The sequence below is a fragment of the Halobacillus litoralis genome (assembly GCF_020171725.1).
Taxonomy (GTDB): Bacteria; Bacillota; Bacilli; order Bacillales; family Halobacillaceae; genus Halobacillus; species Halobacillus litoralis_F.
Map to the genome: position 1 here is coordinate 1 of NZ_JAIVAJ010000010.1, position 55849 is coordinate 55849.

Annotated in this window: 60 protein-coding genes, 10 tRNA genes and 2 rRNA genes (1 of these 72 cut by a window edge); 56 read left to right on the forward strand and 16 right to left on the reverse strand. The window is 48.1% G+C overall.

From position 1 onward, the window contains the following. From LCM20_RS17460 to rocF, 14 genes are all read left to right on the forward strand, one after another. Window positions 1-93: ribosomal RNA gene (locus LCM20_RS17460) — 23S ribosomal RNA — on the forward strand; the annotation flags it as partial. 124 nt (window positions 94-217) lie between these two features. After that, window positions 218-331: ribosomal RNA gene (rrf, locus tag LCM20_RS17465) — 5S ribosomal RNA — on the forward strand. Between the two features lie 9 nt (window positions 332-340). After that, window positions 341-415: transfer RNA gene (locus tag LCM20_RS17470), tRNA-Asn, on the forward strand. A 3-nt stretch (window positions 416-418) separates the two neighbouring features. Continuing rightward, a tRNA-Thr gene (locus tag LCM20_RS17475) sits at window positions 419-490 on the forward strand. A gap of 24 nt (window positions 491-514) precedes the next feature. After that, window positions 515-589, forward strand: a tRNA-Glu gene (locus tag LCM20_RS17480). Between the two features lie 6 nt (window positions 590-595). Then, window positions 596-671, forward strand: a tRNA-Val gene (locus tag LCM20_RS17485). Between the two features lie 6 nt (window positions 672-677). Continuing rightward, a tRNA-Thr gene (locus tag LCM20_RS17490) sits at window positions 678-753 on the forward strand. A 10-nt stretch (window positions 754-763) separates the two neighbouring features. Further along, window positions 764-849, forward strand: a tRNA-Tyr gene (locus tag LCM20_RS17495). 113 nt (window positions 850-962) lie between these two features. After that, window positions 963-1037, forward strand: a tRNA-Gln gene (locus LCM20_RS17500). A gap of 254 nt (window positions 1038-1291) precedes the next feature. Then, window positions 1292-1364, forward strand: a tRNA-Lys gene (locus LCM20_RS17505). Between the two features lie 21 nt (window positions 1365-1385). Then, window positions 1386-1460: transfer RNA gene (locus tag LCM20_RS17510), tRNA-Gly, on the forward strand. 3 nt (window positions 1461-1463) lie between these two features. Further along, a tRNA-Ala gene (locus LCM20_RS17515) sits at window positions 1464-1539 on the forward strand. 85 nt (window positions 1540-1624) lie between these two features. Then, window positions 1625-3022 (forward strand): hypothetical protein, encoded by a 1398-nt coding sequence (locus LCM20_RS17520; RefSeq protein ID WP_225196785.1) that lies wholly within the window; start codon window positions 1625-1627, stop codon window positions 3020-3022. A gap of 120 nt (window positions 3023-3142) precedes the next feature. Continuing rightward, window positions 3143-4045, forward strand: coding sequence for an arginase (gene rocF / locus LCM20_RS17525; protein ID WP_225196786.1), 903 nt, complete (start codon window positions 3143-3145; stop codon window positions 4043-4045). Window positions 4046-4126: 81 nt separating this feature from the next. Here rocF and LCM20_RS17530 read toward each other — a convergent pair whose 3' ends face one another. Next, the gene (locus LCM20_RS17530; protein ID WP_225196787.1) at window positions 4127-4297 is read right to left on the reverse strand and encodes an aspartyl-phosphate phosphatase Spo0E family protein; all 171 of its coding nucleotides are present in this window, start codon (window positions 4295-4297) and stop codon (window positions 4127-4129) included. A 148-nt stretch (window positions 4298-4445) separates the two neighbouring features. On the opposite strand from LCM20_RS17530, the gene sigW reads away from it, so the two are divergent. The 8 genes from sigW to LCM20_RS17570 all read left to right on the forward strand — a co-directional run bounded on the left by sigW (window position 4446) and on the right by LCM20_RS17570 (window position 12984). Then, complete coding sequence (gene sigW, locus LCM20_RS17535) at window positions 4446-5009, forward strand: RNA polymerase sigma factor SigW (RefSeq protein WP_225196788.1); 564 nt, start codon at window positions 4446-4448, stop codon at window positions 5007-5009. A gap of 15 nt (window positions 5010-5024) precedes the next feature. After that, the gene (locus tag LCM20_RS17540; RefSeq protein ID WP_225196789.1) at window positions 5025-5681 is read left to right on the forward strand and encodes a zf-HC2 domain-containing protein; all 657 of its coding nucleotides are present in this window, start codon (window positions 5025-5027) and stop codon (window positions 5679-5681) included. Between the two features lie 249 nt (window positions 5682-5930). Further along, complete coding sequence (gene cdaA, locus LCM20_RS17545) at window positions 5931-6743, forward strand: diadenylate cyclase CdaA (RefSeq protein ID WP_225196790.1); 813 nt, start codon at window positions 5931-5933, stop codon at window positions 6741-6743. Next, entirely contained in the window at window positions 6736-7746 is a 1011-nt protein-coding gene (locus tag LCM20_RS17550) for a YbbR-like domain-containing protein (protein WP_225196791.1), read from the forward strand. Before cdaA ends, LCM20_RS17550 begins: the two co-directional genes overlap by 8 nt. Before the next feature lie 38 nt (window positions 7747-7784). Further along, the gene (gene glmM / locus LCM20_RS17555; RefSeq protein WP_225196792.1) at window positions 7785-9140 is read left to right on the forward strand and encodes a phosphoglucosamine mutase; all 1356 of its coding nucleotides are present in this window, start codon (window positions 7785-7787) and stop codon (window positions 9138-9140) included. A gap of 520 nt (window positions 9141-9660) precedes the next feature. Then, window positions 9661-11463, forward strand: a complete 1803-nt coding sequence (gene glmS, locus LCM20_RS17560; protein ID WP_225196793.1) for a glutamine--fructose-6-phosphate transaminase (isomerizing) — start codon at window positions 9661-9663, stop codon at window positions 11461-11463. An 82-nt stretch (window positions 11464-11545) separates the two neighbouring features. Further along, window positions 11546-12253, forward strand: coding sequence for a hypothetical protein (locus LCM20_RS17565; RefSeq protein WP_225196794.1), 708 nt, complete (start codon window positions 11546-11548; stop codon window positions 12251-12253). Further along, window positions 12253-12984, forward strand: a complete 732-nt coding sequence (locus tag LCM20_RS17570) for a hypothetical protein (RefSeq protein ID WP_225196795.1) — start codon at window positions 12253-12255, stop codon at window positions 12982-12984. The genes LCM20_RS17565 and LCM20_RS17570 overlap by 1 nt, the downstream gene beginning before the upstream one ends. Window positions 12985-13019: 35 nt before the next feature. On the opposite strand, the gene LCM20_RS17575 is transcribed toward LCM20_RS17570, so the two are convergent. Continuing rightward, the gene (locus LCM20_RS17575; protein WP_225196796.1) at window positions 13020-13418 is read right to left on the reverse strand and encodes a GNAT family N-acetyltransferase; all 399 of its coding nucleotides are present in this window, start codon (window positions 13416-13418) and stop codon (window positions 13020-13022) included. A gap of 127 nt (window positions 13419-13545) precedes the next feature. Beyond that, window positions 13546-13848 (reverse strand): phospholipase, encoded by a 303-nt coding sequence (locus LCM20_RS17580; protein ID WP_225196797.1) that lies wholly within the window; start codon window positions 13846-13848, stop codon window positions 13546-13548. Between the two features lie 143 nt (window positions 13849-13991). Between LCM20_RS17580 and LCM20_RS17585 the strand changes: the two genes are divergently transcribed. The 3 genes from LCM20_RS17585 to LCM20_RS17595 are packed head-to-tail and all read left to right on the forward strand — an operon-like array spanning window position 13992 to window position 16959. Beyond that, on the forward strand, window positions 13992-14939 hold the full coding sequence (locus LCM20_RS17585; protein WP_225196798.1) for a DUF4003 family protein: 948 nt from the start codon (window positions 13992-13994) through the stop codon (window positions 14937-14939). After that, the gene (locus LCM20_RS17590; RefSeq protein ID WP_225196799.1) at window positions 14940-15686 is read left to right on the forward strand and encodes a class I SAM-dependent methyltransferase; all 747 of its coding nucleotides are present in this window, start codon (window positions 14940-14942) and stop codon (window positions 15684-15686) included. It abuts the gene before it with no gap. A 10-nt stretch (window positions 15687-15696) separates the two neighbouring features. After that, a complete protein-coding gene (locus LCM20_RS17595) occupies window positions 15697-16959 on the forward strand; it encodes a S41 family peptidase (protein ID WP_225196800.1) in 1263 nt (420 codons plus the stop codon). 34 nt (window positions 16960-16993) lie between these two features. On the opposite strand, the gene LCM20_RS17600 is transcribed toward LCM20_RS17595, so the two are convergent. Next, window positions 16994-17716: a 3-ketoacyl-ACP reductase gene (locus LCM20_RS17600; RefSeq protein ID WP_225196801.1), complete on the reverse strand. Its 723-nt coding sequence runs from the start codon at window positions 17714-17716 to the stop codon at window positions 16994-16996. A gap of 133 nt (window positions 17717-17849) precedes the next feature. Between LCM20_RS17600 and LCM20_RS17605 the strand changes: the two genes are divergently transcribed. From LCM20_RS17605 to cydC, 6 genes are all read left to right on the forward strand, one after another. Continuing rightward, the gene (locus LCM20_RS17605) at window positions 17850-18311 is read left to right on the forward strand and encodes an NUDIX hydrolase (protein WP_225196802.1); all 462 of its coding nucleotides are present in this window, start codon (window positions 17850-17852) and stop codon (window positions 18309-18311) included. Beyond that, the gene (locus LCM20_RS17610; RefSeq protein ID WP_225196803.1) at window positions 18290-18805 is read left to right on the forward strand and encodes a topology modulation protein; all 516 of its coding nucleotides are present in this window, start codon (window positions 18290-18292) and stop codon (window positions 18803-18805) included. Before LCM20_RS17605 ends, LCM20_RS17610 begins: the two co-directional genes overlap by 22 nt. A 4-nt stretch (window positions 18806-18809) precedes the next feature. Next, entirely contained in the window at window positions 18810-19064 is a 255-nt protein-coding gene (locus LCM20_RS17615; RefSeq protein WP_225196804.1) for a hypothetical protein, read from the forward strand. A gap of 12 nt (window positions 19065-19076) precedes the next feature. Further along, window positions 19077-19343, forward strand: a complete 267-nt coding sequence (locus tag LCM20_RS17620; protein ID WP_225196805.1) for a hypothetical protein — start codon at window positions 19077-19079, stop codon at window positions 19341-19343. Window positions 19344-19540: 197 nt separating this feature from the next. Continuing rightward, on the forward strand, window positions 19541-21274 hold the full coding sequence (gene cydD / locus LCM20_RS17625) for a thiol reductant ABC exporter subunit CydD (protein ID WP_225196806.1): 1734 nt from the start codon (window positions 19541-19543) through the stop codon (window positions 21272-21274). Beyond that, a complete protein-coding gene (cydC, locus tag LCM20_RS17630; RefSeq protein ID WP_225196807.1) occupies window positions 21271-22980 on the forward strand; it encodes a thiol reductant ABC exporter subunit CydC in 1710 nt (569 codons plus the stop codon). Before cydD ends, cydC begins: the two co-directional genes overlap by 4 nt. A 71-nt stretch (window positions 22981-23051) precedes the next feature. Here cydC and LCM20_RS17635 read toward each other — a convergent pair whose 3' ends face one another. After that, window positions 23052-23399, reverse strand: coding sequence for a hypothetical protein (locus tag LCM20_RS17635; RefSeq protein WP_225196808.1), 348 nt, complete (start codon window positions 23397-23399; stop codon window positions 23052-23054). Between the two features lie 113 nt (window positions 23400-23512). Between LCM20_RS17635 and LCM20_RS17640 the strand changes: the two genes are divergently transcribed. Both LCM20_RS17640 and LCM20_RS17645 read left to right on the forward strand, forming a co-directional pair. Continuing rightward, window positions 23513-24421 carry an MBL fold metallo-hydrolase gene (locus LCM20_RS17640; protein WP_225196809.1) on the forward strand — a complete coding sequence of 303 codons (909 nt, stop codon included), beginning with the start codon at window positions 23513-23515 and terminating at the stop codon, window positions 24419-24421. Next, on the forward strand, window positions 24422-24976 hold the full coding sequence (locus LCM20_RS17645; protein WP_225196810.1) for a GNAT family N-acetyltransferase: 555 nt from the start codon (window positions 24422-24424) through the stop codon (window positions 24974-24976). A 58-nt stretch (window positions 24977-25034) separates the two neighbouring features. On the opposite strand, the gene ablB is transcribed toward LCM20_RS17645, so the two are convergent. Then, window positions 25035-25835, reverse strand: coding sequence for a putative beta-lysine N-acetyltransferase (gene ablB, locus LCM20_RS17650; RefSeq protein WP_225196811.1), 801 nt, complete (start codon window positions 25833-25835; stop codon window positions 25035-25037). 226 nt (window positions 25836-26061) lie between these two features. Here ablB and LCM20_RS17655 point away from each other — a divergent pair, with 226 nt between their 5' ends. Further along, window positions 26062-27096 carry a zinc-binding dehydrogenase gene (locus LCM20_RS17655; protein WP_225196812.1) on the forward strand — a complete coding sequence of 345 codons (1035 nt, stop codon included), beginning with the start codon at window positions 26062-26064 and terminating at the stop codon, window positions 27094-27096. Window positions 27097-27187: 91 nt separating this feature from the next. Here LCM20_RS17655 and LCM20_RS17660 read toward each other — a convergent pair whose 3' ends face one another. Beyond that, a complete protein-coding gene (locus LCM20_RS17660; protein WP_225196813.1) occupies window positions 27188-28111 on the reverse strand; it encodes an oxidoreductase in 924 nt (307 codons plus the stop codon). A 146-nt stretch (window positions 28112-28257) separates the two neighbouring features. Here LCM20_RS17660 and LCM20_RS17665 point away from each other — a divergent pair, with 146 nt between their 5' ends. Next, window positions 28258-28635: a carbonic anhydrase gene (locus LCM20_RS17665; protein ID WP_225196814.1), complete on the forward strand. Its 378-nt coding sequence runs from the start codon at window positions 28258-28260 to the stop codon at window positions 28633-28635. A 167-nt stretch (window positions 28636-28802) separates the two neighbouring features. Here LCM20_RS17665 and LCM20_RS17670 read toward each other — a convergent pair whose 3' ends face one another. Further along, window positions 28803-29330, reverse strand: a complete 528-nt coding sequence (locus tag LCM20_RS17670; RefSeq protein WP_225196815.1) for an ArsR family transcriptional regulator — start codon at window positions 29328-29330, stop codon at window positions 28803-28805. Window positions 29331-29513: 183 nt separating this feature from the next. Between LCM20_RS17670 and LCM20_RS17675 the strand changes: the two genes are divergently transcribed. Next, window positions 29514-30755, forward strand: a complete 1242-nt coding sequence (locus LCM20_RS17675) for an MFS transporter (protein WP_225196816.1) — start codon at window positions 29514-29516, stop codon at window positions 30753-30755. Window positions 30756-30806: 51 nt separating this feature from the next. Beyond that, complete coding sequence (locus tag LCM20_RS17680) at window positions 30807-31925, forward strand: NAD(P)/FAD-dependent oxidoreductase (protein ID WP_225196817.1); 1119 nt, start codon at window positions 30807-30809, stop codon at window positions 31923-31925. Window positions 31926-32116: 191 nt separating this feature from the next. On the opposite strand, the gene LCM20_RS17685 is transcribed toward LCM20_RS17680, so the two are convergent. Then, window positions 32117-32530: a VOC family protein gene (locus LCM20_RS17685; RefSeq protein WP_225196818.1), complete on the reverse strand. Its 414-nt coding sequence runs from the start codon at window positions 32528-32530 to the stop codon at window positions 32117-32119. A gap of 103 nt (window positions 32531-32633) precedes the next feature. Between LCM20_RS17685 and LCM20_RS17690 the strand changes: the two genes are divergently transcribed. The 3 genes from LCM20_RS17690 (at window position 32634) to LCM20_RS17700 (ending at window position 33808) form a co-directional block, all read left to right on the forward strand. Further along, the gene (locus tag LCM20_RS17690; protein ID WP_225196819.1) at window positions 32634-33143 is read left to right on the forward strand and encodes a hypothetical protein; all 510 of its coding nucleotides are present in this window, start codon (window positions 32634-32636) and stop codon (window positions 33141-33143) included. Between the two features lie 72 nt (window positions 33144-33215). Further along, the gene (locus LCM20_RS17695; protein ID WP_225196820.1) at window positions 33216-33455 is read left to right on the forward strand and encodes a hypothetical protein; all 240 of its coding nucleotides are present in this window, start codon (window positions 33216-33218) and stop codon (window positions 33453-33455) included. Between the two features lie 113 nt (window positions 33456-33568). Continuing rightward, entirely contained in the window at window positions 33569-33808 is a 240-nt protein-coding gene (locus LCM20_RS17700; RefSeq protein ID WP_225196821.1) for a hypothetical protein, read from the forward strand. A 75-nt stretch (window positions 33809-33883) separates the two neighbouring features. Here LCM20_RS17700 and LCM20_RS17705 read toward each other — a convergent pair whose 3' ends face one another. Then, window positions 33884-34546 carry a type 1 glutamine amidotransferase domain-containing protein gene (locus LCM20_RS17705; protein ID WP_225196822.1) on the reverse strand — a complete coding sequence of 221 codons (663 nt, stop codon included), beginning with the start codon at window positions 34544-34546 and terminating at the stop codon, window positions 33884-33886. Between the two features lie 455 nt (window positions 34547-35001). Here LCM20_RS17705 and LCM20_RS17710 point away from each other — a divergent pair, with 455 nt between their 5' ends. From LCM20_RS17710 to LCM20_RS17725, 4 genes are all read left to right on the forward strand, one after another. Next, window positions 35002-35334, forward strand: coding sequence for an ArsR/SmtB family transcription factor (locus LCM20_RS17710; protein ID WP_225196823.1), 333 nt, complete (start codon window positions 35002-35004; stop codon window positions 35332-35334). A gap of 17 nt (window positions 35335-35351) precedes the next feature. Continuing rightward, on the forward strand, window positions 35352-37442 hold the full coding sequence (locus tag LCM20_RS17715) for a heavy metal translocating P-type ATPase (RefSeq protein ID WP_225196824.1): 2091 nt from the start codon (window positions 35352-35354) through the stop codon (window positions 37440-37442). A 92-nt stretch (window positions 37443-37534) separates the two neighbouring features. Next, window positions 37535-38038, forward strand: a complete 504-nt coding sequence (locus LCM20_RS17720; protein WP_225196825.1) for a hypothetical protein — start codon at window positions 37535-37537, stop codon at window positions 38036-38038. Between the two features lie 241 nt (window positions 38039-38279). After that, window positions 38280-39779, forward strand: coding sequence for a UDP-N-acetylmuramoyl-L-alanyl-D-glutamate--2,6-diaminopimelate ligase (locus LCM20_RS17725; protein ID WP_225196826.1), 1500 nt, complete (start codon window positions 38280-38282; stop codon window positions 39777-39779). Between the two features lie 335 nt (window positions 39780-40114). Here LCM20_RS17725 and LCM20_RS17730 read toward each other — a convergent pair whose 3' ends face one another. Further along, entirely contained in the window at window positions 40115-40696 is a 582-nt protein-coding gene (locus tag LCM20_RS17730) for an HD domain-containing protein (RefSeq protein ID WP_318247331.1), read from the reverse strand. Window positions 40697-40748: 52 nt separating this feature from the next. Here LCM20_RS17730 and LCM20_RS17735 point away from each other — a divergent pair, with 52 nt between their 5' ends. The 6 genes from LCM20_RS17735 (at window position 40749) to uvsE (ending at window position 45616) form a co-directional block, all read left to right on the forward strand. Next, window positions 40749-41573, forward strand: coding sequence for a riboflavin kinase (locus LCM20_RS17735; protein WP_225196827.1), 825 nt, complete (start codon window positions 40749-40751; stop codon window positions 41571-41573). Window positions 41574-41594: 21 nt separating this feature from the next. After that, entirely contained in the window at window positions 41595-41843 is a 249-nt protein-coding gene (locus LCM20_RS17740; RefSeq protein ID WP_225196828.1) for a YuzB family protein, read from the forward strand. A gap of 15 nt (window positions 41844-41858) precedes the next feature. Continuing rightward, complete coding sequence (locus LCM20_RS17745) at window positions 41859-42341, forward strand: DUF1189 family protein (protein WP_225196829.1); 483 nt, start codon at window positions 41859-41861, stop codon at window positions 42339-42341. 100 nt (window positions 42342-42441) lie between these two features. Then, on the forward strand, window positions 42442-43266 hold the full coding sequence (locus LCM20_RS17750) for an aldo/keto reductase (protein ID WP_225196830.1): 825 nt from the start codon (window positions 42442-42444) through the stop codon (window positions 43264-43266). Between the two features lie 58 nt (window positions 43267-43324). Next, the gene (locus LCM20_RS17755; protein WP_225196831.1) at window positions 43325-44263 is read left to right on the forward strand and encodes a nuclease-related domain-containing protein; all 939 of its coding nucleotides are present in this window, start codon (window positions 43325-43327) and stop codon (window positions 44261-44263) included. Between the two features lie 396 nt (window positions 44264-44659). Next, the gene (uvsE, locus tag LCM20_RS17760; RefSeq protein WP_225196832.1) at window positions 44660-45616 is read left to right on the forward strand and encodes a UV DNA damage repair endonuclease UvsE; all 957 of its coding nucleotides are present in this window, start codon (window positions 44660-44662) and stop codon (window positions 45614-45616) included. A gap of 34 nt (window positions 45617-45650) precedes the next feature. Here the strand turns inward: uvsE and LCM20_RS17765 are convergent, their stop codons facing one another. Then, window positions 45651-46232 (reverse strand): CDP-alcohol phosphatidyltransferase family protein, encoded by a 582-nt coding sequence (locus LCM20_RS17765; protein WP_225196833.1) that lies wholly within the window; start codon window positions 46230-46232, stop codon window positions 45651-45653. Between the two features lie 162 nt (window positions 46233-46394). Here LCM20_RS17765 and LCM20_RS17770 point away from each other — a divergent pair, with 162 nt between their 5' ends. Continuing rightward, entirely contained in the window at window positions 46395-46967 is a 573-nt protein-coding gene (locus LCM20_RS17770) for a cell wall hydrolase (protein WP_225196834.1), read from the forward strand. A 384-nt stretch (window positions 46968-47351) separates the two neighbouring features. Here LCM20_RS17770 and LCM20_RS17775 read toward each other — a convergent pair whose 3' ends face one another. Beyond that, a complete protein-coding gene (locus LCM20_RS17775; protein WP_225196835.1) occupies window positions 47352-48761 on the reverse strand; it encodes an alanine/glycine:cation symporter family protein in 1410 nt (469 codons plus the stop codon). Window positions 48762-48873: 112 nt separating this feature from the next. Here LCM20_RS17775 and LCM20_RS17780 point away from each other — a divergent pair, with 112 nt between their 5' ends. From LCM20_RS17780 to LCM20_RS17800, 5 genes are all read left to right on the forward strand, one after another. After that, the gene (locus LCM20_RS17780) at window positions 48874-49470 is read left to right on the forward strand and encodes a flavin reductase family protein (protein ID WP_225196836.1); all 597 of its coding nucleotides are present in this window, start codon (window positions 48874-48876) and stop codon (window positions 49468-49470) included. A gap of 135 nt (window positions 49471-49605) precedes the next feature. Beyond that, window positions 49606-49983 (forward strand): GntR family transcriptional regulator, encoded by a 378-nt coding sequence (locus LCM20_RS17785; protein WP_225196837.1) that lies wholly within the window; start codon window positions 49606-49608, stop codon window positions 49981-49983. Beyond that, window positions 49976-50875 (forward strand): ABC transporter ATP-binding protein, encoded by a 900-nt coding sequence (locus tag LCM20_RS17790; RefSeq protein ID WP_225196838.1) that lies wholly within the window; start codon window positions 49976-49978, stop codon window positions 50873-50875. Before LCM20_RS17785 ends, LCM20_RS17790 begins: the two co-directional genes overlap by 8 nt. Next, window positions 50850-52853: a DUF6449 domain-containing protein gene (locus LCM20_RS17795; protein WP_225196839.1), complete on the forward strand. Its 2004-nt coding sequence runs from the start codon at window positions 50850-50852 to the stop codon at window positions 52851-52853. Before LCM20_RS17790 ends, LCM20_RS17795 begins: the two co-directional genes overlap by 26 nt. A gap of 12 nt (window positions 52854-52865) precedes the next feature. After that, complete coding sequence (locus LCM20_RS17800) at window positions 52866-53369, forward strand: RNA polymerase sigma factor (protein WP_225196840.1); 504 nt, start codon at window positions 52866-52868, stop codon at window positions 53367-53369. Window positions 53370-53473: 104 nt separating this feature from the next. On the opposite strand, the gene LCM20_RS17805 is transcribed toward LCM20_RS17800, so the two are convergent. The 3 genes from LCM20_RS17805 to LCM20_RS17815 form a co-directional block, all read right to left on the reverse strand. Further along, the gene (locus tag LCM20_RS17805; RefSeq protein ID WP_225196841.1) at window positions 53474-53926 is read right to left on the reverse strand and encodes a PCYCGC domain-containing protein; all 453 of its coding nucleotides are present in this window, start codon (window positions 53924-53926) and stop codon (window positions 53474-53476) included. Between the two features lie 112 nt (window positions 53927-54038). Continuing rightward, complete coding sequence (locus LCM20_RS17810; protein WP_225196842.1) at window positions 54039-55673, reverse strand: thiamine pyrophosphate-binding protein; 1635 nt, start codon at window positions 55671-55673, stop codon at window positions 54039-54041. A 4-nt stretch (window positions 55674-55677) separates the two neighbouring features. Further along, window positions 55678-55849 carry the 3' portion of an EAL domain-containing protein gene (locus tag LCM20_RS17815; RefSeq protein ID WP_225196843.1) on the reverse strand. Its footprint extends 2630 nt past the window's final position, so only the last 172 of its 2802 coding nucleotides appear in the window; its start codon lies beyond the right edge, outside the window — the gene reads right to left on this strand; the stop codon is at window positions 55678-55680.

Genomic DNA, 55849 nt, shown 5'->3' on the forward strand with positions numbered 1-55849 from the left:
GATCCCTCAGAGATGATGAGGTTGATAGGTCTGAGGTGGAAGCGTGGTGACACGTGGAGCTGACAGATACTAATGGATCGATGACTTATCTATCTGAAAAGACATTTATTTCGGTTTGATTATTGCTTATCCAGTTTTGAGGGTTTATTAAAAAAATAAATTTTCCCTTGATTTTCTTTACCGAGAACATTATAATAGTTCTTGTCCGTAAAAATGATCTGGTGATGAAGGCGAAGAGGTCACACCTGTTCCCATGCCGAACACAGCAGTTAAGCTCTTCAGCGCCGATGGTAGTCGGGTTTACCCCCGTGAGAGTAGGACGTCGCCAGGTTGAATTTATTCCAACGTAGCTCAGTGGTAGAGCAATCGGCTGTTAACCGATCGGTCGTAGGTTCGAATCCTACCGTTGGAGCCACTTGCTTCCATAGCTCAGTGGTAGAGCACTTCCATGGTAAGGAAGGGGTCGCCGGTTCAATCCCGGCTGGAAGCTCTGAGGACAGAAAATCATTTATTTGGCCCGTTGGTCAAGTGGTTAAGACACCGCCCTTTCACGGCGGTATCACGGGTTCGAATCCCGTACGGGTCACCACTTACTGGAGGATTAGCTCAGCTGGGAGAGCACCTGCCTTACAAGCAGGGGGTCGCAGGTTCGAGCCCTGCATCCTCCACCATATTTCGCCGGCCTAGCTCAACTGGTAGAGCAACTGATTTGTAATCAGTAGGTTGGGGGTTCAAGTCCTCTGGCCGGCACCACTTAGAACGTGGAGGGATAGCGAAGTTGGCCAAACGCGGCGGACTGTAAATCCGCTCCCATCGGGTTCGTAGGTTCGAGTCCTACTCCCTCCACCATTATTCTTTAAAAATGTTGCTGGTGAACCATTGATCAGCTTATTTTTATGGGAAAAATCCTACATTACATGAATAAAACCAATATGACTCGGTCATAATAGGTTTGTAATCGTTGGGCCATAGCCAAGCGGTAAGGCAACGGTTTTTGGTACCGTCATGCGCTGGTTCGAATCCAGCTGGCCCAGCCATTTTTCATTAAAGCTTTGTTTTTGTTTATGATGCCTACATAAAGGGTACGTTACAAAACAACCACCATGAATTTCACAATGTAGCGAATCTACTTTAATTGTTATGAGCCATTAGCTCAGCTGGTAGAGAAGCCGTAAACCTCTTTGATTTACATCAATGTAGGCTTTGCGAGGAGCGTATGCTTCACCGAATTAGCTTCCAACGTGACGAGCACATTCACTCAAAAAACGTACCAGAGACAATTCTTTATGATGAGCCATTAGCTCAGCTGGTAGAGCATCTGACTTTTAATCAGAGGGTCGAAGGTTCGAATCCTTCATGGCTCACTTCTTTATAACAAAATCATCGCGGGAGTAGTTCAGTGGTAGAACACCACCTTGCCAAGGTGGGGGTCGCGGGTTCGAATCCCGTCTCCCGCTCCATACGGGGCCTTAGCTCAGCTGGGAGAGCGCCTGCTTTGCACGCAGGAGGTCAGCGGTTCGATCCCGCTAGGCTCCACCAATACATACAATAAACATATTTTATATAGAGCTGATATCCTTAAACGGGTATCAGCTTTTTTGTTTTTTATTAGGAGGGTTTATGTGTGCCTTTGCGATTAGATGAAGTCTTCAACCAACTGCCATGGTTTGGGGTCTTATCTCCGACTGACATAGCTTATTACCCCTCAGAGAATCTTGTAGCAGTGGGGAGTACATATGAACCGGAGAGCTACCGGTCTATCCATTTTGAATCATTGAAAAGAGTGGTTATTTTTCATTCTGTCACGAAAGAGGCTGTGGCCGTGTACGAGCATTCCCTTCCTATACATAAGATTGTTTTCCATCCGGAGCTGCCTATTCTAATGATTGCTTATGGTTCCTACGATGGCGGATTCAAATTTGAAGGCAATGTCATTGTGTGGAATTACAAAACCAATACGTCCTATCAACTCTTAGAAAAAAGTAGAGAAGTGGTTGATGTGTGGTTTGATGAAAAAGTGCGGTTGTTCATAACTGTTTCACCAGAGGATGATGTGGAGCTTGATGAGATGAATACGCGGACGATTTATTGGGTTGATCCATGTGAGGAATCATCGGTGCTTTGTCAGTTTAAAGAGGTGGGGGCCATTCCTTTCCAAAATCTCCATCAAAGCTTATCTCAGCAAAGAAGGAGAATACACGTGGCTGAGGCTGAGTTGCGGAGTATTTTCCCTTCCTATCGTCCATCTATCCATATTACAGATTCGGAGTTCATAAAGGGTAAGCTGTTCACTACGTCAATCGATCAAACAGTTGCTGCTTGGAGTAAGGCGGGGGCTCAGAAGGCTTTAGAAGGCGACAGAGGACTGCAAATCCTTCAAGACGACCATTATGTCTATTTGTTGAGTGAAAGCATGCGGTGGAGTGCTGAGAGTGAAAGACACCTTCCCTTTCAAACTCTAAAGGTCCTGTATAAATCAACATTTGAGACGGTAGAGGTCTTTACCCTTGAAAATGCTTCATTTTTAATCCTGAATAGCAAAGGTGGTGTCTATGCTTTACCTTTAACTCCTATGATCCCTTTTACAGATAGGGCGAGCCAGGTGCGTCTGTATCAAGGATCAGATGAGCTGGAATTGGAGGAAGAGCCAACGATAGAGAGGGTACCTATAAACGACGCTGTTTGCAGCGAAGTGCAGTTTCAGCTTAATGATTTTGCTGCCTGTCGAGAACCGATTGTGACGGGGTTCGATGCAGAAGGCTCCTTTCTTTGGGAGAAGAGCTTCGACTCAAAAATCATTGATTTCTCCGCATTTGATCGTGACTCCATCCTTGGGGTTATCCTTGAGAATGGACATGTGTGTTTTATCTCATCTGAGACAGGGGAAGATATTACAGAATTGGAACCATGTATTATGGGGATTTTCTCACCGGCTTTATCCATCGCAGGCTCTGAAAATGTCGTAACGATTCATACGTTGGATGATCTTGTCCTACAGTATGAAATCTACCAGAGCTTGTAAACATGCATGGATTTGTTGAAGAAGCCGGTGTGAGCGTATATATATACAGAGAAATGTCCAGTTGAGTCATTCAATTTAAAACGGATACAATAAACATAGCGAATAAAGGAGGAGAATTGCATGAACAATCATCTTTCCATTATCGGAGTTCCCATGGATCTTGGGCAAATGAGAAGAGGCGTAGATATGGGGCCGAGTGCCATCCGCTACGCTGGTATGAGTGAGCGATTAGAACGTTTGAATTACGTGATTGAGGATCTTGGTGATATTGAGATACCAAGACCGAAATCCAATAAGGAAGAAAAGCTCGATAACCTTCGTAACCTTAATGAGATTGCAGAGGGGACTCAACGTCTTGCGGAGAAAGTGGACGGCGTCGTTGAGAAAGGTCATTTCCCACTTGTATTAGGGGGAGACCACAGTATCGCGATGGGTACACTTGCAGGACTTGCGAAGCATTATGATAACCTTGGCGTCATCTGGTATGATGCCCACGGTGACTTGAATACAGCGGACAGTTCTCCGTCAGGTAACATTCACGGCATGCCGCTTGCGGTCAGCCTTGGGATCGGCCATGAGAAGCTGACAAGCATTTATGGAGATGCCCCGAAAATTAAACCGGAGAACATCGTCATCATCGGTGCACGTTCATTGGATGAAGGCGAACGTGTTCTGATTAAAGAAAAAGGGATTAAAGTCTACACAATGCATGAAGTCGATCGTATGGGGATGACGAAAGTGATGGACGAGTCCATTGACTACTTGAAGGACCGAACGGATGGGGTTCACTTGAGTCTTGATTTGGATGGTCTTGACCCGAATGAAGCACCAGGCGTCGGAACACCTGTACTTGGCGGGTTGAGCTATCGTGAGAGTCATTTAGCGATGGAAATGCTTCAGCAGTCCGGCATGATTACATCTGCTGAGTTCGTGGAAGTCAATCCGATTCTTGATGAAAAGAATAAAACAGCGACGGTTGCGGTCGGTTTGATGGGGTCATTATTCGGAGAAAGTTTAAAATAAGATAACACGTGCGAAAAAACAGTACCTGCTCCATTTTGGAAAAGGTACTGTTTTGTTTTGTCGATAAGTAGTATATTTAGGTTAGAGTTGATGAGGTTTATGTGTCATGGAATCATATTGGTTCATCAGAGCATCTAACTTACGGCTGACTTGCAGGACTTCCTGTGACGAAAGGGAGTTCTCCAGAGCGACCTGAGACATTTGGTCCCGGCATGTTTCAATTTCTTCCAATAAAGAAGTTTCGCCATGCATGTTGCCATCCTCCTCTTTACATTTTACATATTATGTCTTATAACCGTTAGTAGAGAAAAATAAACGAAAAAATTTAAAAATCTTTGAAACCATAAGGCGAGGTCATCCGTATAGGATATCGACCGCACGTATAGCGGAGGTATAACAGATGGAATCCATGATTAAACAGAAAATAAAAGACGTAAAAAAAGGGGACCAATCAGCCTTTGAGGATATCGTATCCTTTTATCAGAACAAGGTGTTTCACATCTGTCTGAGAATGATTGGGAACGCCTATGAAGCAGAGGATCTTGCACAAGAAGCTTTCATTAGAGCTTATACGAATATCCACTCGTTTGATGAACGTCGCAAGTTCTCAACCTGGTTGTATAGGATTGCGACGAACTTGACGATTGATCGTATTCGTAAGAAGAAACCGGATTATCATCTGGATGCAGAAGTAAAAGGGACAGATGGATTGGATATGTATTCTCAGCTGGCGGCAGATCAGGCCCTGCCTGAAGAAGAGGTGGAGAGTCTCGAGCTCCAAACCTATATCCACAAAGAGATCTTGGCGTTACCTCCTAAGTATCGTAGCGTCATTGTACTCAGATACTTGGACGAATTACCCCTCCAAGAAATAGCAGAAATCTTAGATATCCCTGTAGGAACTGTTAAGACACGAGTGCACCGAGGCAGGGAAGCTTTACGCAAAAGGCTTCGACATGTGTAAAGGAGTTGAGAGGGAATGAATTGTAATAAAGAAGCTGTTGCACTCATGCATCAATACATGGATGGCGATATAAACAAAGACGACGAGAGACGACTGCGCGATCACCTGCAATCCTGTGAATCGTGTCAAAGCCATTTCCATGAATTAAAACGCACAACTACACTGATTGGGAACACAAGACCGGCGTCAGCACCGAAAGATTTTACAGCTAACGTCATGGCGAATCTTCCGAAACAGAAGAAGCGTAAAAACTATGCACGCCTTTTCCAAAGGCACCCGATGCTGACCGCAGCTGCCGTGTTCTTTATTCTGATGTTCAGCGGCATCTTCTCCGCCTGGAACCAGGATCAACAAGTGACGGTTTCCAAGCAGGAGAATCTGGAGATTAAAGAGGACGTTGTCATTGTGCCGGAAGGGGTTACGGTAAATGGCGACCTCACTGTTCGCAACGGTGATTTAAGAATAGAAGGTAAAATTGATGGTAATGTAACCATTATCAATGGCGACATTCTGGATGGCAAACCGGATGGTTCCATTGAAAACGAACTTGATTCTTCAACACTACGTGCTTACACAGGAGAATTAACCGAAGTGAATGAGATTTACGAGTGGATGTGGTACCAGACAAAGAGTATCGTGTCTGACGTCTTCTCATTCGGATCAGATGAATAAAGCATCATCCAGACCGTCTATATACAGACGGTCTATTTTTTGTCTAAATAGAGAAGCTTATCGATGATTTTAGCTTCTGGATATATTGGAAAAATGAAGTATGGTATAATAAAACAGGTCATTTTTTTAAAAGTAGTGAAAACTTAAGCAACGGTTTCGTGCTGGTGGAAGAATACTTCCGCTTGAGGCGCATACCTATGATACTTAGTGATTTTTTCTTGTTATTCTGAGACAAAAGGAAGTGTAGGCATGCTTGATGGGGGATTGGATGTATTAGATTATTTCTTAATCACGGTTGATATCGCCCTTGTCTGGTTTGTTGTATATAAATTAATCATGCTGATCCAGGGCACGAAGGCTGTCCAGTTATTAAAAGGGATCTTCGTTGTGCTGGGAATCTGGTTATTGAGTAATTTATTCGGACTAACCACGTTGAGGTGGCTGATGTCGCAGGCCATTACTTGGGGATTTCTCGCCATCATCATCTTGTTCCAGCCAGAGCTGAGGAGAGCTTTGGAGCAGCTGGGACGAGGGAGCTTCTTCAGTCGAAATACGGCAGAGGAAGAAGATACCGAGAAATCCATTCAGGCGATTATCAAATCGTGCCAATACATGGCCAAGCGCCGTATTGGAGCTTTAATCACAATTGAACGAGACACAGGTATGGGGGATTATGTCGAGACAGGTATTCGGGTTGGAGGTCACCTTTCGAGCGAACTGCTGACCAACATTTTCATCCCCAATACACCGCTTCATGACGGTGCGGTAATCCTGAAGAACGATGAGATTGTAGCGGCTGCCTGTTACCTGCCACTATCCGAGAGCCCCTTTATTTCCAAGGAGCTTGGGACGAGGCACCGTGCAGCTATGGGGATCAGTGAAGTGACAGATGCCCTGACGATTGTTGTATCAGAGGAAACCGGTTCGATCTCTTGTACGAAGAACGGTGAACTTCATCGTGATTTGGATCAGGAAAAACTGGAAGAGATGTTACGGACCGAATTGGACCACTCTTCCCCTGCGGTAAAAACATGGAACTGGAGGGGGAAAAAGAATGGATAATTGGTTTCGAAGCGTCTGGTTCATCCGAATTATTTCTTTGATTCTCGCCGGTTTGTTATGGGTTACGGTGAACGTTGATGATAATATGGATTCAGATTCACTGATTTTTAACGATACATCCTCGGATATGGAAGTTATGGACAATGTACCGCTTGAAATCCGGTTCAACAGCGAAGACTATGTCGTAAGCGGGTTGCCACAGGAGGTTTCTGTGACGGTGGAAGGACCACCTTCAGCTGTTACGCCTGTTGTGCGCCAGCAGAACTTTGAGGTGTTTGTCGACTTGAATGATTATGGTCCAGGCACACACCAGGTCACGCTGCAGCATTCAGGTATTTCGAATCAGCTCGCTGTCACCATTGAGCCTGAGACGATTGAAGTGACGATTGAGGAAAAAGTAAACGAAGACTTTTCAGTTAGTGTGGACTATCTTAATGAAAGCAGCCTTGCGGACGATTTAGAAGTCGGTCAGGCAGAAGTCGACCCGGCTGAGGTCCAAATTACCGGAGCGTCCTCCATTGTGGACCGGGTAGCGTCGGTGAAAGCGATCATTGATGTCGGTTCTGCAACGTCCACGATTGAGAACCAGGAAGCACCGGTGAAAGTGTACGATAACCAAGGCAATGAATTGAATGTACTCGTCGATCCGAACAACGTGAATGTCACGGTGCCGATTGTCGAGCGAATGAAGCAGGTGCCTTTTGAATTAGAAGGCGTAGGTGGCGCACCGGAGGGAATTATTATCAATTCTCTTACACCGAACGTACAGCAGATCACGATTTATGGACCAGCATCCATCTTGGATTCGATTGAGCAGTTTCCGAACATCCAGGTGGATCTGACAGAAATCACGGAAGATCAGACGATAAAGGTGGAGATTCCTGTCCCTGAAGGGGTCAAACGGGTTGATCCACAGACGATAGAAGTGCAGATCGATGTCGATCAAGTAGAAGCGGCAACAACAGAAGAAGAACCGGAAGAGGCTCCTGAAGCCTCTTCCTAAACGAGTACTGGATAGTTAGGAAAGAGGGGTTAAGACACATGGGTAAATATTTCGGAACAGACGGCGTCCGCGGTGTCGCCAACAAGGAGTTGACGCCTGAACTGGCGTTTAAACTTGGAAGGTACGGCGGTTACGTGCTGACGAAAGAAGTCAATAAACCAAAGATATTAATCGGCCGGGATACACGGATTTCCGGTGAAATGCTGGAAGGAGCCCTTGCATCGGGCTTATTATCGATTGGAGCAGAAGTGATGCGTCTCGGCGTTATTTCTACACCAGGCGTTGCCTTTTTAACAAAAGCATTGGGTGCAGAAGCGGGAATCATGATTTCTGCTTCTCACAACCCGGTGGAGGACAACGGCATCAAGTTCTTCGGTCCAGACGGATTTAAGCTGACAGATGATCAGGAGAAACAAATTGAGGACTTGATCGATGCAGAAGAGGATACGCTTCCTCGTCCATCCGGAGCGGATCTCGGACAGATCAACGATTACTTCGAAGGTGGTCAAAAGTATCTGCAGCACTTGAAGCAGACGGTCGATTACGATTTCGAAGGCCTTCATATCGCATTAGACTGTGCGCATGGCGCCACGTCTTCCCTTGCTTCGCATTTGTTTGCGGATTTAGAAGCGGATATCACATCCATCGGTTCTACGCCGGACGGTTTGAATATCAACGAAGGCTGCGGATCGACGCACCCTGAATTATTGCAAAGCCTGGTGAAAGAAAAGGGAGCCGATATTGGACTTGCGTTCGATGGTGACGGCGACCGATTGATTGCCGTAGATGAAAAAGGTGACATTGTAGATGGCGACCGTATTATGTACATATGTGCCAAGCATATGAACCAACAAGGTACGTTGAATCACTCCACTGTCGTGTCGACGGTGATGAGTAACCTCGGCTTTTATAAAGCGATTGAAGATCAGGGGATGAAGAGTGACAAGACGTCCGTCGGTGACCGTTATGTGATGGAGGAAATGCGTCGTGGTGGCTACAATCTCGGTGGAGAACAGTCCGGTCACATCATTTTCCTTGAACACAACACAACAGGCGATGGTCTCCTGTCAGCTCTTCAGCTGGTGAATGTGATGAAGGAAACAGGAAAGCCCCTTTCAGAGCTTGCAGGTGAGATGCAGAAGTTCCCACAAGTGTTGAAGAACGTCCGCGTTATCGATAAGCAGAGTGTGCAGACACACCCACGCATCCAGGAAGCCATCCAGGCAGTCGAACAGGAGATGGGAGACAGCGGACGTGTTCTTGTCCGCCCGTCAGGAACGGAACCTCTCGTTCGAATTATGGTAGAAGCGCCGACGGAAGAGCAGTGCGAAACATACTGTGATAAAGTCGTGCAAGTCGTCCAGGAAGAACTGGGTATGAAAGACGAGCAGTAATTAGAATAAGGCGTATAGGCAGTTCCGTCTGGCTTACGCAGTATGCTGGGAAGAGTCACATACGTGGCTCTTTCGCATATTCTATTACAACTGGCTTACAGTTTCGTGACGGAGATCGATTTTTATTGACCGTCTGCTTTCGACTCAGGTAAAATAGGATCAGTCCTTACAAATTTTGTTGAACTTCGTTTGAGGTTGACGAAACAAGGAAACAGACCATTAAGGTCTTATTCAAGAATGGAAAAGGAGGATTGAATTAGACAAGTAAAGATAGATAAAGCGCCAGGACTGTGCACAACGTAACATGTACAGTTGACGAGGAGGAGGTTCATCGAGCGTTCGGCGGATGCCTCCCGGTTGTTTCACTTCAACCGCACGTTTTCATGTAAACCGAAGAGGCGACTCTTCGACCAAACCATGAAAGCAAAGTGACCAAACTATAATTTGTCGGGAGAGGGGCAGCGTGACGCCCTTTTAGACAGCGGCCCGTTGCCCTTCTTGCTGAAGGAGGACAACACTTATGTGTGGAATTGTTGGATATATTGGACAGAAAGATACCAAAGAGATTTTACTAACAGGTCTTGAGAAGCTTGAATATAGAGGATATGACTCTGCAGGTATTGCTACATTGAACAAAGACGGTGTGAACGTTTCGAAAGTGAAAGGCCGTATTGCAAGCCTTCGCAAAGCGGTAGATGAGAAAGTTGAGTCTACGCAGGGAATCGGTCATACACGCTGGGCGACACATGGTGCTCCAAGTGAGTTGAACGCACACCCACACCAAAGCGCATCAGGTCGTTTTACCATCGTTCACAACGGTGTCATCGAGAACTACCTGGACGTCAAAAACGAATACCTGGAGAATGTCGAGCTTCAAAGTGATACGGATACAGAAATCATCGTACAGCTGATCGAAGTGCTTCATAACGAAATGAACGACGTAGCAGCTGCGTTCCGCAAAGCGGTTCAACTGCTTACAGGTTCTTATGCGATCGCTCTTCTTGATGCTGAGAACGAAGATACGATCTATGTTGCCAAGAACAAAAGCCCGCTGCTTGTCGGTCTTGGTGATGATTTCAACATGGTAGCTTCCGATTCAATGGCAGCTCTTCACGTAACCGACCAGTTCATGGAGCTGATGGATAAAGAAACGGTCATCGTTCGTCGTGACGGTGTAGAAATCCAACAGCAGGATGGAACGGTTGTAACACGTGAGCCATTCACAGCTGAGATCGATGCAACAGACATTGAAAAGGGAACATACCCTCACTTCATGCTGAAGGAAATCGATGAGCAGCCATTTGTTATCCGTAAAATCATTCAGGAATATCAAGATGAGAATGACAACATTAAACTGGATGCTGACGTACGTGCAGCGATGAAAGCTTGTGACCGCATTTACATCATTGCAGCAGGAACAAGCTATCACGCAGGACTACTTGGGAAGCAGTTCATCGAGAAACTTGCTAACATTCCGGTAGAAGTGCATGTAGCCAGCGAATTCTCTTATAATATGCCACTGCTTTCAGAAAAGCCATTATTCGTCTATATTTCTCAAAGTGGTGAAACAGCAGACAGTCGTTCTGTCCTAGTCCAAACGAAAGAACTCGGACATCCGGCACTGACGATTACAAACGTGCCAGGATCCACCCTTTCCCGAGAAGCGGATTACACGCTTCACTTACACGCAGGACCTGAAATCGCCGTAGCCTCTACAAAGGCTTACACAGCTCAAATGGCTGTTCTTGCGATTCTAGCTGTAGACACAGCACGTGCCAAAGGCATCAAGCTTGATTTCGATCCAATGCAGGAGCTGGGTATCGTAGCGAATACGATGGAAGCTTTAGCCGATCAGAAAGAGAAGTTCGAAGACTTAGCTCGTGAATACCTGCCAACAACACGCAACTGTTTCTTCATCGGTCGTGGCACAGACTACTATGTCGGCCTTGAGGGATCATTGAAGCTGAAAGAAATCTCCTACATCCAAGCGGAAGGTTTCGCTGGAGGAGAGTTGAAACACGGTACCATTGCTTTGATTGAAGAAGGTACACCGGTCATCGCTCTTGCAACGCAGGAAAACGTTAACTACTCCATCCGCGGAAACGTACAGGAAGTAGAAGCGCGCGGTGCAAACAGCATGATCATCAGCATGAAGGGACTTGATAAAGAAGGCGATGCATTCGTCATCCCACAAGTTCATGAACTGCTGACACCACTTGTATCCGTTCTTCCGATGCAGCTGATTTCTTACTATGCAGCGCTTCACCGCGACTGTGATGTCGATAAGCCGCGTAACCTTGCGAAAAGTGTTACGGTTGAGTAAGGGATACAACAAACGCTTGGACCTTTTATAGGTTCAAGCGTTTTTTCTTGTTCTGTAAACGAAAGAAAGGAGTTTGATGATCGTGTGGAATTTTGAATTTGGATTTGAGTTCATCCCGTTTCTTGTGACGGTCCTGAATTGGGGCATCATCCTGACGATTGCCCATTTTATCTACATAAAACAAAACATAAAGCCGAAGCGGTGGAAGGTGTTTGTTGTGATCTTCGTCGGAATTTTTGCGTTCCACTTCAGTTGGCAGAGTTCAGGGACTGTTCTTAGGTTTCCTATTCTCCCTCTAGGGGTGTGGATTCTTTACGGGATTTTAAAAAAGAAAGAAGGAAGATGGCGTACATATAGACGGTTCGCCTGGCTCGGGTTTTGGGCAAATGTACTCTTTTTAGCGACCAGTTTACTGTCTGCTCAGGTGCAGCCTCTTGTATATCCACCTGATGAAGTATCTACATATATCGCTGATGTCCAGCAGGCAGAAGCCCTGCACGTGCATCCTTCAGCGGATGACCTGAGCGTAGAGCACGACTTGTTAACAGAGCAGAACTGGCAGGAAGCACCTGTTCAGAGTGTGGCTTGGTACGAAGCGCATAGGGATGAAAGAGAGCGAGTGGATGAACAGTTCCCGTACTTGTTGAAGGGGTATGAACCGAAGTGGGGAAGCGGAGCTGAAAGCCGGATTTATGTAGAAAAGGACGGCAAAGGTCTCTTGATTTCAACTGCCGAACAACAATATTACTTCCAGGCTGAACAGTCTGTTTTCCAAGGAGAGGTTGAATGATGAAGAAAAAATGGCTGTGGGCAGGGGCGGGGGTCGTCGTCCTCGTTGCGTTGGTCTACTTGTTCTTGGTCAAATCCCCTTCTTCGTTTCCGAATGAAAAGGTTGTCGTGGCCGGCATCAACAACGCGTTTCCTGAAGCGAAAGCGAGTGAGGTGCAAGGTGTCATCGAAGTGAGTGAGACGAAGCGGTTCGTACCGTTTAGGACCGAGCAGAACCTTTATGGCAAAAGTCTCTGGGTGTGGAATGGGGCAGAGTGGAAGGCTGAGAATATCCGAGTGGATCAGGAGCCCGAGCTGTGGGAAGTGGAAAGGGGCAAGTCTTCTACGTATCATTTTATTTGGAATGTCGATCCTGACACCACGATCGAAACATTTGAATTCTACCTGTTGAGGGATCGTAATTATCGTGTATCAGATGGAGTGAAAACGTATATGCCCGGTGTGCAGATGAAGAAGGTGGTTGATCTGACTGACCAGAGCTATGGGGTGTTGAAAATGCCTGAGGAGTGGTCCTATTTTATGGATTCACTTGAAAACACCATGCCGAATAGGAATCCCCTGTTTTCTTCGGTGTTCAGCAGTCCGACGGTCGAATTCCGTATGAGAAGGTTAAACGCCGAAGGAGAAAGTGTGCGGCTCAGTCTACCTGGTGGAATAGGTTATGGTGGAAGTGAGTATCTGCAGTTCATTCCAGGGGTGGATGAGCGAGGATTAGAAAAACCTGTAGAATAAAAACACTTAGGGAAGTAGCGATGTGCGCTGCTTCCCTATTTTAGTGGCTTCCCCATCACAATATGAGGTCCGATGGGGGGATAATCGAACACCTCTCCATATGGTTTAAAGCCAAGCTTTTCATAATAAACCTGAACCGATGTACGTCCCTGGCACCACAACACGTGGTATCCTTTCTTTTTCGCTGCTTCTTCTCCGAACTCAACGACGGCTCGTCCAGCTCCATGGTCACGGAAGTCCGGCTCGGTGGCCATCGCTCTCAGCCGGCATTGTTTTGGTTCAGAGAAGTGCCGGTCCTTTTCGTGATAGAAGGAGCCTATACTAATCAGTTGATCATCTTGAAAGGCTCCGACATGAAGGGTTTCTTCGTCACTGTCAGCCTGATAGACGCACGCTTCAAAGGGCTGGTGGGGACGTAGAATCCGATGGCGCAAAGGGTAAGCCTGCTCGGGTGGAATGTTTTTAACCTCGATACTAATCTCTCCTTACTATGTACTTATGCTACTACCCTTCTATTTTCTTCTACCTTTCTCCTCCCGTTCATAGTAAAAAGCTCATCGCTTAGAAACGACGAGCTCTTGGGAATCCACATGTGAACATTTGCTGCAACCTCATGTATTTGTACATCATTCGTGCGTGACGGCCTTCTTCTGTGTATGGGGTTTGTAATCGCTCAAGCTCACGGATGAAGGCATCGTCACAGGCGCAGCGGTTACGGGATTCACGATAGCACTCGTCGTGTCTCTTACAGGCTGCATCTACTTCGTTTAACGGCTCACCCGGTCCACTACAGCCCGGGCCGCAGTATTTGTAGCCGGGGAACAGGCAGAATTCAGGACGGAACGGATCTCTACGACGGCTCATACGTCTACTCCTTCCACGGTTTTATGATAGCTTATGAGAATCCGCTTGAAAGGAGTGGGTCTTCATGACAAAAATGAAACGTTTTGTCAGAGTATTCCGTATAAAAGGATAGGGAGCGTGATGAGATGAAGGCGCAGGAGAAGATGGATCGTATGATTGAGATCTTTTCGAAAATGAATGAGAAAAGCAAATGGACGGATGATCGCGTATTGATGATGGCTGCGTCCGTGTACGTGGTGAAAAACCGTCCGTTTGAGGTCGATCGTTATATCGAGTTGTGTGACTATATTAAAGAGGAGACGGGGGTCTTTTCCTATTTGAAATCGACGATGAGATTTACGGTGGCTGCCTGGCTCGATACCCGCTTTGATGATCCGAAGTCGGCGTTCAGGAAGTACAGTGAGGTCTACGAGACGATGATTTCAAAAGGCTTTAAGAGAACACCCTTCACTTACATTGCCGCACTTGTAATGTTGGAGCACCATGATGATCTTGATGACTGGATCAGCCGCGCATTGACGGTGTATGAACGGATGAAGCAGGAACATCCCTTCATTACGTCGAAGGATGATTATCCGCTGGCTGTCGTTCTTTCCGAGGGTGAAGGGGAGATTGATCCGTTGATCGAGGGCATGGAGGAGATCTACAGCGGGCTTCATAAGAAGGGCTTCATGGTGGGAAACAATCTTCAATTTATGAGTCACATGCTTTCAATGGACAAGGAACATTCGACCTCGGACCTGATTGACCGGGTCGTCCATATATCGGACCAAATGAAGCGTGCTTCTCTGAAGGTAAAAGGGATGCACTACCCGGATGTAGGGTTGTTGGTTTTGATGGATGATGTGAATCGCCTCGACGATATACGGACGGTGCGCGATCAGCTTAACAAAACGAGTAAATACAGGTGGCATCGGGATTTGAATTATAAGTTGGCTGTACAGATTGTATTAAGTGATTCGCTCGATCAACTTGAGATGACGGAAACGAGTTTGCTTACAAGCATGGAAGTCATCATGCAGGCTCAGCAAACGACGATGATGGCCGGGGCGATTGGTGTTGCGGCTACAGCTGACGGAGGAGGAGCGTAAATGAAGATGTACGATGAGTTTGTGAAGGATTTTGAAGAAGCGTTTGAAGGATGGGATTTCTCATTCGTTACGGAAACAGGACGAATTCAGAGCCATGCACTGACATGGTCCTATGGGAGTTTGGTGCTTCCGTATATCAAAACGTCATCCTCTATGCTGGATATGGGGACAGGCGGGGGCGAGCTGCTGTCGAAGTTTCGCCCACTGCCGGCAAAGGTGACGGCAACAGAAGCCTATGAGCCGAACATCCCGATTGCGCGTGAGCGTCTGGAGCCACTGGGGATTCATGTAGCGGCGATTTCAGAGGATTCGAAGCTCCCTTTTGAGGATGAGGAGTTTGATTTAATCATCAATAAGCACGAGTCGTTTTCTCCATATGAAGTGCGCCGTATTTTGAAACCGGAAGGGACGTTTATTACTCAACAGGTAGGAGGCTATGACTGCCGCCAGATCAATGAGGCGCTTGGTTCGCCCGAGAACGTGTATGAAAACTGGGACCTGGAAGCGGCTGTACATGGGCTGGAGCAGCATGGCTTCACCATCACGAAAGCCGTAGAGGAATTTCCCGTTCAGCGCTTTTATGATATCGGGGCATTGCTTTACTATTTGAAAGCCATTCCGTGGCAGGTGCCTGACTTCACCATTGAAGGATACGATGAACCGCTTAAGAAGATTCATCAACAGATTCAAGAGAAGGGATACTTCGATGCTAAGCAACATCGATTTTTGATTGAAGCCCATGTCTAAGGAGGCCACGATGTACAGAGAAATATTCGAAAGCATTGTAGACATGACGCACCACGATTATGCCGGGCATGAGATGAAGCGGGGAAGCAGCACTCCTGATTACTATAGGGAGAAACTGAACGAGTGCACAATGGATGACCAATCGTTTGAGGCATTGGTTCAGGGTTACCTGACGGATTTTCAGGAATTACATATGGGGTTCCGTTTCTTGGATTCAAATAGGCAAATGGATGCTGGGTTTACGGTCCGGCGCTATGAGAACAGATTGTATGTGACAACGTCCCACCGAGAGGGTGTTGAAAAGGGAGATGCGATTGTTTCATTGGACGGATCTTCTATTGAGGAGGTGGCTGAAATCCATGAACGGAGGCTGCAGTCCTCTCATCCAGAAAGGGAAAACTGGGCGGCGCTTCTCCTTGAAGCAGGAGAAGCTGACCTTGTAACTGCTGAAGGCAAACGTTCGAACATCGTGCTTGAGCCACAGGTGAAACCAACCTACAGCCCTACGTACATGGTTGAGAGCTTAGAAGATGAAGTCCTTCTGTTAACGCTGACCGACTTTTGGGACCACGATGCGATTGCTGAACTGATCCAGGCGCATCACGACGAGCTCTCACGTTGTGAAAAGCTCATCATAGACGTCCGAACGAATAAAGGGGGCAGTGACTTAGCTTATTTTGAATTGCTTCCTTACATTTTCCACGGTTCACATGTGGATATGTCTCAGTTCGGCGATTGTGCTTTAACACTTTGCACAGAAAGAAACGTTGATTTACGTGTACAGCTGATGGAACAGGTACTTGCGTCTACGGAAGATGCTGAAACGAGAAGGCATATCCATGTCATGATTCGTGAGCTGGAAAAGAACAGAGGAAAAGGTTTCGTGGAGTTGGATCTATCCGAAATCGAAGAAGGCGTGAGCTTTGATACGAAAGAGGGACCGGAAAACGTGGTCGTTCTGTCTGATGTCTATTGCGGGAGTTCGGGGGATTCCTTTGTCGAAACCGTTAAGCACTCTGAAAAAGTGACCGTCATCGGCCGTCCGACACTTGGAATGAATGATTACGCAAATGTTGCGGTGATTACGTTTCATGATACCTTTCAGTTTTGGTACCCGACCTCCAAGTCATCGGCAGTAGATGAAGGAAGAGGGATGAGTGGTGTGGGCATAGCGCCTGATGTATATATACCGTGGACACCTGAGCACCTGCAGCGAGACGTGGACTTAGACAGGGCCGTTTTATGGTTGAATGAAAAGGTTGAAACAAAATAAAAGTCCGGAGCACCTCCGGACTTTTTAGACCTATTTAAAACGGGTTGGTTGCCCACTGAAGCGACTGCTTGATGAAAATACGCTGGTTCAGCTTCAACAGGCTGACCATATATTCAGCCATATCTTCAGGCTGCATAAATTTGTCTGCGTTCGATTCCTCCAGCTGATCGCCAAAGGCCAGTTCCGTTGCGACGAGGCTCGGGTTCAGGGTTTGCACACGGATATTATTCGGACGGACTTCCTGCATCAAGGCTTCTGTCATGCCTTGAAGAGCGAATTTGGATCCGCTGTAGGACGAGCTTCCGGCTGTTGCTTTCAAGCCGTTACTGGATGAGATGTTGATGATATCTCCGCGGTCTTTTTCCACCATATGAGGAAGCACGGCTCTCGTTACGTGGTAGACGCCGAACACGTTCACTTCAAATGTACGCTTCCATTCGTCAGGGTCTGATTCAAGCAGGGTACCCTTCGAGCCGATACCTGCATTGTTGATGAGGATATCGGCAGGTCCGATTTCTTTTTTCAATTGCTCGACTGCTTGATCGACAGCTTCCAGATCAGAGATGTCGACGGCGGCGACGGATGCTTGTACGCCGTAGCTGCGAACCTCTTCTGCGACTTCGTTCAATGTGCTTTCAGTGCGGGCGATCAGTCCGATATCGACGCCTTCCCGTGCAAGCTCAAGTACTGTTGCTTTTCCGATGCCACGGCCTGCGCCTGTGACATAAGCGACTTTTCCTTTAATGTTCTGTCCCATTCTGAATCATCCTTTCTAATTTAAGTGTAGAGCGACTTTCCCGACGAATCAAACGTCATGCTGTTTATTCTTGATTAATTTTCCACATCGGTTACGATAGGAAAAGGAGTGAAAAAAAGGAAGGGGCACGTGAATGGAGTACATACAGGAGTTGCGCGCACATGTCGGGACGCGTCCGTTAATTATTGTAGGTTCAACGGTGCTGGTCTTTGATGAGGAACAGCGGATTCTTTTTCAACTGAGATCGGATACGTTGGAGTGGGGACTGCCGGGTGGTGCGATGGAACCTGGCGAGAGCCTGGAGGAAACGGCAGGTCGCGAGCTACGGGAAGAGACAGGACTTGGGGCGGAATCGTTCGAGGCCCTCGGCATCCTCTCTGGTGAAGACCTTTACTTCCAATATCCGAACGGAGACGAAGTGTATAATGTCATCGCCATCTTCAAAGCGCAACGCGTGCATGGTTCGCTGCGTTCGCAGGACGATGAGAGTGAAGACTTGCAATATTTCTCTGTGCACGACCTTCCGAGCCCGCTTGATGAACGAGCAGAAATGGTCATCAAGGAGGCGATTCAATGCAGCGAATTATGGTGCTAGGAGTCTCGCCTGGGGTGGGGAAATCTACGCTCGCCCGGCAGATCGGAGAAGCGCTGGGCATCGAAACGTATCATTTGGATCGATACTTTTGGAAGCCTGGCTGGGTGCAGGCATCTGAAGAGGAGTTTGCGGAAAAACAGAGGGAAATCGTCCAGCGTGACCAGTGGGTGATGGACGGAAATTATAATGGTACATACTCGATTCGAAGTGAAAGAGCGGACACGATCGTCTACCTCGAACGCCCTTTGTCTGTATGCTTAAACCGTGTGTTGAAGCGGTGGTGGACACATAGAGGCCAGACGAGAGATGACGTCGGATGTACAGAAAAAATTGAATTTGGATTTTTGAAGTTCATCGTTACGACGTATTACGGTAGAAAGAAAAGGATGAGAGAGCGATTCCTTACATTTCAACAAGAAGATGTGAAGAAGGAAATCGTCTTACTCCGAAGCCAGCAGGATGTGGAATCATTTTTACACTATTTGAAAGGGTGAGTCTTTGAATCCAGCAATCAATGGATTGAAGTACTTGTTGTCGAGTAAGAAAACGTTGCTGCACTCTACGTTCGATATGAACGATTATGCGAGAGTGTCTCACGCGCTTAAGGCAGAGGGAGTTCCGTTTCGTACGGCCTCTTACTCCTCTCCAAGACCGAACGGTGCGGCTTACCAGGACGTCTTGGTGCAGTACGACATTTATGTGAAGAAAAAGGATCAGCACCGGGCGACGGAAGCGATCCGGCAAGGAAGGTGAAGGTTTTTGTCTATGAAAAAGCATGAGAAGTCGCTTTATAGGTGGAAGAAGATGCGGGAAAAAGGGAAGTGGCGCTATATCGCTATAAATGGATTATTGTTAGCGGGCTCGTTCTTCTTTTTCTTCACGATCCTTCTAAATCAATTGTTCTCAAATCCAGAACCAATCTCTACTATTCTGATCAGGGCCATAACGTTCGGAACGGCATATGGCATTGTGACATGGGTGATATGGGAAAATCGATACAAAAAATCCGGGATGGAACAGGAAAGCTCCTAGTATAAAGTCTGCCAAAGGGCAGGCTTTTTCTTATGTGCTCGATTTAGTACTTTGTATGCACAACGGGTATATAGGTAAAAATGAAACTAAATTGTCACAGAATATTCGGCTCAAATCTTAGAAATCATCTGAGGAATCTACTATAATAGAAAGTAAATGTGAAACAATTCACAATATAAATGAGGAGACATGCTCATATGAAACATCTCAGTCAGATGGCCTTCGCTCAGCGCAGAGCGACTCTCCTTTTGACGCTCGCCTCTGTATTAATTGGAGCGGCCATCATCGGTCAGTCTTACTATTTTGTAGCGATTGTGGAACGTATGTTTCTGGATCAAGAGAGCTTTCAGGAAGTTGTCCCGCTTCTCTTTGGGCTGCTCGCTGTATTGGCGGGAAGGGCGCTGTTCACTTGGCTTCACGGTCGGACGGGCGTTTCAATGGCTGCTTATGCGAAGAGTGAGTTCCGGAAGCGGATCATTCATAAATTTTCGAAGAACCCGGTACAGGCCTCTTTAGAAGGTCAGTCGGGAAGGAAAGTCAGTGTATTGATGGATTCAGTCGATGAAGTGGATGGCTACTTCAGCCAGTACATCCCGCAAATGATCTCAACGGCCGTCGTCCCTTTGATGATACTCGTCGTCGTGTTCACCCACCACATCAGTTCAGGCATCATCATGTTGATCACGGCACCGTTCATCCCGTTTTTCATGGCGATTGTCGGCGTGATGACAAAGAAGAAATCGGAAGAGCAGATGGAGAAGATGTCAGCTTTCTCCGGTCGTTTTCTGGACACCCTTCAAGGGTTAACCACACTGAAGCTGTTCGGTCGGTCTAAAAAACAGCGGGACACGATTGAAGAAAGCAGTCTCGGCTTCCGTGATGCCACAATGGATGTCCTGAAAGTGGCGTTCACCTCTTCCTTGATGCTGGAGTTTATTTCGATGCTCAGTATCGGAATTATCGCCCTGGAAATCGCCATCCGTCTCGTGGTTTATGAAAGCATTCCATTTTTCTCCGCCTTCTTCATTCTCGTCCTTGCTCCTGAATTCTACCTGACACTGAAGGAATTCGGCAGTGCCTTCCACGCAGGAAGAGGCAGCTCTGGAGCCGCGAAGCAGCTCGTGGAGGAGTTGGAGAGAGAGGATCAATCGATGGAATGGGGGCAGAAAGCAATCGAAGGAAGTCAGCCTCCTGCCTTAGAGCTAGATGGCGTAACGTTTGCCTACAAAAAGGGGCAGACCTTTCAGCTTCAGGAGCTCCATGCGGTCATGCCAGCGAATGCGGATGTTGCCATTGTCGGCCGCAGCGGGTCGGGGAAATCGACACTCCTGAACTTGATCGCCGGCTTAATGAAGCCGGACGAGGGGACGGTTAGGATCAATGGTCTTCCGCTGAATGAGTATGCGGAGCGGGAGTGGTTCGACCGAGTCAGTTACATTTCCCAGCACCCTTACGTCTTTGCGGGAACCATTGAAGACAATATTGCAATCGGTGGCAGAGGCGCCCATACACGGGAAGAAGTCGAACGTGCAGCCGAGAAGGCAGGCATTGCCGAACTGGTTGAATCACTGGAATATGGATACGATACGCCTGTCGGTGAAGCGGGGAGAGGCTTGTCAGGTGGAGAGAAGCAGCGCCTTGCCATCGCACGCGCCTTCTTGAAGCGACCGTCGGTGATCCTGTTCGATGAACCGACAACCGGACTAGATTTGAAGACCGAGCAGATACTGCAGTCCTCAATCGAAGAACTGTCGAAGACGTCAACGGTCATCACCGTCGCTCACCGCCTTCACACAATCAGGAATGCCGACCAGATCCTGTTCCTCGAGGACGGGAAACTGGTCGGGCAGGGCACGCATGAAGAACTGCTTCAAACGACCGAAGCCTACCGCAGAATGGTTCATGTCCAGCAAGGAGGGGATTCAGCATGAAAGAACTCGCATCCGTCATGAAAATCATTACCCTTGAGAAAAAAGACATCTGGTTGTCGATCGTCTTCGGATTTCTCGCCGGCATCGCAGCGGTCGGACTGTTCGGTTCGAGTGGTTATCTCATATCACGTGCGGCCCTCGTCCCGCCTTTGTATGCACTGACCGTACTCATTGCATTTCTGAAGCTGTTCGGATTCGCGCGGGCACTCGGACGCTATGCCGAGCGCTACTATTCCCACCGCGCCACCTTTACGATGCTCAGCAACATCCGACTTGCTTTTTATAAAAAAATAGAACCGCACGCACCACGCATTTTTCAGAAGTACCGAAGCGGGGATTTACTTTCGAGAATTGTAGGGGATGTAGAGAGTCTGCAGAACTTCTTCCTCCGTGTCTATTACCCGCCCGTTGTGATGGTGGTCATCTTCCTTGCGACCATCGTCTTTACAACGATTTTCTCGTGGGCTGTTGCGCTCGTCTTATTCGTCGGCCTTCTGCTGACCGGGTTGATCATTCCGTTCTTATTTGCGCTCCGTCAACGGAAACTGGAGAACGAAATCCGCGAAGCGAGAGGGCATCTATCAACGGATGTGACCGAGTTTCTTTATGGCTTCCGAGATTTGAAAATCTATCAGCAGCTCGAAGATAAAGAAGAACAGCTCGAATCGTCGGCAGCGACGTATATCCACGAGCAGGAACGACAGGGGAAGCAGATGGTCTACAGTCAATCCGTGAACACCCTTGCGACACTGATCGTTTCCTGGGTCGTAACAGGACTTGGGGCTTACCTTGTAGGCTCCGGAGACTTGAACGGGTTGTTTCTGGCGATGCTCGTCATGATCAGCTTGACCGTTTTTGAAAATGCCGCCCCGATGGCGGTGCTTCCGCGTCACTTAGATGACAGCCGGAGGGCATCGAAGCGCTTGTTCCATTTGGAGGAAGCGGTCGAGGAAAGCGAGGAAACCGAACCGTTATCCGGTAACGCTCCATACGGATACCGGTTCGATCACGTGTCCTTCCGTTACGAGGAAGCCTCCCGTCCTTCGCTCGACGACGTCTCAATCGAGCTCGCCCCCGGCACAAAAACAGCTGTCGTCGGTCCCAGTGGGTCGGGTAAATCGACGCTTATGCAGCTCTTGTTGAAGGTGTACCCACAGACAGTAGGGGACGTGACACTGGACGGAAAACCACTCGCCAAGGTTGATGAGGAAGACCTTTGGAGTCAGGCGAATGTCGTGTTACAGGAGAATCACTTTTTCTACGGAACGATTCGGGATAACTTGTCACTCGCCAAAGACGACGTGTCAGATGAAGAGATGACGGAAGCTTTAGCCAAGGCCGAGCTTGCCGCCTTTTCTCTGGATGATGAAGTCTTCGAGCGCGGTGAGAATCTATCGGGAGGCGAGAAGCAGCGTCTCGCGATGGCGCGGGCACTGCTGCGTAACGAGCGCTTATGGCTTCTCGATGAGCCAACCTCGTCTATTGATGCGTTGACCGAGCAGAGTCTGTACCGTCACTTGTTCGAGCAGGCAAAGGACGATACGCTCGTCCTGATCAGTCACAGATTGACGGGCCTTGAGCAAATGGACCAAATCATCGTCATGGAGCAGGGGAAGGTCGTGGAGACGGGAACCTATGATGAATTGATGGCGCAGCAAGGCTATTTCTATCAAATGAAACAAATCGAAAAAAGTGTATTTGGATAAAAAGAAACCACCTTTCATGCGGGACATGGGAGGTGGTTTTTGTATGATGAGATAAGACCAGAGACATTCAATCAGTAGTAATACGGGTACGGACCGTAGTAGGGGTAAGGGGCATAATACGGATACGGGCGGACGAACGGCAGCAACGCAAGGGATGTAAGGGCGGCGACAGGGAAGAATCCTGGGCGGAATCTGCGATAGCCCCAGCGGCCGAATTGGCGGTCCTCTGATTGCCCCTCTTGCCCTTCGACGGTCTCACTGACCATCATTTCGATTTTGTCCTTCGTGACGTCTGTGATGATCCCATCGACTTGGCGCCCATCATTCAATTGAATGACGACATAATAATTCTTGTAGTTGACGCACTGACTGTGTGTCGGATTTTGAACACTGTGGGACGTGTTCCTTTCGTTTGTCATAAGATCAACTCCTCACCACCCATGATATTCACCCAGTTCCTTTTTGTTACTCCTTGAAAGCGCTATTTATTTATTAGAAAATTTAGTAAAATGGAAGAAAGGAGGAAATGGCTATGAGAGAAGTGCGAATCATTGACGGGTACGATATGGGATTTCCGGGACGGACGGGTACATATGTCTTGCAGGAAGAGAAGACGACGCTTGTAGAAACAGGTCCGAGTCCATCGGTACCTCATATCATAAAGGGTCTTCAGGAGCTGGGAATCGCTGCTGAAGATGTGGAACACATTGTATTGACTCACATCCATTTGGATCATGCAGGAGGCGCGGGACTTCTGTTGAAGGAATGTCCGAATGCCACGATTTACGTTCACGAGCGGGGTCTTCGTCACCTCGCAGATCCCTCAAGACTCGAGAAAGGTGCCAGGGCGGTGTACGGGGAGACATTTGACGACTTATTCGCTCCCATCCTTCCGATTCCTAAGGAGAAACTGGTTGCCGTGACAGAAGGAGATACATTATCGATTGGCGAGGATCGGATGCTGACCTTTTATGATACGCCTGGGCATGCCAAGCATCATCTAGCGATTCACGACTCAGCCACCAACGGTCTTTTTGTGGGGGACACAGCGGGGATCCAGTATCATCAGACCGAAGACTGCGGCGTCACCTTTTATTTGCCGACGACGTCTCCGAATCAATTCGATCCGGAGGCGATGCACCATTCGATCGACCGCTTTGAAAAGATGAAACCGGATTACCTGTTCTTCGGTCACTACGGAACCTGCGGCAAGCCGACTCTTGCGCTCGAGGAAGTGCGCCGTTGGATTCCTGTATTTGTTGATGAAGCGGAGCAGAGTGAAAGCATGGAAGAAGTAGAGGAGAATCTGTTCGAGCGCGTGTCCACTCATCTAAAGGATCTCGGCGTTCCGGATGGTCACCGTGTTTATCCGTTGCTGAAGCTCGATATGAAGGTCTGTGCCATGGGACTGGTCGATTATTTGAAAAGGAAGAACCGGTAGATGGGGCGAACAGACGAATTCCGCTTTAAAACGAAGGATCAGCGTTACGTCCTCATCCGTACCGCCGTGGCAGAGGATGCCGAACAGGTCCTCGACTTAACCAATGAGGTGATCCGCACATCTGCGTACCTTTTAACGACCGAGGAGGAATTTAAGTTGTCCGTCGAAACGGAGCGGGACTTGCTGGACAGTCTTCTCGTGTCTGAAGGAAGCCTTGCGCTTGTTGCAGAATGCGAGGGTGAGATTGCCGGATTCTTAGATTTTCACAACGGTCGGAAGAAGCGGAACAAGCATCAGGGAAGCTTCGGCATGAGCGTGCTTCCTGCATACAGAGGTCACGGGATCGGCAAAGCCCTCCTACAGCAATTGATGCACTGGGCAGAAGGGAGCCCGCTGATCGAGAAGGTGTCGCTCGAGGTCTTTTCCAAGAACAGACCTGCGATATCGCTGTACGAGAGGGAAGGCTTCATAGAGGAAGGGCGGAAGAGGGAAGCCGTGAAGCTTGGAGAAAGCTTGTACGATGACCTTCTCATCATGGCTCGTTCTACCAAATAAAAAAAGCAGGGAGAAACGAGTGGATCATTCCGTTTCTCCCTGCTTTTCTCATAAAATATTAGAGCTGCTTGTACCACATGTTCATGTCTTCAATTCCCGTGCCGATCATGCTGTTTTGGACGAGGCATCCTCCGAAGGAAAAGCCGTGTTGAGCGGCTACGATATTCATCCCCATCGAAATCGCCCTCGTATAGGTGAACATCGTCTGAACACCAAGCTCGTTCATTTTTCGTTCGAGCATCGGGTACTGCCTGGAAAGGAGTCCTTTTCCGCGGTGGTCAGGCGACGTTGCGCAGTCAGTGAATTCGGCCGCGTTAAAATCTGTGAATACATCAGCCGAGCAGGCGCTTACGAGTTCATCTCCGAAATAAATTAAGGAGAAGTACACGTCATCATCCATCATCTGCACAATATACTCAGGGTCATCGATCGGTGTCGGATACGTATCAAAAATCGTGCTGTAGAACGCTGCCATATCCTCTGCATGGGCTTTCGTTCCCCACACCATCTGATAGCCTTCAGGTAAAGGCTTAGAGCTTGGGGACGTAATGTTCATCTCCCTTACTTGGGTGATGACATTGTCAGGGTCGGGTTGATTTCGTTCTGCATCCAAAAACTTCGCGTACACCTTGGCATCTTCACCTTGGAAGAAGCCTTTGATTTCAGCCTCCATATGAAAGGAGAGGTCTTCAAGCGTCTGTTCATCACCAGCTCTTACGTAGGCAATCACTTTGTCACAGTTCTTATCTGCCGCAATTTCCTCCAGTTCATTCATTTGTTCCTCATTCATCTCTGCTGGCAGATCGTACAGCTTGATCCGTTGACTGATCGTTTCTACATGAAAATAATCTTTCTCCATAAGGGCTTTTGTGCTTAACACCATACTTTGCTCTCTCTCCTTAATTCAACATAATCATATCCTCACTTATTCTATACCACATAAAGCCTCTGTTCATAGGCAAATTGTTCGACATTATCTCTTATTTTTCTTAGACTGTAGGGTGTTTTGATGAAAGCAGAGAGTACAGAAAGCTTAAAAGGGTATACTTATGACAAAACGAGTCGAACGATGAGGAGGAAATATTATGAAAGCAGCACAAGTGATGGGGTATGGCGGCTTTGACCAACTTCAAGTCGTTGACGTCGACCAGCCAAAGCCGAAAGAAGGCGAAGTGTTAATACGCGTAAAAGCATGTGCTATCAATAATACAGAAATCTGGATGAGAGAAGGGGCCTATGGTGCGGGCGAAGAGTCCGGCTGGCGTCCGGAAGGCGTACAGTTTCCGCGTACACCAGGCTCGGATATTACGGGCGATATCGTCGAGGTCGGACAAGGCGTGGACGAGTCCCGAGTCGGAGAGCAGGTCGTCGTGTTTCCTTTCACTTCAACAGGAGAGCCTGGAGAAGAGCACATTTCGGACGATATGAGCTTTATCGGCTCTGAATATGATGGGGGATATGCCGAATACGTCGTCTGGCCGGCGGAGCTTTGCTATCCGATGGCGTTATCCTCTTATGAAGAGAGTGCCGTATTCTCTGTCAGTGGATTAACCGGCTGGCATATGGTCGAGCAATTGAACCTGAAACCGGGGCAGACGGTTATGGTCACAGGCGCGAACGGCGGTGTAGGGTCGCTCAACGTCCAGATTGCATCCCGCGTCTTCGGTGCCAACGTAATCGCCATCGTCGGAGACTTGGCGCTTCGGGACCGTATGAAAGAGCTCGGTGCGACACACGTCTTGTCCTACCGTTCTGATTCATTAGAGGAAGACATCCTGAAAGCGAATGGAGGACCGATTGATGCGGTTCTCGATGTAGTCGGTGACGCCTTGTTCGATATTTCCTTGAATGTATTGAAAAAAGGAGGCAGCTTCTGTACATCCGGATCCTCGGGTGGTCAGATTACAGAGCTTGATTTCAGAACGATGTACTTGAAGCACATTGCCCTGCTTGGATCGGTTCTTGGAACCCGTGAAGACTTCCGTAAGCTTATGGAAGCGGTACGTGAGGGGAAAGTGAAGCCGATTATTGATAAAACGTTCCCGCTGGATGAAGCGCAGGAAGCTCAGAAATATTTCAAAAATGGCAAGACGTTAGGTAAAGTTGTGATTTTACCTTAAACAGAAAAGATTCTGGATAACATAATGGAAAAAGGATCAGGCTTTGCTGCCTGATCCTTTTTGGTTTCGGTGGGTTATTTTTCAAACGCACTTAGATTGTAAATGTGACGCCTGTGAGTTCTTCTGAGCGTTTCCAAAGGATGTCTGCCTCGATGACATCGTAGGCTTTAGTGATGGGTTCAACAACGACTGGATCGCCTTTGAATTCCTGGAATCCGGAAGGGCCGAAGTATTCGCCTCCCTGCACGGATGGATCGGTCGCAGCGCGGATGCCGGGAAGGGCTCCGTTGAACGCATCTTGTGTCATGACGTTGAAGAGTGGTCCCACTACTTTAAACAGAAGCTTATCTTCAATATGACGCGTCAGGTTCGTCGTCGCTACCCCTGGGTGAGCGGCTACGGTTTTGACAGGAATGCCGGCATCGTTGAGCTTCCTCTGCAGTTCAAAAGTGAAGAGCAGGTTGGCGAGCTTGGATTGAGAATAGGACTTCATCGGCGTGTAGCCGCCATTTTCGAATAGTAAGTTGTCGAAGTCCATCTTGCCTTGGCGGTGGGCATTGCTGCTGATGTTCACGATGCGTGCACCAGCCGTCTTTTTGATCGTGTCGAAAAGAAGGCCCGTCAAGGCGAAATGCCCGAGGTGGTTGATGCCAAGCTGCTGCTCAAAGCCATCTTTCGTCTGACCATAAGGCGTCGTCATCACTCCGGCATTGTTTAATAGAATATCCAGACGGTCGTACTTTTGCTTGAAGGCATGGGCGAATTGATGGACAGATTCCAAGTCTCCGAGGTTCAGTTCCATCACTTCAATATCGGCTTCAGGCGTCTCTTTCGTCAGCTTCGCATGGGCTTCCTGCCCGCGCTCGATCGACCTCGAGGCGAGAATCACCTTAGCCCCTCTTTTGGCAAACACGTTGACAGCCTCATACCCGAGGCCTCCGTTTCCCCCTGTGACGATAATAACTTGTCCCTCTAATGATGGGATATCAATCAATGACCATTCACGTTGACTCACGCTAAACCATCCTCTCCAATTAAATCAATCTACTTCTATAGTACGGCTTTTTAGAATCATTTGTAAAAAGATGTGAATGGTTGAGTGTGCTGAACCTTGTTGGATTTATGGTAGAATAATCTTAAAAGTTAGAGGAGGAATGGAATATGTCAGAGTTTGTAACTTCAATCAACTGTATGGATGGACGAGTCCAGCTGCCTGTTATTCACTGGATGCAGGAGAAATATGACGTGCCTTACGTCGATATGATTACAGAAGCAGGACCGAACAAAGTGGTGCTTCAAGGAACAGAGGATCAGATCAAAGCGATCCAAGCCAAAGTTCAGGTTTCTGTTGATGCCCACGGATCGAAAACACTTGCGATCGTCGGTCACGAAGGCTGCGCTGGAAACCCAGTTCCTCGCGAGAAGAAGTGGGAAGAAATCAAAGAGGCCATCGAAGTCGTTAAAAGCTGGGACTACGGCATTGACGTCATCGGCCTTTATGTAAATGGCGATTGGGAAGTAGAAGTTGTACAAGAATAGATTGATGGAGAGACGCCTATGAATGGCGTCTTTTTATTTTCAGCGGGTCTCGAGAACACATGAGAAATTGACGAAAAAACGTGCAGAGAAGAAGTCTCAAGACTGTTTTGGCCTCATGACGAAGGCAAACGGTCCGGAGCCACTTGGTCTGCACGTTTTTTACGTTGTTAATCGTCTTTGAAAGAAAGCAGGTTAAAGGCGAAGGCCTCTTGTCCCGTCGACTCTTTCTCTCTTTTCTGGATCAGTTCCCTGATTTCCCCATGCAAGTCTTCCCATTCCTTGAGCGTCATATGAACACGATGATGACTCATACGGGCGCTGGAATGATCAGGGGCGGGATCGGACTCGAGGTCATTCTTTAAGACATCCAACCCTCGTTTGAATTCCATCATCGATTGCGTGAGCAGCAGGTCCCTGTTCTCTTTCGCAAATTCCCCTTCGAATGAGAAGTCCTCATCGGTTAAGTGACGGGATGTGTAATAGCTTTCCTTCAAGTTGCCGACCATCTCTTCCCGTTCAATTTGAAGCAGGCCTAAATTCATCAGTTTTTTGATCGGATAGTACAGGCGGGATGGCTTCTCATTTACGTGAGCGGCCATCTCTTTTACGGTCTTGGCGTCATCCTCCACGCTTTTCATCAGTGCATTTAATTTCGGATCGAACAACGCTTTTACCATTTCCGTGCTTTGGTTCACGATAACCACCTCTTGATCTCAGTATATCAAAATTCATTTCACCGCTCAAAAAAATTTTAACGATGAAACCCCTTGTGCAGAAAAGGATCAAGCCATTCGAATCATTTCCACCTCTTTACAAATGATAAAAGAACGTGTTTAATTTGTTTTATCGTTAAAATTAATTTTAATGGAGGGGTCGCATTGCTGGAACTTTTGAAAAATCCTGCTTATTTGAAGCTTTGGTGTGCACAGATTATTTCGGAGCTCGGGGATGGGATTACGTTTATCGTTGTCATGTTTCTCGTCTCCGAGCAATCCAGTCATCCTGCCGTATTCAGTTTCATCCTGATGGCAGGCTATCTTCCTCATTTGTTATTGGGTGTATGGGCAGGACCTGTCATCGATCGTTTTTCGAAAAAATGGATCATGGTCAGCTCTGATCTGTACAGGCTGCTCATTTTGCTGCTGATGATTCCGTTTCATGATTCAGTCGTCATGCTTGTGACGCTTACGTTCCTGCAGGGGATCGGCACGGTGTTCTTTGAACCAGCGAGAACAGCAGCCATCCCGACTATAATCGAAGAAGAACAGATTCCTAAAGCAGTGGGGCTCTCCCAATCGACCTTTACGACAATGAGAGTCCTCGCGCCGTCTATTGGAGGAGCTCTGTTGTTACTCGATCAAGTGTCCTGGGTGTTTGCAATCGATTCGGCTACATTTCTTGTCTCCGGAATTCTGCTTATGACAATCAAAATGAGTGGGACAGTTCATAAAGAAGGGGAGGAGAAAGATTCGTACTTGGAGTCCTTAAAGGGAGGCCTCCTTGAGGTGAAGCACAATATGTTTCTGAAAGGTATTCTGACACTGATGGTCGTGACGGCTTTCGTCATGAGTATTGTCGGCGCCACGATTTTCGATGTGATCTTAAACGTATTTGAGGTCCAGGAGCTGCACTTTGGCATGCTGGAGTCAACGGAAGGGGTGTTCGGAATCATCGGCGCGCTGCTCATTCCATATTTTATGAAAAAGATGAAGTCCAATCAGCTATTGCTTATTGTCATTGGAGCGACAGGCGTCATAACCATTGCGATCGCACCCGTTTACCACGTTCATCAGGTGATTCCGTTTGCGCCACTGTACATATGGATGGCTTTCGTCGGGTTGTCCAGCACATGCCTGAATGTGCCGCTGAACAGCTTCATCATGCAGGTGATCCCGAATGACGTGCTTGGCAGAGTCTCCGGTCTAATGAATACCCTGCTTAATGCAGGGTTTCTGGTGGGACTTACCTGCGGAGGAGGGCTGGCCTCTTTGGTGGGAGGGATCCCTACGGTCATAGCAGGTGGCAGTCTCCTTATCCTGGTGAGTTTGATTTTCCCATTTACGTCATATTACCAAGCCCTTCATATCGAGAAAGACCGCCAAGCGTTTGCCTCCGCTTAAAGCAACCATGTACAATAATGAGACAAACTATGTAGAAAAAAGGTGTTTTAAGTGGAAAAATATATCGTAGTCGGCGCCGGAATTCTCGGGGCTTCGACGGCTTATCATTTAGCAAAAGAAGGCGCAGAGGTGACGATTGTCGACCGGAACGATATCGGTCAGGCGACAGAAGCGGCCGCAGGGATTGTATGCCCTTGGCTCGCCCAGCGCCGCAATAAAAAATGGTACCGTCTCGTAAAGGGCGGTGCGAAATATTATCCAGAGCTGATCAGCGAATTGGAAGAAGCGGGCGAAACCGACACGGGCTACAAACGGGTCGGAGCCATCAGCCTGCAGCGTGACGAGGCGAAGCTTGAGAAAGCGATCGAACGCGTGACCAAGCGTAAAGAAGACGGCGCCCCTGAAATCGGCGACATCACGCGCTTGTCAGCGGAAGAAACGAAGAAGCGTTTCCCTGCCGTTGCGGAAGGGTACGAATCGATTCACGTCAGCGGAGCAGCACGTGTCAACGGACGGAAGCTCCGTGATGCCCTGCTGAGAACGGCAGAGAAGAACGGGGCTCATTTTATTCAAGGAAATGCCAGTCTGACGCATGATGGCAAGCATGTCACAGGCGCCCGAGTAAATTGCGAAACGTTGGAAGGACGGGTGCTCGTAACGGGTGGAGCTTGGTCGAAGGAATTGCTCACTCCGCTTGGGGTTGAATTCCTTGTCTCTCCACAGAAAGCCCAGATTGTTCACTTGGAGCTTCCGAACGAAAAGACAGAAGACTGGCCGGTCGTCATGCCGCCGAATAACCAGTATCTGCTCGCATTCGAAGGAGGACGTGTCGTCATCGGTGCCACGCACGAGCGTGAGGCCGGCTTCGATCCACGCCCGACAGCAGGCGGTCTCCATTATATTTTTGACAAGGCATTGGAGGTCTTTCCTGGATTGAAGGACAGCACGTTCGTCGAAACACGTGTCGGGTTCAGACCGTTCACGCCGGGCTCCCTGCCTGTGTTCGGGGCTGTTCCTGATGTGGAAGGACTGTATGTGGCAAACGGACTCGGCGCATCGGGACTTACCTCTGGCCCTTATCTAGGGGCAGAGCTTGCGCGTCTTGTCCTTGGAAAAGAAACCGAGCTCGACCCGGCAGAATTTGATGTGAATGAAGCCATCGGAGAATAAGTTGATGAAGCCACCGGCATAGCGCCGGTGGTTCTTTGATTAGGAGGAGGCTTTTCTGAAGGAACGACGATTGAATAGGAGAAGGAAGTTGCACTTCGCCGCTTCGGTGTGGCAAGGAAGGTCGCTCGGTTTCATTTTTTCGTATTCAAAAAGCCATCGGTAGAGCACCGGTGGCTTCGGATTGGAGACAATCACCCTTTGTAATCACAGTATTCGATGATTGTTCCTTCAGTATCTGCTGGGTTTAGATAGATCAGGCGGCGGCCGTGTTTGTTGGTGCGGCGGGACCATTCGAGTGTACGGATTCCTTGTTCGCCGAGCTCGGCAATGGCCTTGTCTAAATCATCGACTCGATAAGCAAGGTGGTGGACGCCTTTGCCCTTTTGTTTGATAAACCGGGCGATGGGTGAGGTGGTGTTGTTGGTCGGCATCAATAGTTCGAACCGGTCGCCGTCAATGTCGATGATGGCGATTTCGCTCTCGACGCCCTCTGCTTCACTTCGGTAACGGTCTATGAGTTCCCCTTCCAGAACGGTCGTATAAAATTGAATGCTCTCTTCTATGTTTCGCACGGCAATGCCGGTGTGGTCGAATATTTTTTTCATCTGCCTCATTCCTTTCTCACTGTATCATGCCATACTTTACCCTAGTGTTGAAAGGTAGAGAGATCAAGGCGATAATGGATGAAAAAGGAAGTGGGGGGGGCGTATGTCCGATTTATGGATTTGGCTTATGTTAGTTAGTTACTTGATCGTCGGATTAGTAGGGATGGTATGGCTGACAGATAAGGATGACAAATCAGTCGTAAGCTGGTCAGTGATGCTGAGTTATCATTTAGTCAATCTATTCTTCGTGCAATTCCTCATGACGATAGCACCTGATCAATCTTCAGGGAATGGAAATCCGCATATTCCTTATCTCCTGCTTTCGCTCGTGTTGTTCGTGTGGTTCTGCACGTGCGCCAGTATCGAGGCTTGGAAAAAATTAAGGGTCTTGGATTCCTGGTGGAAGATAGGCATCTTGCTTGTATCACTGCTGGGCAGCGGCGTGGGTCTCTTTTTGTTGCTTAATCTGATTGAAACAATCAGGAATCAATTGGATTACCCCTACACATGGTGGGCGGATATGCATTTCAACAGTCTTTACTTTAGTTTTCCCTCTTATTTGCTAGGTCTGTCTCTTGCTATCTTAGCAGCATCGCTCTTTTCATGGAAATAGGTCTTGTTATCTGGTCGTACATACAAGACCTCCTCCTATCAGCAACATAATCTGATAGGAGGAGGTGAAAAAATGGGGAACTGTCATTGGAATCAAACACTTGGACTTGCGCTGGCCTTTTTCGGGCTTTTTGCAGCACCAATTGGCCTTGCGGGTATGGTAATTGGAGCGCTCCTAGCCCCTGTGTCCGCGGCTCCGTTCATTACGAATATCTTAATTTCGGTCCTCGTTCTGGCGGTGATCTACCTCGTTTTGTACTTTGCCTTTCTGCGTCGGTATATTAGAGGAGTTTTCGGGAAGCACCATTCATAAAGTATTTTGAGCCTACTACAGTCTCTAGTAGAACAACCATTTTTGGATAATCTAGTTACCCGTACAAGATTTAAATTCCCTGCCACATATCCTAAAGGCAGGGGGTGAAAAATATGTTGAACGATCATTGGGGTTCACTGGGAGTAGGCCTTGCCTTCTTTGCACTGTTCCTTGTACCGATCGCCTTGGCAGGAGTTGCGGTTGCGGCTCTGTTTGCTGGTGGGCTACTAACTACAATTGTCCTGATTGTTGTGCTCGTCTTTGCGATCGTGTTCACGGTTGTGTACTTTGTCTTTCTGAACCGCTTCTTGGAGCTAGTTTTTTCATGTCATAGACACAAGAAACACTCCTAAGAAAAAAAGAGGCTGTTGAGGGAAGTTACTCAACAGACTAAAAAAGAGGACCTGTTTCCAGGTCCTCTTTCTGCTTTATTGATTCAGTTGTTTCGCGACTTCTTTCGCTACAACTTCTGTAGATTGTGGGTTTTGTCCTGTGATCAGATTACCGTCTACTTCGTAATGAGTAGCCCAGTTTTCGCCTGACTGAACCTCTGCGCCTAGTTCGTTCAGCTTGCTCTCAAGCAGGAACGGCATGTACGCATCGAGTTGTGTTTCGCGTTCTTCTGCGTCCGTAAAGGCACTTACACGTTTCCCTTTCACAAGTGGATCTCCGTTGGAAAGGGTCGCACCAACAAGACCTGCTGGACCGTGGCATACGGCTGCGACGATTTTATCGGATTCATAGAACTCGCGAAGTAGTTGTTGAAGTTTCTCGTTATCCGGCAAGTCGAACATCGTACCGTGACCGCCTGGCAGGAAGATGGCATCGTAATCTTCTGCAGATAAGTCGGTTATCGGTGTTGTATTTTCAAGATGCGGCTTGGTATCCAGAATTTCCTGCGGTTCATCTTCGCTTACACTGTTCGCATCAATCGGTACTTCTCCGCCTTGTGGACTTGCGACGGTCACCTCGTAACCTTGTTTATCGAATTCATTGTAAGCTTCACCGAACTCGGATAGCCATAGACCTGTTGTGAGTTCATCGTTGATTTTTTTATGATTGGTCAAAACCATGAGTACTTTCTTAGACATCTTCAAACACTCCTCCTTATTCAGCTTAGGAAATTATACAATTGGGACGTTGTGAATCACACTTGCCGGATAGTTGACGTCCGGCTCCAGCGCCCAGCTCCTCGCGATCGTAAAACCCACCCTGCGGAAGGAAAGTTCGCCTTCCTACGGGCGTTTTGCTTGGGCCTGCGGATGCAGGTCAGTTCGACGTTGCAACAGGACGTTGCGCTTTTAGTCGAACTTCCACTACTGGAGCTACCAGGGCGCTTGCGCCTTTGTTCTTAAAAAGCTACATCAGCATTGTAATCACTGTAATCAAGCATCAGCAAATCATCTGCTTATCTACCGAACACATTTCTTCATTTTCCCGATACAAAAAAGGGCTAAACCTTTCCGAAAATGCGTTGACAAAACTGGAGCAGGAACATACGATAAGTGTATATATGAATATATGTGCATATAAGGCGGTGGAGAGTATGGATAATGAATCAAAAGAAGAAAAGAAAACGAACGAAGTCGAACAATTAGATGAGGAAACGTTGTTTGTCGTTTCCCAGACATTCAAAGCATTGTCGGATCCGACGCGGATTCGTATTCTGCATTTGCTTTGTGAGCAGGAAATGTCGGTGAATCAAATCGCGGAAACGCTGGAGTTGAGGCAATCGACCGTTTCACACCAGCTCAGGTTCCTCAAGAATCTGCGCTTAGTGAAATACCGCAGAGCGGGAACGACACTATTTTATTCGAACGATGATGATCACGTCATCAATGTTCTGCAGCAGACGATCAATCACGCTCTTCACCATTAGGAGAGAGGGAGAATCCCATGAAGGAATACAAATTACAAGGTCTGTCTTGTGCGAACTGTGCGAGAGAAATGCAGACGGAAATGCAGAAGCTCGACAACGGGGAGAAGACAGAAATCAAATTTTCATCAAGTAAGCTGGTCGTAGAGGACGACGTCGATATGAAGTCGATCCGGAGAATTTTAAAAACGGACGGTGCTTCGCTTGTCGACGACGAGGAGCCATCATCGTGGCGTCCGGATATGAAGATGCTCGTCATCCTATCCGCTGCGATCTTCGCTATGACGTTCGTGCTTGCCCCCGTCGTATCAAACGGTGTCATCGTGGCGATGTACGTGGCGGCTATGGCGATCAGTGGTTATCAGACGTTTATCAAAGGCGCAAAGAACCTCGTCAAATTCAAGTTCAACATCGACACCTTGATGACGATTGCGCTTATCGGAGCGGTCGCCATCGGGGAATGGCGTGAGGCGACAATGGTCGCGATCCTGTTCGGGTTGAACGAATACCTCGAAGGTCTCGGTATGGAAAAAGCGAGAAGCTCAATGGAGAAGCTGCTGAATGTGGCGCCGAAGAAAGCGACCTTGCTGAAGGACGGAGCCGAGCAGGTCGTATCGATCGAATCGCTTCAGAAGGATGACATCGTCCTCGTCAAAGCAGGCGAGAAGATTCCATCCGACGGCATTGTCGTGGAAGGCGTCAGTTCAGTGAACGAAGCGGCAATTACGGGTGAGTCACTGCCTGTGGAAAAAAGTAGTGGAGAAGCGTTGTATGGTGGAAGCATCAACAATGAGGGACTGTTGAAAGTCCGCATTACGAAGCCTTATGAGGATTCGTCGTTAGCGAAGATTCTCCACCTTGTGGAAGAAGCGCAGGAGATGAAGACGCCGACGGAGCTGTTTATCAACCGCTTCGCGAAGTATTACACACCGCTGATCATGGTCGTTTCCATCCTTGTCATGATCATTCCGCCACTCGTGTTCGGAGCGGAATGGGGCGCCTCGTTCTATCAAGGACTCGCGGTTCTCATCGTAGGTTGTCCGTGTGCGTTAATTTTATCCTCCCCCATTGCGATCGTGTCGGGCATTACGAAGAACGCGCGGGCAGGCATTCTCGTAAAAGGCGGCGTTTTTTTAGAGAAGCTTGGGAAAGTGGACGCCATTGCGTTTGATAAGACGGGGACGCTGACAAAAGGCGAGCCGGCGGTTCATCAGACGAAGGTGTATGATGAGGCGCGGTTTTACGAAATTTCGGGGGCGATGGAGCGGCATTCGTCCCACCCGATTGCGAAAGCGGTGATGGCAGAGGTGGAACGTCGTTCGGTTCGGATGCTCGAGGCGGAGGATGTGCAGGCGGTTCCTGGTAAAGGGATGGCGGCTGTCATCGACGGCGCTTCGTATTATATGGGAAGTGAGAAGACGGTTCAGCATTTGTCGCTTTCAGATGAGCAGAAGGCGGATGTGGAAGAGATGCGACGTGCGGGTTACACGCTGGTGCTCGTATCGGATGAGGAGAATCTGCTTGGTTTGTACGGTGTGGCAGATGAAATCCGTGAAGAGAGTCGTACGTTGATCAAGCGCCTGCATGAAGCGGGCGTGAAGCAGACGATTATGCTGACAGGCGATCACCAGGCGACGGCGGATAAAGTGGCCGGTGAGATCGGGATGACGGATGTGTATGCCGGGCTTTTACCTGAAGAGAAAGTAGGCAGGGTGAAGCGACTGAAAGAGGGGCATACGCTGGCGATGGTCGGTGATGGTATCAATGATGCGCCGGCTCTTGCGACGGCTGACTTAGGCATTGCTATGGGAAAAGGGACGGACAGTGCGATTGAGACGGCTGATGTCGTTCTGATGCAGGATCACCTTGGCAGACTGCCTGATGCGATTCGGATTGCGAAGCGGGTGAACGCTGTTGTGAAGCTGAATATCGGGCTTGCGCTCGGGTTGAAGCTGATGGCCCTGCTTCTCACGATTCCGGGCTGGCTGACGCTCTGGGTCGCGATTCTCTCGGATATGGGAGCAACGATTCTCGTGACGCTGATCAGCTTGACGATTCTCATGGTCAAAGGCCAGAAGCCTGAAGCTGAACGTCCATTACGAACGGTTTAAGAAAACGCGCACTGGCATTTCTCCCAGTGCGTGTTTTTTGGATTGAACAAGAAGAGACTCGTTCTGTAAAATGGAGGGGGGAGAGGTGTGCAATGAATAAGAAATGGTTAGGGATCGTCATCATCGGGCTGTTTGTGACGTTGATGATCACGGTCGTTCTGGGAGAAGAATCACACGCCATACCTGGTCCTCATTCTCTGCCCGTCGTAGAAGAAAATCCGTATCCGCTGTCTCTCGTTTCGATTGAGCAAAAGGCTGCAACGATTAGGGACTCTGCGTCCGATGAGGAACTGCGCGGGCTTCGGTACATGATGACGTTTCATTCGGAGGACCGGATCGGTGCTTTTGAATATCAGGGTCTCAGGTTCTTGATTTATCCGAAAGGTGAATTAGAGTCCTATCTTGGACGTAAGGTGGAAAAGCAGAACTTGAGGCTGGTCGAGGAGACACCTGAAGGGTTCCTCTATAGACTGCACTTTGAATCGGTCTATACGACAGGGGATTACATAGAACGGTTTTTGAAAAAGGAGCCTGAATTTGAGGTTTACGTGAAGTTTCAGGGGCGTACATATCGTCTTTTGAATGGGGAAACGTGAGCTTAGGGATCTTACGTTTTTTATACCCCTAATCCTATTTATTCCATTTATAGGAGGCAATCGACCTGTTTTTTATCTTCTGAGTTTGGTTAGATAAAAGAGCGGGAAAATGAATGGATACCAATTCTCCGAACTAGTGGTAATATATATGTAACCTTCATAAAGTTTCATTATGGCGGGGTACATACTTTGATGTAGATTGGACGACGATAAAGACTATACAAAGAGTGAGGAAATGATAATGAAGATAAACTTTGAAACGTTACAACATATGAACCATACACATGTTTTGGGGCCTTCTGAACAAGAGGTCTACAGCCTTTCCTTTCATTCCAAACGAGTCGAGCCGAAGTCTGCGTTTTTCTCCATCAAAGGAGAAACATATGATGGTCACTTTTATATGGAAGAAGCTCTCGAAAGCGGTGCATCTGTTGTCATCGGGACCGAGGCCGAAATCTTGAAGGAAACAAGTATGAAAAACCCCGACAAAACCTTTATCGTTGTAGAAGATATTCGTTCTGCCATGGCAGCATTCTCTAAGCATTACTACGGTCGAATCGATGAACAGATGAAGATGATCGGCGTGACGGGTACGAACGGCAAGACGACCGTAGCGGCGTATGTCCGCTCGCTTTTGACTCTGCTTGGACTCCCGACGGGATCGATTGGAACGACTGGGATTTGGTCATCTTATGAGAAGCTTCCATATAAAAAGAGCACGCCGACGACTCCGGAATCTGCGGATCTACACCACATCTTCAACGATTTGTATGCGTTGGAGGACCGTGCAGCTGTGATGGAGGTTTCTTCGATCGCGCTCGATCAGAAGCGGGTGGAAGGCATTCAATTTGATGTCGCCATTCACACGAATTTTTCTGAAGAGCATTTAGAGTACCATCATACGATTGAACATTATAAAGCGTGTAAGATGCGGCTGTTCCAACAGGCGTCTGCTCAAGTCATCAATATCGATGATGACGGAATGGGGCAGGATTTGATTGAGGCTCACCATGAATCGATGCTTACGTATTCCATCAATGGACATCCGGAGGCTGATCTAAGAGCTGATGACATCGAAGTCATGGAAGAAGGTTCTTTCTTCAGATTGAGCTATCAAGGCTCCTCCTATGAGGTGTATGTGCCGGTCTATGGTACGTACAATGTCGCCAATGTATTGTCAGCTATCGGGACAGCTCTACACTTAGATTATTCATTGGAACATATCATCAAAGTGCTTCCTCATATGGAAGGACCCGAAGGACGCTTCCAAGTCATTCAAACACCTCTCAACCAAAAGGTGATTTTAGATTATGCCCACACTCCTGTGGCTCTGAATCGGCTTGTGGAAGAAGTGAAAAAGCTGAAATACAATCGTCTGATTGTCATGATTGCCGGAATTGGCATCCGTGACTTCAACAAAATGCCGAAGATGGCAGCGACGATTGACGGACAGGCGGATGACGTCGTGGTCACAGTCGATCACCCGGGTTACCATGACCCCCGCATTATCGTGGAGCAGGTGAAAACGGGCTTCCGAATGCCTGATGCAACGAACATCCACACGACGTTGACGCGTGAAGATGGCGTACGCCGTTCGTTAGAGCTGGGTAAGGAAAATGATATTATTCTGCTGACAAGTGGTTGTATCAACAACGCTCAGATTGTCAGAGGAGAAGAGATCCCTCATTCAGATGAAGATATTATAGAACGGTACTATCCGCCGGTTTTTGATAAAGTCTAGAGTCTTGTGCTCTAGACTTTTTTAGTGTGCATGGCGAGCCTGTTTTTTGATTAAGTGGACAGTGGGGTGGAAAATAACTCGCTTTCCGGCGGCCCAACAGGACGTTGGGTCGTTCGATGTTGCCACACGATGTGGCGGTTTTAGTTCGAACATCCTTATTCCTTGTAGCTGAGGATCTCGCCATTGTCCGTTTAATCCCGCTGGAGTCTCGTCATTTTCCACCCCACTGTATGATGAAAGGTATAAACAGGCCTGTATTATGAATTATCTCAGTAACGCCGTTCTTGAAACACCTGACGCTCGATCAATACTGTAAACTGTCCACATGAGACCAGTTAGAACGTCTGATATACGAGGGTTCGATAGGTTTCAAAAAAGGGCGGTGTGGTTGTGGTGTTCTTGTCCATGACCTCGGCGATCGATTGGTAGTACCATTTCTGTTTTTCATGCCCTGCGTTGAAATCGTTCCACAGTTCCTGTCCGTGTTTGTCCAATCCCTCTTTGATCGAGCGCAGGTTGTCGAGTTTATCGGCGACAATCAGGGCCTTAACGGGAAGAGGTGCTTCAAGGACAACATCGATGGTATGTTGTTTCCGCTCCTGCCACGTTTTTTGTTTATCTTCGGTATGTGCTGCTACGATTTCTGCCACTTCCTCTCCGAACGACGCTTCAATTTCCTCCATCGTAACGTCCGTGTCTTCGACGACATCGTGTAAGTATCCAGCACACACCACAGCCTCTGCAAAACCGGCTTCCTGAAGCTGATCGGCCACACGAATCGGATGGTGGACATAGTCTTCATCTGAGCTTTTTCTTTTTTGGCCTGAATGGGCTTTTATCGCGAAGTTTCTGGCTTTCTCAATCATCGAATCACTTCCAATCGTTTTAGTTGAAAAATGGATCAGTGGTTGCTTCAATGGACATGGTGTAAAATAAGGGTAGAACGATACGTTAAGGGAGAGGTTAGAGATGGAGACAATTGAAGTAACAGAGAACCTGCCACAATCCAAACGACCGGAGATCTTTGTACTGGGGGCATTCGACGGTGTCCATCTCGGTCATCAGCACCTGCTTGAATCCGCCCGTGCTTACGCAGAGGAAGGAATGGATACAGCAGTCTGCAGTCTTCCGTCTTCAAGTGGGCTCACATCTTATCAGGATCAAGTCCGCCTTCTGTCAGAACTTGGGGTGGACCGTTTTTACTATTGTACCAAACCTGTCGCCGTTCAAGAATTGATAAACAACGCACAGGTCTCGCGGCTTATTGTCGGTAAGTCGACAGCGGCTGAACTGCCGGAACTTGAAGTGCCGGTCACGGTCGTTGAAGATGCTGAACACCAAGGCGCACCGATTACGGGAAGCCGTATTCGTGAGCTTGTAGAAGCAGGGAAGATGGAGGCAGTGCAGTCGATGCTCGGCCGCCCATTCGAACTGACAGGTGTCGTGGAAAAAGGAGAACAGCTCGGCCGCCAGCTTGGTTTTCCGACGCTGAACCTCGGCGACATCAATGAATATGCCGAAGTAAAACCAGCCGTTTATCTCGGGACTGTGCAAGTGAAGCAGGCTTACTACTATACACTCATCAGTGCCGGATACCGTCCCGTCGTAAACGGAAGCTCTTATAAGGTAGAGGCTTACGTGATGGACTTTTCCGGTGATTTGTATGACCAGGAAGTATCCGTGAAGTTTCTCCGCCATCTGCGTGACGAGACCGATTTCCAAGGGTTGGACGTCCTTGTGGAGCAAATGAAAAAAGACGAACAATATGCACGCGAGATTTTAGGATTAGCTTAAGGTAGAAAGGAGTATGTTCGCATGGGGATTGTTGTTGTCGAAGTGTGTGATGGGAACCTGATCACAGAACTGGACATCGAAAGCATCATCGAGTCCGAATACCCTGAAGTGGCCGTACTCATGAACGAGTGCCTCTCTTTCTGTGGCATGTGCGCCGTCAGACCATACGCCATCGTCAATGGCTCACGCGTTTTCGGCAAAACACCGGAAGAAGCACTGGAGAAGATCCGCACGAAGATCGAAGAAGAACTCGCGTTTTACGCTGAATAAGAGGAGCACATGGGAATGATCGATTCATTATTGAACAGCTTCCGATTACCGAAAAAGGAAGCGATGTTCCACCTTAACCGCAAAGGCATCACGCATACGATCGGCTATTTGTTTCTGCTCTTAGCCATTCTGTTTTTACCGGATATGATCGCCACCATCATCCGGCTCGACTCTGATTTGACCGAGGTATCACGCGGTCTATACCTGGCTCAAGTCTTTGTCTTCTATCCGCTGTTGATCATTTTCCTGATCATTGTCGGGGTATCGATTTTCGCAGGAGCGGCGCTCGTCATGAAGAACCTGCTGCGCCGTAAACTCGCCTATCAGCAGTTGTGGAAGATGACCGCCTACGCTTCCACCATCCCGCTGATCTTGAGCGTCATTTTGAAAAATTTATTCGTACCGAACTCGATCAGTGCCATCCTGTTTTTCGGGATTTTCGGCTTCTTAATGTACAAAATGATCACGATCTATCCGAAAGCACCGACTCCTCGTTAACGGGAGAACGGTGCTTTTATATATGAGCAAAATACCGGCATTTGGAAGCGTGCTTGTGCTACGATTTGAATGTAATCCATTTAGAAAGGGAGTCTTAAATATGAAAACAAAATCGCTACATAACCAAGTAGAGATGCCTCAGCTTGGTTTCGGTGTATGGCAGGTCGAAGAAAATGAAGCTGTACCTGCTCTCAAAAAAGCATTCGAAACAGGATACCGCCACATCGACACAGCAGCCATCTACGGCAACGAAAAACAAGTCGGTGAAGCCATTAAGCAGAGCGGACTGGGCCGTGATGAAATCTTCATTACGACAAAAGTGTGGAACACGGACCAAGGCTATGACAACACGATCAAAGCGATGGAAACAAGCCTGGACAAGCTTGGCCTCGATTACGTCGACCTTTACCTGATCCACTGGCCGACTCCTGAGTACGACGATTATGTGGAAACCTACAAGGCGCTTGAACAGCTGCAGAAAGACGGCAAAACAAAAGCGATCGGCGTATGTAACTTTGACGTCGAGCACTTGGAGCGCTTGATGGACGAGTGTGACGTGAAACCGGCTGTTAACCAAGTCGAGTGCCACCCATACCTTGCACAAAACGAACTGAAAGAATTCTGCCGCAAGCACGGCATTCACTTAGAAGCATGGAGCCCGCTCATGCAAGGTGGCGAAGTACTGAAGGACGACGTCGTGACATCCATCGCGGACAAGCACGGCAAGACCCCAGCACAAGTCGTCATCCGCTGGCACCTGCAAAGCGAATCCATCGTCATTCCGAAGTCCGTAACCCCTCACCGCATCGAGGAAAACTTTGACGTCTTCGACTTTGAGCTTTCAACAGAAGACATGGATCAAATCAACAAACTCGACCGCGGCGAACGCAAAGGACCGAAACCTTCAGAAATGAACGTACGATAAATAGAAGCGCGGCTGACTGCAGAAAGTCAGCCGCCTTTTTAAAAAAAGGAATGATACGATGATTGTGAAAGAACTCGATTCCTCCATCAACTTTCTGTCCCACGAGTACCTCCTGTCCCGCATCCCACCCGATCACCCTGAAGCCCCTCTGATCGAAGAAAACTTCAGCCACCATCAAGCCGGGTTCCACGGCGAATCCTCCATTCCGTTCCACCTCCAATATATCGAAGACCACCACCTCACCCTATATAACCTCAGGCTCCCTGATGCCGTGGCCCACTTCCAAATCGACACCCTCCTCCTTTTTCCAAAGTATGCATTAATTCTTGAAGTGAAAAATCGAACAGGCCAAATCACCATCGACCGAACATCCAAACAAATGAAAATCATAAAAGAAGACGGCACCTCAGTCGGCGATACATGTCCCGTCGAACAAACAGAACGCCAGGCGCGGCTGTTGAAAAAGTGGCTCAAGGACTACGGCTTGGAAATGCCCGTCTACCATCTCGTCGTCATGGCGAATAAGCGGTGCACGCTGGAATTCGTCGTTCCGGAACCCCTGGTCATCCGCGCCACCTCGCTCTATAACACCATTCAAAACATCAACCCCGGCGGCCCTGGATTGAAAAAAGATCAGCTGACCCGTCTCGCGTACGCGCTGAAGGAAGCCCACCGTGATCTGATACCGAACGTGATGAAGCGGTTCGGTGTGAAGAGAAGGGAGTTGATCAACGGAGTGCGGTGCCCGGGGTGTGGGCGTTATTATATGCGGAGGGAACGGTACAAATGGTGTTGTAAGTATTGTAATCATGAAAGTAAATCTGCACACGAACGAGCGTTGAAGGAGTATGCATACTTGATATCGCCATTCATCACGACAAATGAGGACATGAAATACTTGAAGATCAGCTCTCGGCATGTTGCGCGAAGGTTATTGCTGAAGTTTTCCCTTGGTGTTGTGAAAAAGGGCAATTCTACAAAGTACCAGCTGCGCTGAGAGAGGGAGTCGCGCCCGGAGTGGGGAAACCGCGCCCGGGGAGAGAAAGTCGCGCCCGGGGAGAGTAAGTCGCGCCCGGGGAGAGAAAGTCGCGCCCGGGAAGAGGAAATCGCGCCCGGAAAGAGAAAGTCGCGCCCGGGAGGAGAAAGTCGCGCCCGGGGAGAGAAAGTCGCGCCCGGGAAGAGGAAATCGCGCCCGAGAGGAGAAAGTCGCGCCCGGGGAGAGAAAGTCGCCCCCGGGGAAAGGAAATCGCGCCCGGGAGGAGAAAGTCGCGCTCGGGAGGAGAAAGCCGTGCCCTAGAGGAGAGACGCACTCCGGAAAGAGATTTAAGATACACTCATCAAGAATAAAACCCCTCCAATTTGGGAACAGTTGACGGAGGAAGGAGTTCACGTGATGAGAATTCGATTTGGTTATGTATCTCATGCGCTCTCACTCTATGAAGCTACTCCAGCCAAGACCATGACATTCGCCCGCTATCAGAAGCTGGATCCGGATACGCAGGTCCAGGAGCTTGAGCGCATTACGGAGCGCAATTTACAGAATACGATTCGCAATCTGCATTTTAATGTGGCTCATGAGCTGCCGTTGTACCGGTTTTCTTCATCGATTGCGCCGCTTGCGACGCATGATGAGGTGCCGTGGGATTATATTACGCCGTTTCAGTCGCTGTATGAGGAGATTGGTTCGATTGTGAGGCGCCATCGTCTGAGGACGAGTTTTCACCCGAATCAGTTTACGTTGTTCACGAGTGATAAGCCGCATGTGACGGCGAATGCGGTTAAGGATCTTGAGTATCATTATGCGATGCTTCAGGCGATGGATCTGCATGAGGAGAGTCATATCAACATTCATGTTGGCGGGGCATACGGCGATAAGGAGAAGGCTGTGGCGCGTTTTCATGAGAATTTGAAGCAGCTGCCCGAACCGATCAAGAAGCAGTTGACCCTTGAGAACGATGACAAGACGTACACGACGACAGAGACGCTTGAGGTTTGTGAAAAAGAAGCGATTCCGATGATGTTCGATTATCACCACTATATGGCGAACCATACCGAAGAGGAGTCGCTGGAGACTTTGCTGCCGAGGTTTTTCAAGACGTGGGATCATATGCCGGTTCCGCCTAAGATTCATATTTCGTCCCCGAAGAATGAAAAAGAATACCGCAGCCATGCCGGATCTGTGGACCTTGATTTCATACGTCCGTTACTCAAGGAACTCAAGTCACAAGGCGAGCCCGTCGATTTTATGATCGAAGCGAAGGACAAGGATCATGCTGTTCTGAAGTTGATCGAAGACATCGCCGGCATCCGCGGTGCGAAACGCGTCGCAGGTGGAGAAATTGAATATTAATAAAACGACTGCGCACGAGAGGCAGTCGTTTTTATTATGATAATATACGTTTCGCCTCGAGGAATCGCTGGCCGCCTGTGAAGAGTTCAATGACGAAGAACGCCATCGTCGACCACCAGAGGAAGTCAGGGAAGAGAAGCATGATACTGAAAAAAATGAACCCTTCTGTCCGCTCGGCTGCCCCGGCCTGGTAATAGAATGACTTCATTCCTGCTTTTTCAGAGACCGTTCCGACCACGAGGAAGATCGTCATCGACACAATAATGGACACACTCAATAGCAGTAACGGCCAGAGCATATCCGGGTGGACATACGCAATGGCGAGGATCATACCGATTTCGACGATCCGGTCAAACGTCACGTCCATGACAGTTCCGAATGGAGAAGGCTTGGTATGCCGCGCCATTGTACCGTCGACCGCGTCGAGAAAACCGGATAACCAAAGCATAAAGACAGCCACGACCGGAAGTCCCCATACATACAGGAAACTCGTTGAAACACCTATAATCAACGCCGCAATCGTCACCTGATTCGCAGTACGCCCCCGCTTCAGGAAAAAGAATGCGGTTTTATCAATCGTCGGTTGAACATATTTGCGCGCATGAGTATCGAGCATTCACTCACCTACTTTTCTATAAGTATTGCCGTTTTAGACTATACCTATATACCAGAAAAGTAAAACATCGCAACTGGTAATAGTGGAAAGAATTAATAGTGAAATCATTCAGACTTTTTGTTAACTTATATATCGTAAACGTGACAGGGAGGTTGGAACAACATGAAGAAACTTCTGATGCTTGCGGTGATGCTTACCGGCGTACTATGGGCAGCATCTCCAGTAGCAGCAGACAAGGAAGTGCACATCGTAGACCGTGGCGATACACTTTATAACATCGCCAAAGATTATGGAATCTCCGCTTATCAACTCATGGAACTGAACGACAAGCAAAGCTCGATGATTTACCCTGGTGAGCGCCTTGAGCTTCCCGTCACCTTGAACGAAAGCCAGATTGATTTGCTTTCAAGACTGGTGGAAGCTGAAGCAAAGGGTGAAAGTTATGCCGGCAAAGTGGCTGTGGCGACGGTTGTATTGAACCGTGTCGAGAGTGACTTGTTCCCGGATACCCTGCGTCAGGTCATCTATCAAGACTATCAATTCACGCCCGTAAGCAATGGGCAGATCTATCAGCCGGCTAGCCAGCAATCTGAGGCTGCCGTCTATGAAGCGCTCGCTTACCAAGGCTATGACAATAACTCACTATTTTTCTATAACCCTGATAAAGCATCCAGTGCATATCTGGCTGCAAAAGAAGTAACGGTCGTAATCGGAGACCACGTATTCCTAAGATAGAAACAAAGCAAGCGGACCATCCCGCTTGCTTCTTTTACAGGTTGTTGAGAAGGGTTCTGGATGGAATAGAGTGCTGCGTGGGGTGGAAAATAACTCGCTTTCCGGCGGCGGACGCCGAGCTAACTCAGGCTAAAGCCTGAGTGGATCTCGTCGTGGTCCGTATAATTCCGCAGGAGTCTCGCCATTTTCCACCCCACTTTACGTTGAAAGTGACTCCAGAACCTTATGACAATAAGGTTCTAAGTCGTTATCTGTGCAAACATTCACCATAGCTCATCTATCCAGCATATCGATAAAAATTCGTTTATTAAAAAATTAATCGAGACAAGTACTTTTCAACACTTATACAAAAAGCAAGCGGACGATTCCGCTTGCTTTTTTTCTTTACCCTGCATCTTCATCAAACAACTCGATCGACTTCTCTTTTGTCTTCTTCTTATACACGCGGTTCACGTAATCTTTTGTGAGAGCGGCAATTTCGTTGTGTAAAAAGAGCAGTGGTATGATGTTGGCTAATAAGACGAAGGCGAGCAGTAGGTCAAGGAACTGCCATACGAACTGAAGGCCGCCGATTGCGCCGACGAAAACGGCTAGAATGTAGACGATCCTCATGGCGCGTGCAGCTTTCAGCCCGAAGAGGTACTCGGCTTGTTTTTCTCCATAGAAAATCAAGATTCCGATGGTCGTGATGACAAAGAATAGTAAAAAGACGGAGATGAAGCTGCTGCCGAATGCGTCTCCGAGTTCGTTGCCGATCGCGACGTTGATCATGTTCGAGGCGTCGGATCGTTCGACTTGTGTCCATGCGTCTGTGACCAGCACGGTGATGCCTGAGATGGTACAGATGACGATGGTATCGACAAATACGCTGAAGATTCCCCATAACGCTTGCTTCGACGGGTGATCTGTTTTGGCAGCGGCATGGGCGATTGGAGCGGTCCCGAGTCCGGCTTCGTTGGAATACAACCCTCTGGCCGTACCCCATCTTACCGCTTCTGCAATCGCAGCCCCGGCAAAACCACCTGTCGCAGAAATCGGAGTGAAGGCACTCGAGAAGATCAAACCGAAGACATGAGGGAGCTGATCCACATTGGCAAAAATGACGTATAGGCAGATGGCTAAATAGGTGAGCACCATGCCGGGGACGAGCTTGTCAGTCACCTTAGCAATTCTCTTGATCCCTCCGAATACGACGAGTGCAATAGCCGCACAGATCACTGCGCCGGTAATGTAAACGGACCAGCCGAATGCACCCTGTGTCTGAGTGGCAATCGAGTTCGACTGCACCATCGTACTTGGAATCAACTCGATCATGAGAAAGAAGGCGAAAGCGGTGGAAACCCATTTCCAACCGAGCGCTTTTTTTATGTAGTACTGTGGTCCGCCAACCCACTCATTTTTGTCGTTCTTCTCACGATACTTCATGCCGAGCAGGATTTCCGAGTACTTCGTGGCCATCCCGATCAGCGCAACGACCCACATCCAGAACAAAGCCCCTGGACCTCCGAGTGAAATCGCAACAGGCACTCCGACGATGTTCGTCGCTCCGGCTGTTGAAGCGAGGGCAGATGTGAAAGCCTGAAACGGTGTAATAGTGCCTTTCTGCTTCGTTTTCTTAAAGATCTGTCCAATCGTTTGATGCAGCACGTGACCGAAGAAACGAAATTGGAAAAAGCCAATCCGGATCGTTAGAAAAATCCCACCGAGAACGAGTAAAATAGCCAGTGGATAGGTCCACAAAAAGTTGGAGACCGTAGCCAGTCCTTCCTCGAAAGAGCTCCAGAAATCCTGCAAATCGATTCCTCCTAAATGATTGTTAACCCATATATTCCCTTTATATACAATTTGAAACAAAAGTGATCCCTGATTCAATCTATCGTATGATGAGAGAAAGGAGAGATCACACATGCGCATTCATAAAGACCAATTTCAAAACCACGACATGAGTAAGCTCATTAAGGGAGCAGTCGTTCCACGCCCGATTGCCTGGGTCTCCACCATCAGCCGTGACGGAACACGTAACCTGGCCCCGTTCAGCTTTTTTACCGTTGCATCAATGAATCCGATCACGCTCTGTTTTTCTGTAGGAGGCGGGGCGTCAGATAAGGATACTTTGGCTAATATAAAAGAGACCGGACAGTTTATCGTGAATATCGTATCGGAGTCATTGGCGAACCAGATGCACGAAACGAGCCTTCAATACTCGCCGGAGGAAGATGAATTTGAAAAAGCAGGAACACAGGCAGAACCAGGGGACTTCGTCGATGTACCGAGAGTGGCAGAATCTCCGGTCCAAATGGAATGTGAGCTCGATCAAGTCGTAGAAGTCGGCACAAACAGCCTCGTTTTAGGAACGGTGGTCGGCTATCACATTCATGATGACGTCTATATGGAGAAGGATAAAGTGAACCCGGACAAGCTGAAGCCCGTTGGCAGGATGGCGGGGGATTACAGCTATATTCGTGAATTTTACAGTCTCCCCAATAACGATCTACCGAAGTAAAAGCACCTGACCCGGGTGCTTTTTGTTTTGAAAAAAATACAAATTCCTCTTTCCAAATCATTTCCGTTCCGCTATACTAATTACTGTACTACAAATATTAATACAGTTAATACAGTCGGCCGAGGAGGTGCGTGAATGTTCGAGTTGGACATTAGAAGTCGAAAGCCGATCTATGAGCAGCTTGTCGAAAAGCTGAAAGAGCTCATTATCAACGATGTGCTCAAGGAAGACGAGAAACTTCCTTCGGTCAGAGAATTGGCCCAGCAGTTGACCATCAACCCTAACACGATTCAGAAGGCCTACAGGGAGCTTGAGTCACAGGGCTATATTTATTCGCAAAAAGGGAAGGGGAGCTTCGTCCATCCCGTTACGAAGTCTGAGAATCAAGAGGAGTTGAATAAAGTGCGTGAAGAATTGAAGAAGCTTTTCGCAGAGGCGATGTATCTTGGCATTACAACCGAAGAGATCCAGTCGCTGCTCCGCGAAGTAGAGGGAGGGGACAATGATGATTGAAGTACGCAGTGTAACGAAGACTTTTGAAAAAGAGACCGTCCTGGACGATGTCAGCTTCTCCGTCAAGCGTGGCTCCATCTACGGGCTGCTTGGTTCGAACGGCGCTGGTAAAACGACATTGATGCGGACGATTGCCGGCATTCTTAAACAAAAATCCGGTGACGTCAACGTACTGGGAGAGCCTGTATTTGAAAATGAATCGATCAAAGAGAAGCTTGTCTTCTTGCCGGATTCACTCTATTTCCTTCCTCAGTACACAGTCAAACAGATGGCCCGCTACTATCAGGGTGTCTATGGAACATGGAACGAAGAACGTTACCAGAAATTAAAACAAGTATTCCGGTTGGAAGAAAAGAAGAAAATCAGTCAGTTCTCCAAAGGAATGCAGCGCCAAGTCGCCTTCTGGCTTTCGCTATCTGCTATGCCGGATGTATTGATCCTTGATGAACCGTTCGACGGACTGGATGCGGTCATGCGCCAGCAAATCCGTAACCTGTTGATCCAGGATGTGGCCGAACGCGAAATGACGATTTTGATCTCATCCCATAACCTGCGCGAAGTAGAAGATATTTGTGACCACGTCGGTATTTTACATAAAGGGCAGGTTCTCCTTGAGCGGGACTTGGATGATTTGAAATCAGATATTCATAAAGTCCAAGTCGCATTCAAACAGGATCAGGACGCTCTTCTTAAGCGTGATCTCGATATTCTCCATGAAGAGAAGCGGGGAACGGTAAGACTGCTTTTCGTCCGAGGTGACGAACAGAAGGTGACCGAAACAATCAAGAGCTATCAGCCTGTCATCTTCGATCGTCTTCCGCTGACGCTGGAAGAGATCTTCATCTACGAAATGGGAGGTGCTGGTTATGCCATCGAAAACGTCCTGGTTTAAAAAAGAGTTGTTCAAGCAGGATTTCCGGAATGTCGGATGGATCGGGATTATCTATTTCGTAGGCCTATTCTTCATTATTCCAATGTCGTTGATAATGGATTTGGATGAGGTGAGGCGGGGCTTAGAGTATGAACATGGACTGTTCTCTGTACTATTTGCTTTCTACCTACAAACTATATTGGCGATAGTTGCCTCTTTGTTCATGTCGATTTTCCTGATGCGGTATATGCACGTGAGATCCTCATCAGATTTCATTCACAGCCTACCGATCAAAAGGGAGAAGTTGTTTACGTACCGACTCTTATCAGGGATTGTTCTTCTATTGACCCCAATCTTCCTGATTACCTTGATCATGCTCATTTTCCATTGGTCGATGGATGTAAGCTATTACTACGATTTGGCTGATATAGGACAATGGACGCTCTTTATGGTCGCGCTTACTCTACTCGTGTTTATGAGTGGTATTTTCGTAGGGAGTGTTACGGGGTTGTCAGCGGTGCAAGGTGTCCTGACCATCATTCTGCTATTACTTCCAATGGGGCTGTTCACCATCATCACCTTTAATGTGAGCCTCTTTACAACTGGGTTAGGACCAGACTTATGGGATGGAAGGAATTTTTACTATTTATCACCCATAACGGACACGCTCAGCTTTAATGGGTATTCTGGCAGTGAAGAACCATTACCTGCCGAGTATATGCATCAACTTGTCTATCTGATCATTTCGGTTGTGTTCTATTTCTTAGCCCGCTTCTCTTATAAAAGAAGAGCGCTGGAAACAACGTCACAGGCTATTTCAGTATACTGGTTGAAGCCGATATTCCTCTTATGCACGATGCTTTGCTTTTCGTTAACATTCGGTTGGGCATTCGCTTCTGAACAAAGCTACGCATGGCTTGTAGCGGGATACGTAATCGGTGGCATCATCGGCTTTGTTTTACCGGCGATGTTACTCGAGAAAACGTGGCGGATCTTCAACCTTCGTCAACTGAAAAAAATCGGAGTGTATGGAGTTGGAGTAGGACTGTTGATTGTTCTCCTGCCTCTCCTATGGAAGCCCTATGAAACCTATATACCGGAAGTAGAAGAAGTAGAGAGTGTGTTCTATGGTACATCTCACCATGACTATCGGAATTACAAAAGAAGTGACCGTGATGCTCTTATGACGTCCAGCGAATCCATTCAAGCGACCCAGGAATTACAGGAAGCCCTTATAAACCAAGAACAAGGTTTCGTGCCGGATGGGTATCCGCGCTTTATCCATTACAATTTGAAAAATGGAAAAGAAGTCACCCGTCAATATTATGTCGAGGAAGACAAAATTAAAGAAGAGATGGCCGCTCTTGTAGAAACAAGAGATTACAAGGAACTGGCTTATCCGATTACGAGCTTGCAAGCGGAAGAAGTTAGAACGTTAGAAATCGCACCTGAATTCTTCGGCTATTCTACGAGAGCCAAGTTGAACGATACAGAAGAAATAGAAGGCTTGCTTGAGGCTATGAGAACGGACCTCTTCTCCTTGTCCTATGAAGATTTGAATACAAATGATGGCGCACCCAGTCATGTTCAGATCGATCCTCTTCAGCCAAGGCAGATGCTCAATTACGATTTAAATTACAATCTATCCATCGACCAATCGTACACAAACACAATCGATTGGTTGAAAGAAATCGGGCAATACGATGAGGCCCTTCTGCAGACAGAGGAGATTGACCGCGTAGAGTTTTATCGATGGGATACAGACTTTGATCATTCGAATGATATGTGGGAGGCAATCAAAGGCAAGGAAGGATTGAATCCTTTCACCATTACGGATCCTGAAGAGATTCATGAGACCATCGGGCTTGAAAGTACGTGGGAAGACCGTGATTATCTGATGGTCATTTTTCCTGAAAACGACGAAGAATACACGGAATACACACAATCAGCTTCACGCGATGACGTTCCCGCATTTGTAGCGGAACATTTCAATGAATAGAGGTCGATCAATATGGACAGTTCATTCAATAACCTTTATACCGAACACTATAACCGCGTCTATTACGCTGCCTTAAAGATGACCAGGGATTCCAGCCTGGCAGAGGATATCCTGCAGGAGACCTTCATCAAAGCCCATGACAGAATGGATGAAATTAAGGATGAAGCCAAAGTAGGAGCCTGGTTGTCGACGATTGCCACTCGAAAAGCGATCGATTGGCTTAGGAAGGAGAAGCGGCTTGTCACCCTTCCGATAGAAGAGCTTCCCTTTAAGGATGCCACGCTCGATGTCGAAGACGTAGTCGAGCAGCGCCTTCAAATCGAGGAGACGTTCCATGCGATTTCCACCCTTCCTCCGAAACTGCGAATCGTCCTGAAGCTCAGCTGTCTGGAGGGGAAGCGGGAAAAAGAGATTGCCGAGGAGCTCGGACTTACGCAAGCTTGCGTGAAGTCCAGGCTGTACCGAGCCAGGGCGGCGATGAAGTCGGAAGCCATAAGAGTGATCCACACGGCGTGAAGAATCATTGAATAACTGTCTATACGAGAAGTCCTGTCTAAGACGGGGCTTCTTTTTCTATGAAAAATAAAGAACCGCACCATTTAAGGTGCGGTTTCCTTCTTTTATGAAACAGCCGGCGTTGGAGTAGGCTTAGCGTAGCCTTCTTCATAAGCGGCATCGATATTTTCCCGAATCTCTTTAATCGAATGCCCATCCTGATAGTCGATGATCGCTTTCGCTGCGATATCCAGACATGCGGCACATTTCGTTGCATGGTCATCCCACACGACGGCGCCGGAGTCCTTGTTTTCATAAATGAAACAATCATAATTATTCCGGTGACCTACACTGTCTCCACATCCGCAGTAACAGGGGATCTGTTGAAGCAGATCCTGGCTCTGCCCTACCGCTGTATATAATAATTGCATATCCTCAGGTTTTTCTTCTAGAAATGACGGGAGTTCAGAAGCAGCTGCCGTTTCCACGCGAAGATCGCCATGGGCGTGGTGCGCCTCTTCTTCTGTGTTAGACGAACAACCCGCAAGCGCGGTTCCGACCAACAGTATGATCATCATAAAGATGGGTAACCTCACAAGTATCGCATCCTCTCTATTCTTCTTTTTCCATCATATAGAGAAGAGGAATACGAATCAATCCTTTCATAAAAAGGTTACCAACTTCGACACATTACTTACCGAACGAAGATAGAAACTTCACGCGATCTCCCATCGGAGGCACGTTATCATCCACGAGCGCAATTTCCAAAACAGCCGGTCCGTTTCCATTTAACAAGTGTTCAATCGTATCCGCCTGCAGATCTTCCATCGAATCAATCCGCGCAGATGGAATGCCCATCGACTCCGCCATAGCCGTAATCCGTACAGGTTCCTGAGAAAAACTTTCATGTGCACGCTTGTACTGGAGCGCATGTCCATGATGGACCATCCCGAGCCGGGCATTGTTCATGACGACAAACAAAACAGGTACATTGTATTCTTTCGCCGTCAGCACTTCCATGCCGTGCATGAAGAAGCAGCCATCCCCGGTGATGCAGACCGTTGGGCGTTCAGGGTCAGCAAGTTTTGCCCCAATGGCACTGCCGATTCCACTCCCCATCGCACCGAAGTGAACATTGATATCGAACGAATCATAAGTCGGAACCTCCATATGATGAATCACATAAGCCATGAATTCTCCAATATCGATCGTGTACCTCGTCGTCGCCGGCAGCATCTCCTGCAGAGACATCAAGACATTGCGCGTATTGTAAGCTTCATCGGTATCCTTCGAGGGACGGACTCCTCCTTTATGAGGCGCCCATTCATAGCCTCTATGCTTCAGCTCCGCATTCATAGCCGAAATCGTCAAATCCATATCTCCATGCACCGCAAGATCAATCGGATACTTCCGGTTGAACACGCACGCATCGAAATCAACTTGAATCGTGTAGCGGTTTTCATTAATTTTCGGATTATAGTTATTCGTTGCCGTTTCACCGAGACTCGAACCAAGAATCAAAACAGTCTCGGCCTCACCCTCGTGAATGAACGAAGAAGCCGATTCATGTCCCGCAAAACCGAAGATCCCCTTCAACAGTGGATGATCATCAGGAATCAAGCCCTTCGCCTGAGGAGAGGTCACAATCGGCCAGTTCAACGTCTCCGCAAGCTTTAGCACATCATTCACCGCACCACGAATCCCTTGCCCAGCAAAGATATAACCACTCCTGCTCTCAGCCAGCACATCGACAACCCTGCGAATCGTACGATCATCCGTAATCAACGGAGGACGCATCGGGAACGCCGGCAGCTCCTGAAACGGAACAGACGTCAATTGCACATCAATCGGCATCGCAATATGGACCGGACCCGGAACCCCCGACAAAGCAATCTCCACCGCCTTATGAATCTCCGGCAGCAAATCCTCCGCCCTGTCCACACGCGCACTGTACTTCGTCACCGGTTGATAAATCGGATCCGCGTGAAGCTCCTGAGAAGCATTCAATCCCACCGTCTCAGTCGGCACCGCTCCTGTTAAAAATAAAATCGGCAGGTGTTCACGCATCGCGTTGGCGGCTCCAGTGACAAGGTTGGTGCCCCCGGGGCCACTGCTTCCGATACAGACACTAAGAGACCCCGAATACTTCGCATAGGCCGCTGCCATATAAGAGGCAGCGCCTTCGTGCTTCGTCACAATCGGCGTAATCGACGGAGTGTCGTATAATTCATCAAAGAAAGCATTCACAGAACCGGCGGGAATACCGAATACATACGAAACATCACCAGAAACCAAATAATCTAATACAGCACGAACTGATTTCATACGTTCACCTCTTTGGTTTGATTATGGAAACTTGGTCTAGAAATTCATCTTCCGGAATCGGGGGACTGAAGTAGAACCCTTGAATCAAATGGCATCCTTTTTTATTCAAATAATTAGCCTGTTCGGCTGTTTCCACACCTTCTGCAATGACTCCAATGTTCAAGTTTTGAGAGAGG

Bases quoted from the DNA above. Each gene is read 5' to 3' on its own strand.
- rocF (WP_225196786.1), top strand. From the start codon at position 3,143: ATGAACAATCATCTTTCCATTATCGGAGTTCCCATGGATCTTGGGCAA.
- LCM20_RS17530 (WP_225196787.1), bottom strand. From the start codon at position 4,297: ATGCATGGCGAAACTTCTTTATTGGAAGAAATTGAAACATGCCGGGAC.
- sigW (WP_225196788.1), top strand. From the start codon at position 4,446: ATGGAATCCATGATTAAACAGAAAATAAAAGACGTAAAAAAAGGGGAC.
- LCM20_RS17540 (WP_225196789.1), top strand. From the start codon at position 5,025: ATGAATTGTAATAAAGAAGCTGTTGCACTCATGCATCAATACATGGAT.
- cdaA (WP_225196790.1), top strand. From the start codon at position 5,931: ATGCTTGATGGGGGATTGGATGTATTAGATTATTTCTTAATCACGGTT.
- LCM20_RS17550 (WP_225196791.1), top strand. From the start codon at position 6,736: ATGGATAATTGGTTTCGAAGCGTCTGGTTCATCCGAATTATTTCTTTG.
- glmM (WP_225196792.1), top strand. From the start codon at position 7,785: ATGGGTAAATATTTCGGAACAGACGGCGTCCGCGGTGTCGCCAACAAG.
- glmS (WP_225196793.1), top strand. From the start codon at position 9,661: ATGTGTGGAATTGTTGGATATATTGGACAGAAAGATACCAAAGAGATT.
- LCM20_RS17570 (WP_225196795.1), top strand. From the start codon at position 12,253: ATGAAGAAAAAATGGCTGTGGGCAGGGGCGGGGGTCGTCGTCCTCGTT.
- LCM20_RS17580 (WP_225196797.1), bottom strand. From the start codon at position 13,848: ATGAGCCGTCGTAGAGATCCGTTCCGTCCTGAATTCTGCCTGTTCCCC.
- LCM20_RS17585 (WP_225196798.1), top strand. From the start codon at position 13,992: ATGGATCGTATGATTGAGATCTTTTCGAAAATGAATGAGAAAAGCAAA.
- LCM20_RS17590 (WP_225196799.1), top strand. From the start codon at position 14,940: ATGAAGATGTACGATGAGTTTGTGAAGGATTTTGAAGAAGCGTTTGAA.
- LCM20_RS17595 (WP_225196800.1), top strand. From the start codon at position 15,697: ATGTACAGAGAAATATTCGAAAGCATTGTAGACATGACGCACCACGAT.
- LCM20_RS17600 (WP_225196801.1), bottom strand. From the start codon at position 17,716: ATGGGACAGAACATTAAAGGAAAAGTCGCTTATGTCACAGGCGCAGGC.
- LCM20_RS17605 (WP_225196802.1), top strand. From the start codon at position 17,850: ATGGAGTACATACAGGAGTTGCGCGCACATGTCGGGACGCGTCCGTTA.
- LCM20_RS17610 (WP_225196803.1), top strand. From the start codon at position 18,290: ATGCAGCGAATTATGGTGCTAGGAGTCTCGCCTGGGGTGGGGAAATCT.
- LCM20_RS17620 (WP_225196805.1), top strand. From the start codon at position 19,077: ATGAAAAAGCATGAGAAGTCGCTTTATAGGTGGAAGAAGATGCGGGAA.
- cydD (WP_225196806.1), top strand. From the start codon at position 19,541: ATGAAACATCTCAGTCAGATGGCCTTCGCTCAGCGCAGAGCGACTCTC.
- cydC (WP_225196807.1), top strand. From the start codon at position 21,271: ATGAAAGAACTCGCATCCGTCATGAAAATCATTACCCTTGAGAAAAAA.
- LCM20_RS17635 (WP_225196808.1), bottom strand. From the start codon at position 23,399: ATGACAAACGAAAGGAACACGTCCCACAGTGTTCAAAATCCGACACAC.
- LCM20_RS17640 (WP_225196809.1), top strand. From the start codon at position 23,513: ATGAGAGAAGTGCGAATCATTGACGGGTACGATATGGGATTTCCGGGA.
- LCM20_RS17645 (WP_225196810.1), top strand. From the start codon at position 24,422: ATGGGGCGAACAGACGAATTCCGCTTTAAAACGAAGGATCAGCGTTAC.
- ablB (WP_225196811.1), bottom strand. From the start codon at position 25,835: ATGGAGAAAGATTATTTTCATGTAGAAACGATCAGTCAACGGATCAAG.
- LCM20_RS17655 (WP_225196812.1), top strand. From the start codon at position 26,062: ATGAAAGCAGCACAAGTGATGGGGTATGGCGGCTTTGACCAACTTCAA.
- LCM20_RS17665 (WP_225196814.1), top strand. From the start codon at position 28,258: ATGTCAGAGTTTGTAACTTCAATCAACTGTATGGATGGACGAGTCCAG.
- LCM20_RS17685 (WP_225196818.1), bottom strand. From the start codon at position 32,530: ATGAAAAAAATATTCGACCACACCGGCATTGCCGTGCGAAACATAGAA.
- LCM20_RS17690 (WP_225196819.1), top strand. From the start codon at position 32,634: ATGTCCGATTTATGGATTTGGCTTATGTTAGTTAGTTACTTGATCGTC.
- LCM20_RS17695 (WP_225196820.1), top strand. From the start codon at position 33,216: ATGGGGAACTGTCATTGGAATCAAACACTTGGACTTGCGCTGGCCTTT.
- LCM20_RS17700 (WP_225196821.1), top strand. From the start codon at position 33,569: ATGTTGAACGATCATTGGGGTTCACTGGGAGTAGGCCTTGCCTTCTTT.
- LCM20_RS17705 (WP_225196822.1), bottom strand. From the start codon at position 34,546: ATGTCTAAGAAAGTACTCATGGTTTTGACCAATCATAAAAAAATCAAC.
- LCM20_RS17710 (WP_225196823.1), top strand. From the start codon at position 35,002: ATGGATAATGAATCAAAAGAAGAAAAGAAAACGAACGAAGTCGAACAA.
- LCM20_RS17715 (WP_225196824.1), top strand. From the start codon at position 35,352: ATGAAGGAATACAAATTACAAGGTCTGTCTTGTGCGAACTGTGCGAGA.
- LCM20_RS17720 (WP_225196825.1), top strand. From the start codon at position 37,535: ATGAATAAGAAATGGTTAGGGATCGTCATCATCGGGCTGTTTGTGACG.
- LCM20_RS17725 (WP_225196826.1), top strand. From the start codon at position 38,280: ATGAAGATAAACTTTGAAACGTTACAACATATGAACCATACACATGTT.
- LCM20_RS17735 (WP_225196827.1), top strand. From the start codon at position 40,749: ATGGAGACAATTGAAGTAACAGAGAACCTGCCACAATCCAAACGACCG.
- LCM20_RS17740 (WP_225196828.1), top strand. From the start codon at position 41,595: ATGGGGATTGTTGTTGTCGAAGTGTGTGATGGGAACCTGATCACAGAA.
- LCM20_RS17745 (WP_225196829.1), top strand. From the start codon at position 41,859: ATGATCGATTCATTATTGAACAGCTTCCGATTACCGAAAAAGGAAGCG.
- LCM20_RS17750 (WP_225196830.1), top strand. From the start codon at position 42,442: ATGAAAACAAAATCGCTACATAACCAAGTAGAGATGCCTCAGCTTGGT.
- LCM20_RS17755 (WP_225196831.1), top strand. From the start codon at position 43,325: ATGATTGTGAAAGAACTCGATTCCTCCATCAACTTTCTGTCCCACGAG.
- uvsE (WP_225196832.1), top strand. From the start codon at position 44,660: ATGAGAATTCGATTTGGTTATGTATCTCATGCGCTCTCACTCTATGAA.
- LCM20_RS17765 (WP_225196833.1), bottom strand. From the start codon at position 46,232: ATGCTCGATACTCATGCGCGCAAATATGTTCAACCGACGATTGATAAA.
- LCM20_RS17770 (WP_225196834.1), top strand. From the start codon at position 46,395: ATGAAGAAACTTCTGATGCTTGCGGTGATGCTTACCGGCGTACTATGG.
- LCM20_RS17780 (WP_225196836.1), top strand. From the start codon at position 48,874: ATGCGCATTCATAAAGACCAATTTCAAAACCACGACATGAGTAAGCTC.
- LCM20_RS17785 (WP_225196837.1), top strand. From the start codon at position 49,606: ATGTTCGAGTTGGACATTAGAAGTCGAAAGCCGATCTATGAGCAGCTT.
- LCM20_RS17790 (WP_225196838.1), top strand. From the start codon at position 49,976: ATGATTGAAGTACGCAGTGTAACGAAGACTTTTGAAAAAGAGACCGTC.
- LCM20_RS17795 (WP_225196839.1), top strand. From the start codon at position 50,850: ATGCCATCGAAAACGTCCTGGTTTAAAAAAGAGTTGTTCAAGCAGGAT.
- LCM20_RS17800 (WP_225196840.1), top strand. From the start codon at position 52,866: ATGGACAGTTCATTCAATAACCTTTATACCGAACACTATAACCGCGTC.
- LCM20_RS17805 (WP_225196841.1), bottom strand. From the start codon at position 53,926: ATGATGATCATACTGTTGGTCGGAACCGCGCTTGCGGGTTGTTCGTCT.
- LCM20_RS17810 (WP_225196842.1), bottom strand. From the start codon at position 55,673: ATGAAATCAGTTCGTGCTGTATTAGATTATTTGGTTTCTGGTGATGTT.